We start from the raw sequence: 53,697 nt of genomic DNA, 5'->3' as shown, positions 1-53,697 counted from the left end.
GTCCGCACCAGCTCCAGCACCCCGTCCGCGCTCTTGGTGAGCCGGCTGCCCTCGTCGTAGCCGGAGGCGTAGAAGTCGATGATCCCGGGCGGTACCTGATGCGGCGCCATGCGTTCCTCCTGGGGGTTCGGCCGGGGCCGTGACCGGATTCCCGGTCACGGTAGACCCGCGACCACCCGCCCCGCTCCCGGCGCGGCGGCGGGGGAGCGCCCGAGGGGGAGCGTGGGGAGGATGACAAACTGGTGGGCATGGCTTACGACGATCTTCGCTCCCTGCTCCGGGCCTTGGAACGTGAGGGCGATCTCAAGCGCATCAAGGCCGAGGTCGATCCTTACCTCGAAGTCGGCGAGATCGTCGACCGCGTGAACAAGGCCGGCGGGCCCGCGCTGCTCTTCGAGAACGTCAAGGGGTCCTCGATGCCCCTGGCCATGAACGTGTACGGCACCGACCGGCGGCTGCTGAAGGCGCTCGGGCTGAAGGCGTACTCGGACATCAGCGACAAGATCGGCGGGCTGCTGAAGCCGGAGCTGCCGCACGGGTTCGTCGGTGTGCGCGAGGCGTTCGGGAAGCTCGGCTCGATGATCCACGTGCCGCCGAAGAAGGTGAAGGGGGAGAGCGCCCCCGTCCAGGAGGTCGTCCTCACCGGCGACGACGTGGACCTGGAGCAGCTGCCCGCGCTCTTCACCTGGCCCGAGGACGGCGGCTCCTTCTTCAACCTGGGGCTCACCCACACCAAGCACCCCGAGACCGGCGTCCGCAACCTCGGGCTCTACCGCCTCCAGCGTCACGACCGCCGCACCATCGGCATGCACTGGCAGATCCACAAGGACAGCCGCAACCACTACCAGGTCGCCGCCAAGCGCGGCGAGCGGCTGCCGGTGGCCATCGCCTTCGGCGCGCCGCCGGCCGTGACGTACGCGTCCACCGCACCGCTGCCCGGGGACATCGACGAGTACCTCTTCGCCGGGTTCGTCCAGGGCAAGCGGATCGAGATGGTCGACTGCAAGACCGTGCCGCTCCAGGTCCCGGCCAACGCCGAGGTCGTCATCGAGGGCTGGCTGGAGCCGGGCAAGATGCTCCCGGAGGGCCCCTTCGGCGACCACACCGGGTTCTACACCCCGCAGGAACCGTTCCCCGCGCTGACCATCGACTGCGTGACCATGCGCAAGCGTCCGCTGCTCCAGTCGATCGTGGTCGGCCGCCCGCCCACCGAGGACGGGCCGCTGGGCCGCGCCACCGAACGGTTCTTCCTGCCGCTGCTGAAGATCATCGTCCCGGACATCGTGGACTACCACCTCCCCGAGGCCGGCGGCTTCCACAACTGTGCGATCGTTTCGATCGACAAGAAGTACCCCAAGCACGCCCAGAAGGTGATGAGTGCCATCTGGGGCGCGCACATGATGTCGCTGACCAAGCTCATCGTCGTCGTGGACTCCGACTGCGACGTCCACGATCTGCACGAGGTGGCCTGGCGGGCGCTCGGCAACACCGACTACGCCCGGGACCTGACCGTCACCGAGGGGCCGGTCGATCACCTCGACCACGCCTCCTACCAGCAGTTCTGGGGTGGCAAGGCGGGCATCGACGCGACGAGGAAGTGGCCCGAGGAGGGTTACACGCGGGACGGAGGCTGGCCGGAGATGGTCGAGTCCGACCCGCAGACGGCGGCGAAGGTCGACCGCCGCTGGAAGGAATACGGACTGTGACTGCCGCAGAAGCAGCGCTGGGCCACGGCCCGGCGCAGCCCAACAGCAAGGTGAAGGCGTTCCTGCGGCTGGTGATGATCGAGCACTCGGTGTTCGCGCTGCCCTTCGCGTACATCGCCGCGCTGATCGCGATGTTCCAGGTCAGCGAGTCGATCCACTGGGTCGAGCTGCTGCTCGTCACGGTGGCGATGGTGGGTCTGCGGACCTTCGCGATGGCGGCGAACCGGATCATCGACCGGGAGATCGACGCGCGTAACCCGCGCACCGCGACCCGCGAGATCGTCACCGGCGCGGTCTCCGTGCGTTCCGCGTGGACGGGCGCCGTGGTCGCGCTGGTCTTCTTCCTCGGCGCCGCGGCCCTCCTCAACCCGCTCTGCCTGGCGCTCGCGCCGCTCGCGATCGTGCCGATGGTGGTCTACCCGTACGGCAAGCGGTTCACGAACTTCCCGCACGCCATCCTCGGTATCGCCCAGGCCATGGGCCCGATCGGCGCCTGGCTCGCGGTGACCGGCAGCTGGTCGTGGGACGCGGTCATCCTGGGGCTGGCCGTCGGCGTCTGGATCGGCGGCTTCGACCTGATCTTCGCCTGCCAGGACGTCCGCGCCGACCGCGCGCACGGCGTGCTCTCGGTGCCCGCCCGCTTCGGTATCCCGGCGGCGCTCTGGGGCGCCCGGGTCTGCCACGCGATCACGACCGGGCTGCTCGTCTGGTTCGGCCTCGCCACCGACGCGGAGCTCTTCTACTGGATCGGCATGGTGATCGTCGCCGTGGCCTTCGTGTACGAGCACCGGGTGGTGCGCCCGCACGACCTGTCCCGGCTCAACCGGGCGTTCTTCTCCGTCAACGGCTTCATCGGCATGGCGCTCTTCGCCTGCACCCTGCTCGACCTGGTGGTGCGCGGCCTCACGCCGTGACGGCGGTGGACGGGCGGCGGCGCGGCCTGCGGAACAGGAAGGCCGCGCCCACCCCGCCGATCAGCCCGAAGAGGTGGGCCTGCCAGCTGACGCCCGAGTCGGTCGGGAGCACGCCCCAGACGATCGAGCCGTAGACGCCCGCGACGAGGACGCCGACCACGACGTCCAGCGCGCGGCGGTCCACGAAGCCCCGGACCAGCAGGTAGCCGAAGAGCCCGAAGATCACCCCGGACGCCCCGAGGGTGACCGTGTGCGCGGGCGCGGTCAGCCAGACGCCGAGCCCGCTCACCAGCACGATCGTCAGCACCACGCCGAGGAACCTCTCGACGCCCGCGAGCGCCGCCGTCCAGCCGAGCACCAGCAGCGGCACGGTGTTGGACGCGAGGTGGTCCCAGCCGCCGTGCAGGAAGGCGGCGGGCACGACGTCGAGCAGCTCGGCGGGTTCGCGCGGGCTGATGCCGTACGGGTCCAGAGCGTGGTCCGTCACCATGTCGATGCCCTCCAGCACCCAGAGCAGCGCCACCCAGCCCAGCATCAGCACCGCGGCCGTCACGGCCCGCGTGCCGGCTCGTGCTCCCGCCCCGCCCCCGGAGCTCGCACGGATGTCGTTCATGACTTCCTCCCCGGGCCGGACGGCATCGGACGCGTCGGACGGCACCGGACGGCCTCGGGCGGCACCGGACGGTACGGAGGGAACAACGCCCCGGAGCCCCTGCCCGGTTCCGGGTTCGGCCGGTGCGCGGGGGACGGATACTCTCGGCGTGTGGAATCCACGACTTCAGTGAGTCAGCAGCGGCGACGGCCTTGGATTGTCGGGGTGTCCGGCGCCTCGGGGACCCCGTTCGCCGCTTCGGTGGTGCGCGGTCTGATCGCCGCCGGTGAGGACGTGGACCTGGTGGTGAGCCGCGCCTCGCGGCTCACGCTGCTGGACGAGACGGGGATCGCCTTCCGCGACGGGCACTGGCGGGACGACCTGGCGAGCTGGCTCGCCCGGGGGGCGGACGGGAAGCCGGACACCTTCGACCCGGACCTCTCCGGAGTGCGCCACTGGCCCGCCGGAGACCTCGCGGCGGGGCCGTCCTCCGGGTCGTACCCGGCGAAGGGGATGCTGATCGTGCCGGCCTCGACGGCCTGTGTGGCCGGGGTCGCGCTCGGGCTGTCGAAGGACCTGCTCCAGCGGGCGGCGAGCGTCACGCTCAAGGAGCGGCGCACCCTCGTCGTCGCCGTACGGGAGACCCCCCTGAGCGGCGCGACGCTGAAGCAGATGGTGGCCCTGGACGAGGCGGGAGCCGTGGTGCTGCCCGCGTCCCCGGCGTTCTACGCGGGCGCCACGCACATCCAGGACCTGGTGGACTTCGTCGCCGGACGGGTGCTCGACGCGGCGGGCGTACCGCACGGCCTGTACCGCCGGTGGGAGGGGGAACTCGGTGGCGGCTCACGTACCACCTGAAGCTCGCCCTGCCCGGTCGGCGGCTGGGCGCGCTTCGCGTTCTTGGATCTTCTGAAGGATTCATAGGGTCAAGGCCCTATTTGCCTTAAAATCTATACGTAGACTTGCGATAGCGCTGAACAATGGAAGGTTCTGTCATATGGACGCGGTGGACAGGCAGCTCATCCAGGCCCTTCGGGAGAACGGCAGGGCGTCGTACGCCGAACTGGGCCGGCTCGTCGGCCTCTCCGGGCCCAGTGTCACCGACCGGATCAACCGGCTGGAGACCGCCGGGGTGATCACCGGCTACCGCGCCACCGTCAACGCGGCGGCGCTCGGCCTCGGCGTCACCGCGCTGATCGGCATCTCCCTCAGCGACGCCGCCGACCACGAGGACGTGGCCCGCCGGCTGCGCGATCTGGAGGAGATCGAGGACGCCTGGTTCATCGCGGGCGACGACTCCTACATGCTCAAGGTGCGCGTCGGCGACGTCGACGGCCTGGAGAAGACGATCCGCCGGCTGAGCGGGACGAAGGGCGTCTCCCGCACCCGGACGACCATCGTGCTCTCCACGAAGTGGGAGAACCGGGTCGGGGAGCTTCCCGAGGAGCGTTAGTGTCGCGACGGGGCAAGCGATTCCGGTCGCGGCACTAGGCGTACGGTTACGGGAAGGCTGTTACGTAGAGAAATGAGAGGCGTATCTGTGGACGCGGGACTCAAGCGCGAGCTGGAGGAGAAGGTCCGGGCCGGCGAGCGGCTGAGCCGCGAGGACGGGATCGCTCTCTACGAGTCCGACGACCTGGCCTGGCTCGGCGGTCTGGCCCACGAGGTGCGCACCGTCAAGAACGGTGACGTCGTGCACTTCAACGTCAACCGGCACCTCAACATGACGAACGTGTGCACCGCCTCGTGCGCGTACTGCTCGTTCCAGCGCAAGCCGGGCGAGAAGGACGCGTACACGATGCGCATCGAGGAGGCCGTCCGCCTCGCCAAGGCGATGGAGAACGACAACCTCACCGAGCTGCACATCGTCAACGGGCTCCACCCGACCCTGCCGTGGCGGTACTACCCGCGCTCGCTCAGCGCCCTCAAGGAGGCGCTGCCGAACGTCGCGCTGAAGGCGTTCACGGCGACGGAGATCCACCACTTCGAGACCATCTCCGGGCTCAGCGCCTCCGAGATCCTCGACGAGCTGATCGAAGCCGGTCTGGAGTCGCTGACCGGCGGCGGCGCGGAGATCTTCGACTGGGAGGTCCGCCAGCACATCGTCGACCACAACACCCACTGGGAAGACTGGTCGCGCATCCACCGCCTCGCGCACGAGAAGGGTCTCAAGACCCCGGCGACGATGCTGTACGGACACATCGAGGAGCCCCGGCACCGCGTCGACCACGTGCTGCGGCTGCGGGAGATGCAGGACGAGACCGGCGGTTTCCAGGTCTTCATCCCGCTGCGCTACCAGCACGACTTCGTGGACATGAAGGACGGCAAGATCCGCAACAAGCTCCAGGCGCGGACGACGATGGCCACCGGTGCCGAGGCGCTGAAGACCTTCGCCGTGTCCCGGCTGCTGTTCGACAACGTGCCGCACGTCAAGGTGTTCTGGGTGATGCACGGCGTGCAGACCGCTCAGCTGGCGCTCCAGCACGGCGCGGACGACATGGACGGCTCGGTCGTCGAGTACAAGATCACGCACGACGCGGACAACTACGGCACGCCGAACAAGCTCGGCCGTGACGATCTGCTGGAGCTCATCCGGGACGCGGGCTTCCAGCCCGTCGAGCGCAACACCCGGTACGAGATCATCCGCGAGTACCCGGGCCCGGACGCCGACCGGCGCGAGTCGCCGCAGGCGATGCGGGTCTGAGCGGGCACCGGCCCACGTCCTGAGGGCCTCGGCGGCAGGTGTTCCCACCTGCGGCCGGGGCCCTCCGGCGTTTGTGCCCTTCGTCCGTCGGGTGCGGGCCGGTCGTTCGGCGGGTGTGACGTACCGGAGGCCCGTCTTCCGGAAAGCTGGTTGAGAGTGCCCAGGTGTAATGGTTAACCTTGGCTCATGGCTCTTACCTTCACCCTGGACCCCGCCTTCGACTCCGAGCTGCGCGACGGCATCCTGACGCTCTGGACCGACGTCTCCAACGCGGGTGGCTCGGTCGGCTTCGTGCCGCCGGTCACCACCGAGGACATCCGCCCCGAGCTGCTCAAGCACCTCACCGCGATCGTCGAGGGCCGTACCCGGCTGCTCGTCGGCAGGGACGAGAGCGGCGAGGTCGCGGCGACGGCCTTCCTCACCCTCAACACCCACCGGCTGATGAGGCACTGGCTCTGGCTCTACACCGTGATGGTCCACCCCTCCCACCAGGGCAAGGGATACGGGCGCGACCTCATGGCGGCGGCGGCGGAGGCGGCGCGCGGCGTCGACGGGATCGAGGCCATCCGGCTCACCTGCCGGGGCGGTACCGGGGTGGACCGCTTCTACGGCAGCTGCGGCTACAAGGAGGTGGGCCGGGTGCCGGACGCGATCCGGGTCGCCCCCGGCGACGACCGGGACGACATCACCATGCTGCTCCCGCTCCTCTGACCGGCCCAGCGGTCGCGGCGGGGTCGCGGCCCGGCGCGTTCCCGCAGTTCAGCCGGGGGTGCGCGAGGCGTGCGGGGGCTCGCGGCAACCCTGTGAACCGAACGATTTCGGGGCATGCTTCACTGGTCGGGCAGGATCGCATCACCGTCGTACGTAGAGAGAGGTTCAGCCGTGTCCGCTGCCAAGCCGAGCGCAACGATCCGGTACTCCGCGCTGCGACTGCTGATTTTCGTCGCCTGCTTCTTCGTCTCCGGAGTGGCGGTCCACTTCGGCGTGATCCCCTCCGGCGTCGGCGGCTCCAACGTCGTCTGGGTCGTGCTCCTCGGGCTGGTGCTGTCCGCCCCCCTCAGCTACGTCCTGCTGCGCAAGCAGCGCGACGAGATGTCCGCCCAGGTCGTCGACAAGGTGAGCCGCGCCAAGTCCCGCCTGGAGGCGAACCGCACGCGCGAGGACGCCGTCCAGTAGGGCGCGGTTCACGTTCCGCCGGAACTCGGCACGTAACCTTCGTCACACCGACGCCCTTCGGGGACGTCGCACATCGGACCCCGGACCGGAGCAAGTCGCTCCGGAACCGGGGTCTTTGGCGTTCTTATCCGCTGCTTACGCGTCGCGGACGGCGGGACGCGTGGTCATAGAAAAACTTTGAGGGCCTCAAAGCCGCGGTGTTAACGTGAACGACATGAAGACAGCAGTGCGAATCCGCTACGCCCCGGGCGTCCCGCTCGTGGCGCGCCTGCACGTCGATCTCTGCCGCCGCACGACCGCGGCCTGTTGTCGCGTCTGACCCGACAACACGCAGCGGCGCCGCCTCCCGGCGAGGACGCCGCCTTCCGTCCCCACACCTTTCCCGCGTACGCGCGCCCCCGTGCGTACGCCGCGTCCTCTCTGGAGTGTGTCCGTGTCCGCGAACTCCGCGTCCACCACGGAGACCGCCGAGCCCAAGAGCTCCGGTTTCCGTATACCGAAGGTGCCCTTCTGGGCCCAGATCGTCGCCGGTCTGGTCCTCGGTGTCGTCCTCGGCTGGATCACCCGCAGTTACGACGTCGCGTGGCTCTACACCACGCTCGACAAGATCGGCCACATCTTCGTCCAGCTGCTGAAGCTGGCCGTCGCGCCGCTCGTCTTCTTCGCGATCCTGGTGTCGATCACCAACCTCCGCAAGGTCAACAACGCGGCCCGGCTCGCCACCCGCACCCTGCTCTGGTTCATGATCACCTCGCTGATCGCGGTGGCCATCGGTCTCGCCATCGGTCTGATCACCAACCCGGGCTCCGGCACCGGTCTCACGCCGAAGGACGGCCTCAAGCCCGAGCACGCCGGGTCCTGGCTCGACTTCCTCACCGGCATCGTCCCGACCGACGTGATCACGCCGTTCACCGAGCTGAACGTCCTCCAGATCGTCTTCATGGCCGCCGTCGCCGGCATCGCCGCCCTGAAGCTCGGTGAGAAGGCCCAGCCGATCCTCACCCTCAGCGAGTCGATCCTGGAGCTGCTCCAGAAGGCTCTGTGGTGGGTCATCCGCCTCGCCCCGCTCGGCACCGTCGGCCTCATCGGCTACGCCATCGCCGACTACGGCTGGGACCTCATCGGCAAGTACGCCACCTTCACCGCCGACGTCTACGTCGGCTGCGCCCTGGTGCTGTTCGGTGTCTACCCGCTGCTGCTCGCCACCGTCGCCAAGGTCAGCCCGCTCCAGTTCTTCAAGGGCGCCTGGCCCGCGATCCAGCTGGCGTTCGTCTCCCGCTCCTCGGTCGGCACCATGCCCGTCACCCAGAAGGTCACCGAGCGCCTCGGCGTCCCGAAGGCGTACGCCTCCTTCGCCGTGCCGTTCGGCGCCACCACCAAGATGGACGGCTGCGCCGCGATCTACCCGTCGCTGGCCGCGATCTTCATCGCGCAGATCTTCGACGTGCAGCTCGGCGTCGGTGACTACATCCTGATCGCCTTCGTCTCGGTCATCGGTTCGGCCGCCACCGCCGGTCTCACCGGCGCGACGGTCATGCTGACGCTGACCCTCTCGACGCTGGGCCTCCCGCTGGAGGGCGTCGGCCTGCTCATGGCCATCGACCCGATCCTGGACATGATGCGCACCGCCACCAACGTGGCCGGCCAGGCGCTGGTCCCGGTGATCGTCTCGGCCCGCGAGAAGATCCTCGACCTCGACAAGTACGCCTCCGCCTCCGCCTCGCCGGTGGACGAGATCGAGGCCGTGGACGAGGAGCCCGTACGGGTCCCCGTCGCCGCCTGAAGCGTGTATTGAAAGTCCCGCCTGTCCGGCGGCGTCCGGGCGACCGGCGCTACTTTCAGAACACGGCCCAGCCGGCACGGCACACCACGGACGCAGGGGCGTCCGGTCCTTCGGGACCGGGCGCCCCCGCGCCGTTCCGGGGCGCCGCGAGCCGAGGGAACCGCCCGGCTCCCCGTACCCTTACTCGGGAGTAAGGCAGCGGGGGCGGAAGGAAGTCCGACATGGATGCGGTGAAGAGCAAGCGGATGCCACGCGCCGTGCGTGAGCGGCAGATGATGGACGCGGCGGTACAGATCTTCGGGCAGCGCGGCTACCGCGCGGCCTCGATGGACGAGATCGCGGAGCTCGCCGGTGTGTCGAAGCCACTGGTCTACCTGTACCTGAACTCCAAGGAGGAGCTCTTCACCGCGTGCATCCGCCGTGAGGCGAAGGCGCTGGTGGACGCGGTCCAGGCAGGGGTCGAGCCGGGGCTGCCCGCCGACCGCCAACTCTGGGACGGGCTGCGCGCCTTCTTCGTCCACACCGCCGAGAACCCGGACGGCTGGGCGGTGCTGCACCGCCAGGCGCGTACGCACGGGGAGCCGTTCGCCTCGGAGATCACCACGATGCGGGACGAGATCGTCACCTTCGTGACCGGGCTCATCGGTGCCGCCGCCCGGGAGGCGCACCACGATCCCGCGCTGCCCGACCGGGACGTGGTGGGCCTCGCGCAGGCGCTCGTGGGCGCCGCCGAGGCGCTCGCGGGCTGGGCCAACGAGACCCCGGGCGTCTCGGCCCGGGAAGCGGCGGCCACCCTGATGAACTTCTCCTGGGCGGGCCTGGAGAACCTCATGAACGGGCGGCCCTGGCAGCCGCCGGCCTGACGTGGGGCGGGGTGCGCCCGGTGCCCTCAGGGAGCTTCCGGGGCGAGCCCTTCGGCGACGAGGCCCGCGTAGACCGCCTTGCCCAGCGCCTGGACGGCGGACTGGGGGCGGACCATCACGGTGAACTCCTTGATCAGACCGGCCTCGTCGTAGTGGAGCAGGTCGATTCCGTGGATCTGGACGCCGTCCACGGTGGCCCGGAAGAGCAGGACCTCCGAAGGCGCCTCGGTGCCGTCGGCGCTGGTCTCGGCGGCGCCCTCGTAGCGGCCGACGTAATGGAAGCCCTCGAAGACCCGGAGCAGGACTCCGAAGAGCCCGAGAACCTGGGGCTTGCCGTCGAAGGGGGTGAACTTCACCGGGCTGTAGAGGCGGACGTCGTCGGTGAACAGGTCGTCGAGTGCGCCGAGTTCACCCTTCTCCACGGCGGCCCGGAAGCGGTCGGCGGTCTCCATGGTTCCTCCTGGTGGTCGTACGTGTCGCGGGGCGTGCCCGAGGGGTCGTACCGTACGGGATCAGACGTCCCGGGTCACCGCACCCGTGAGGTGGATCCGCTCACCCTCCGGGCCGCCGCGCAGCTGGAACGTGGTGCCCGAGCCGTCCGCCGCGTACGTCACGGCGCCCGGCAGCAGTACCGGCGCCCGGAACTCGGCCCGTACGGTACGGATGTGCTCGGCGCCCTCCGCCTCGGCGAGGCACCGGGCGACGGTCCACATCCCGTGGGCGATGGCCCGGGGGAAGCCGAACAGGCGGGCGGTGAGCGGGTGGAGGTGGATCGGGTTGCGGTCCCCGGACGCGGCGCCGTACCGCCGCCCCAGATCGCCGGTGAGCCGCCACTCGGCGACGGCGGGCAGGCCGGGGAGGTGTTCGGGTGCCGGCGCGGGGTCCGCGAGGGCTGCTCGTACGGCGTGGCGGGCGAGGTAGCCGCTGCGGGACTCCCACACCGGCTCGTCCGCGACCCGGGCCTCCGTCACCACGGTGACCTCCGTCCCGCGCCGGTGCGGCGACAAGCTCTCCGCGTGGACGATCAGTTGGAGGGACTCCTCGGGGTGGACCGGTCGGTGGGAGGTGATCTCGATCCAGGTGTGGACGAGGCCGAGGACCGGCAGCGGGAACGACCGTGCCGTCATCAGCCGCATGGCGAGCGGGAAGGCCAGCACGTGCGGATAGGTCAGGGGGAGCGGGCCGGTGGCGGGGAAACGGCAGATCCGGCGGTAGCGCGCGAGGAGTTCGGCCGGTGCGGGTGCTCCGGGGCGGGTGATCCGGGTGGCCGGGAGTCGCGTGCCGGGGCGGCCCGGCCGCTTGAGCGGTGACATCAACGCACCGCGCAGAAGGGTGAGTTCGAGGCCGGTCATCGGCTCACGCCCCCAACAGGCTCTGGCCGCAGACCCGTACCACCTGGCCGTTGACGGCGGTGGATGCGGGCTGCGCGAACCAGGCGGTCGTCTCGGCCACGTCCACCGGAAGTCCGCCCTGGGAGAGGGAGTTCATGCGGCGGCCTGCCTCCCGGATGAAGAGCGGAACGGCGGCGGTCATCTTCGTCTCGATGAAGCCGGGGGCGACCGCGTTGACGGTGACCCCGTGTTCGGCGGCGGCGCGGGGGGCCAGCGAGCGGACGAGGCCGATGATGCCCGCCTTGCTCGCCGCGTAGTTGGTCTGCCCGTTGTTGCCGGCGATGCCCGCGATGGAGGCGGTGGCGACGATCCGGCCGCCCCGGTTGAGGGTGCCCCCCTTGAGGAGCGCGTCCGTGGTCCGCAGCACCGAGTCGAGGTTGACGTCGATCACCGAGGCCCAGCGGTCGGCCGCCATGTTGGCGAGCCGCCGGTCCCGGGTGATGCCGGCGTTGTGCACGAGGACGTCGAGCCCGTCCGGGACCGCCGCCGCGATCCGCTCGGCCGCGTCCGGTGCGGTGATGTCCAGTGCCAGCGCGGTGGCGCCGAGCCGGTCGGCCGTGCGCACCAGCTCGTCCTCGGCCTGGGGGACGTCGAGGCAGATCAGCCGGGCGCCGTCCCGGGCCAGCACCGAGGCGACGGCCTCGCCGATGCCCCGCGCCGAGCCGGTGACCAGGGCGGTACGGCCGGACAGCGGGGCGAACCAGTCGGCGACCTGGTCCGGTGCCGCACCGGAGACCTCGACGACCTGGCCGCTGACGTACGCGGACCGGGGCGAGAGCAGGAAGCGCAGGGTGGACTCGGCGGACGCGGCGGCGCCCGGCACGATCCGTACCAGCTGCACGGTGGCGCCCCGGCCGATCTCCTTGCCGAGCGACCGGACGAACCCCTCCAGCGCCTGCTGCGCGGCGGCCTGGTGGTGGTCCTCGGGGGACGGGGCCGTACCGAGGACGACGATCCGGCCGCCGCGGGCGAGTGAGCGGACGACCGGGTGCAGGGCCGCGTGGAGGGCGGCGAGCCCCGTCGCGGAGGCGATGCCCGTCGCGTCCACCACGATCCCGGCGGGACGGGACGCCTGCTCCCGCTCCACCACCGGGAGCCCCAGGCGGGCGAGCAGCTCGCCGACCTCGCCCGGGACGGCGGGTTCGCCCGCCGTGAGGTGCAGTACCGGACCGTCGAGCGTGGGCGTCTCCAGGGACCAGCGGCGCAACGGCGCGGGCTGGGGGAGGCCCAGGCGGCGGGTGAGGAAACGGCCGGGGGCTGTGCCGGTCAGGTGCAGATAGCGGTCGGCCATTGTCCAGACTCCCTGCTCGGTCTTAGATTTACTCCAGAGTAAGGTTACTCAAGAGTCAGGAGCTGGTCGAGATGAACCGCTTGCGGAAACGGCCCGGAGCGACACCGGGGCGCGAGACGGTCCGGGCGAACGGGACGACCAGGGCGACGTGGGCCACCGGGACGGGAGGGCCGCGATGATTCCCCTTCCGCAGCCGCGCCGGGTCGCGATCCTCGGCGGCAGTCGCATCCCGTTCGCCCGCTCGGACGGCCCCTACGCCGAAGCGTCCAACCAACTCATGCTCACCGCCGCGCTCGACGGGCTCGTCGAGCGGTTCGGCCTGGCCGGGCAACAGGTGGGGGAGTTCGCCGCCGGCGCCGTCCTCAAGCACAGCCGCGACTTCAACCTCGCCCGCGAGACCGTGCTCGGCTCCCGGCTGGACCCCCGCACCCCGGCGTACGACCTCCAGCAGGCGTGCGGCACCGGGCTCCAGGCCGTCATCGCCGTCGCCAACAAGATCACCCTCGGGGCGATCGACTCGGGCATCGCGGGAGGCGCGGACACCGCGAGCGACGCCCCGCTCGGCGTCAACGACGAACTGCGGCGCATCCTGCTGAGCGCCCGCCGGGCCAAGGGCAACGCCGCCCGGATCAAGGCGCTCGCGGCCATCCGCCCCCGCCACCTCGTCCCCGACGTCCCGCGCAACGCCGAACCCCGCACCGGCCTTTCGATGGGGGAGCACGCGGCGATCACCGCCCGCCGCTGGGGCGTCACCCGCGAGGACCAGGACCTCCTGGCCGCGACCAGCCATCAGAGGCTGGCCGCCGCCTGGGACCGGGGGTTCCTGGACGACCTCGTCGTCCCGTACCTCGGTCTGGAGCGGGACCAGAACCTGCGGCCCGGCTCCACCGTCGAGAAACTCGCCACCCTCAAGCCGGTGTTCGGCACCGGCGCCCCCGGCGCGACGATGACCGCCGGGAACTCCACCCCGCTCACCGACGGTGCCGCCACCGTGCTGCTGGCGAGCGAGGAGTGGGCCGAGGCGCGCGGCCTGGAGCCGCTGGCGTACCTCTCGCTGTACGAGAGCGCCGCCGTGGACCACGTGCACGGCGAGAACGCCGAGGACGGCCTGCTGATGGCCCCCGCCCTCGCCGTGCCCCGGCTGCTGGAGCGGGCCGGGCTGACCTTCGCCGACTTCGACCTGTTCGAGGTGCACGAGGCGTTCGCCTCGCAGGTGCTGGCCACGCTCGCCGCCTGGCAGCAGCAGGGCCTCGGCCCCGTCGACCGGGCGAAGCTCAACGTGGCCGGTTCCTCGCTCGCCACCGGCCACCCCTTCGCGGCGACCGGCGCACGGATCGTCGCCACCCTCGCCAAGCTGCTCGCGGAGCGCGGGGGGCCGGGGCGCGGACTGGTCTCGATCTGCGCGGCCGGCGGTCTGGGGGTGACGGCGATCCTCGAACGGCCCTGACGGTTCTGGGCGAACGGCCGCGACAGCAGCGGCCGTTCGCCCGCCGGACCCGCCCCGTGACCGCCCGCCACCCGTCCCCGCCCGAGGAGCCGCACGTGTCCACTCCCCCCGCCCCGCCCGCGTCCCCGGCGAACGCCGGATCCGCCGCGCCGCCCGTTCTCGTCCCGCCGCTCACCCTGCGCGACGCGGCCGGCCGGGTGCGGGAGGCCTCCGTACCCGCGTTCGCGCCGCCCGTCCGCCACGGCTCGCTCGCCGACATCCCCTTCGACAACGCGCGCGAGGCGCCCTCGGACGCGGTCCTCAGCCGCAAGCAGGAGGACGGCAGTTGGCGGGATGTGACCGCCCGCGAGTTCGCCGACGAGGTGCGCGCCGTCGCCAAGGGCCTGATCGCGGAGGGGTTCCAGCCCGGCGCCCGCATCGCGATCATGTCCCGTACGACGTACGAGTGGACGCTGCTCGACTTCGCCGCCTGGGCCGCCGCGCTCGTCACCGTGCCCGTCTACCCGACGTCCTCGGCGTACCAGGTGCGGTGGATCCTCCAGGACTCCGGTGCGCAGGCCTGCGCGGTCGAGGGGAAGGAGCAGGCGCGGATCGTCAGCCAGGAGCGCAAGGAACTCGGCGACCTGGCCCATCTGTGGCAACTGGACACCGGGGCGCTCGGCCGGCTCAAGGCGGCGGGCGCGGGCGTGCCCGACGCGGCGGTGGACGAACGCCGCGCCCTCATGAGCCCGGACAACGCGGCCACCCTGATCTACACCTCGGGCACCACCGGCCGCCCCAAGGGGTGCGTGCTCACCCACGGCAACTTCTTCGCCGAGGTCGACAACGCCATCGAACTGCTGCACCCGGTCTTCAAGTCGGTCTCCAAGTACCCGGCCTCCACCCTGCTGTTCCTGCCGCTCAGCCATGTCTTCGGCCGGATGGTCGCGGTCGGCTGCCTGCGCGCCCGGGTCCGGCTCGGACACGCCCCCTCGATCCGCACCGAGGACCTGCTGGAGGATCTGGCCGGCTTCAAGCCGTCGTTCCTGCTGGCGATCCCGTACGTCCTGGAGAAGGTCTTCAACACCGGACGGGCCACCGCCGAGAAGATGGGCCGCGCCTCGTCCTTCGACCGGGCCGCCGGGATCGCCCAGCGGTACGGCCAGGCGGTCGAGGCCGCCGAACACGGCACGGGCCCGGGACCCGGCAAGGCCCTGAGGATGGCCCGCGCGCTCTACGACCCGCTGGTCTACCGCCGCATCCGCGCCGCCCTCGGCGGCCACGTCCGGTACGTCATCTGCGGCGGCTCCCCGCTGGGCCGCCGGCTCGCCTCCTTCTACGCGGGCGCGGGCATCGAGATCTTCGAGGGGTACGGCCTCACCGAGACCACCGCCGCCCATACGGTGACCCCACCGCTCAAACCCCGTCTGGGGACGGTCGGCTGGCCACTGCCCGGCGGTGCGGTGCGGATCGCCGACGACGGCGAGGTACTGCTCCGCGGCGGCCAGGTCTTCCACGGATACTGGGATGCGCGGCGCGGCGCGTCCGTGCCGGTGCTCGACGGCGGCTGGTTCGCCACCGGCGATCTCGGCGTGCTCGACGACGACGGCTACCTCACCATCACGGGCCGCAAGAAGGACATCATCATCACCTCGGGCGGGAAGAACGTCATCCCGGCCCCGCTGGAGGACTGGCTGCGCGCCCATCCGCTGGTCGGCCAGTGCATGGTCGTCGGCGACAACCGCTCCTTCATCACCGCGCTGATCACCCTGGACGAGGACGGGCTCGCGCACTGGCGGCAGATGAAGAAGAAGCGGGGCGTCCCGATCCGCGAGCTGATCCACGACCCGGAACTCCTGGAGGCGATCCAGCACGCGGTGGACGAGGCCAACAGCTCCGTGTCGCGCGCCGAGTCGATCCGCAGGTTCACCGTGCTGCCCGTCGGCTTCACCGAGGAGAACGGCCGGCTCACGCCCTCGCTGAAGCTCAAACGGGACGTGGTGGCCCGGGACTTCGCGGCGGAGATCGAGGAGATGTACCGGAAGTAGGCCGGGGCGCCGGGGTCGGGGCGCCGGGGCCGGGCAGAGGGCGGCGGGCGGGTGGCGGCAGGCGGCGCGGGGGTCTATTGGTGCGGCCGGGCCTCCGGCATGCTGAGGGCTGTTCGGCTCGACGCGACGCCCCGTACCCCACGACGCCCGGCTCCCGACCCGGAGGATGAATCCGCGTGCGATCCCCCCTGCGCATCGCCCTGCTCACGCTCGTCGCCCTGGTGGCCGGTCTGCTGTACGCCACTCCGGCCGCGGCGGCCCCGAACTTCAAGGCCCCCTACCCCTGCGGCCAGCAGTGGACCTACAGCCACCACTCGGCCGAGGTCCGGCTCGCCCTCGACTTCGTCCGTACCGACGGAGGCGCCACGGCGGGCACACCCGTGCTGGCCTCGGCCGCCGGTACCGCCTACCGCTACTCCCAGCCCAGCGGCGCCGGCAACTACATCGCCGTCGACCACGGCGGCGGCTGGCAGACCTACTACTTCCACCTCTCCGCGTACTCCGTCGCCAACGGGGCCCAGGTCGCCCAGGGCCAGCAGATCGGGGTGACCGGCTCGACGGGCAACAGCTCCGGCGCGCACATCCACTACGAGCAGCTGTACAACGGCGTCGGGCAGAACATCGTGCTCAACGGCCAGTCCCTGGCGCCCTATCCGGGGGCCTACTACAGCAAGTACCTGACCAGCGACAACGGATGTGGTGGTGGCAGTACGGGGAAGTACTGGGTCGACACCTTCGCCAACGCCACCGGGTACGCGGCCGCGAACACGGCTGATGCCCAGGGCGTGCTCAACGCCGGTACCAACTACGTGTACTGCAAGGTCTGGGGTGCGCAGATCGGCTCGGGCTCGGCCTACAACCACTGGTGGCTGCGGACCGATCTGGACACGGTGTACGCGGGCAAGAACGGGCGCAACGCCTACGTCTCGGCGTACTACCTCTCCCGCTGGGGCAACGACGAGGCCCGTGACAACAACGGGGCGGTGATCCCGGACTGCTGAGATGAGGGGGCGGGGGCCGCCCCGCCCGCGCCCCCGCTCACCGGAGTCCCACCGGCCGGAGCCGCCCCGCCACCGGCCGGTCACGGGCCCGGCGGCCGGTCCTGAACGTGGCTGCCCCGCAGGCCGCGGTGGCCAGGAGCAGCAGCAGCGGGGCCGCCAGCGCGGCGGTCCACGCGAGGGGGCCGGTGCGCGGGACGATCCAGTGGCCCCAGGGGGCGCGCACCACTTCGACGGTCCGGCCCGGGTGGTCCGCGCCCTGCACCACGATCCGGGTGCCGTCGGACAGGCTCCCCTCGCACCGGACGTAGTCGTTCTTACCGGCCCGGTGGACCGCGCAGTCGGTCACGGTCACTTGCTCGGCCCGGCCGTGCGGAGCCACGTACGCCAGGCCGATCACCAGGGCCAGAGCCGTGGCACCCGCGCAGAGCGCCGCGACCACGGCCCAGACGACGGCCGTCGTCCGCGTGTCCGCACTGCCCCTGGTGGCCATGCCCGTGAACCTACCGCGCAGGTCCTGGCGGTCCGGCAGCCCCCTACAGCGGGTTGTCGCCGTTCATGTTGAGGGCGTGACCCGGCCGGAAGAAGCGCTTGGCGAAGAAGTGCCCGTGCTCGGCCGCCATCCGGAACCACGGCTCCGACGCCGCCAGCCCGTCCCGGTCCTCGACCAGGCGGCCCATCTCCCACATCGACTCGGGGTCCTTCCGGTCCACCCCCAGCCGGAAGAGGCGCTCCGCCTCGTCCAGGTCGCCCCCGATCTTCGCGATCAGCGCGATCGACCGCAGGGCGCGCAGGTCGCCGCCCTCGGCGGAGGCTGCCAGCCTCTCCGGGGTGCCGTACTTGCGGTGCTGCCGCCAGGCGTGGAGCGCCAGCAGCAGGCCGAGCAGCCAGATGAGCCAACTGACGTCGAAGAGCGTGTCGTTGTCGGTCGCCATCCCGATCACGCTCAGGACCGCCGCCGCGACGAACAGCAGGAATGCCATGCGTACCCCCCCGGGTCACGTATCGAACACCGGCACTCTTCCCGGCGGGAGGGGCCACTACCCCTGGGGAGCCGACCGGATGCGGCGGTCGCGTGGCGCCCCGGGGCTGCCGTGCCCGGCCCGGCTCCCGTCCAGGACAATGCGTCGGGACGACACACGAAGCCGCGTCCCCGGGACCGTCGTCCTCGAACCCGCCGGGGGCGTCCGCCCGATCCGTCCGACGGCCCGCCACGGCGGGGACCTCCGCGGCCGGACCGGGCACAACGCCTGAGGATGTCCATGAGTGACCTCGATCCCTTTGTCGTCGTGCCCCGCGTCCTGTGGGGCGCGGTCGCCGCCGTGTCGGTGATCATCGCGATCGTCCGATCCGTCCGGGCCAGGCGACGGTCCGCGAAAGGGGCTCCTTCCTTCCCGAGGTGGGACCCCTTCGGGCCGCATGCCTCCTGGGCCCTGCCGGCGGCGGCCGTCGGATACGCCGTCGCGGCGGTGTGGTCGGGCCACTTCGGCTGGGGTGATGCCGGGCAGAGCATCTGGTGGTCGACGTTCTCCGCGTCGGCACTCGCGTACGTGGCCCCGAACCGCGCGCGTAGCCACACGGTGTGGGGCGCCCCGCTGTTCGCCGCCGTCGGTGCCGTGCTCTTCGGGCCGCTGACCGCCTGACGCGGGGTGCGCGCGGACCGGGGTGAGTGCGGAGCCGGGACGCGTGAGGAACCGGTGCGCGTGAGGAACCGGTGTGTGCACGCCTCGTGCCGTCGCCGCCGCCGCGCCCTACCGTGGGGCGCGTCACGTCACCGGGCCCACCTCGGAGGTTCCCCCGCATGCGGATCGCCACCACCATCTTCCTGACCGACCGGACGATCGCGCCCGTCGCGCTCGCCCGCGAGCTGGAGCAGCGCGGCTTCGCCGGGCTCTACCTGCCCGAGCACACCCACATCCCGGTGAGCCGGGACACCCCCTACCCGGCGGGCGGCGATCTGCCGGTGGAGTACGGCAGGACGCTGGACCCGTTCGTCGCGCTCGGGCAGGCGGCGGCGGTGACCGAGCGGCTCGCGCTGGGCACCGGGATCACGCTGGTCGCGCAGCACGACCCGATCGACCTGGCGAAGCAGGTCGCCACGCTCGACCACCTCTCCGGCGGCCGGTTCACCCTGGGCGTCGGCTTCGGCTGGAACGTCGAGGAGGCCGCCGACCACGGGGTGGAGTGGAAGACCCGGCGTGCCCGGGGACGTGACCGGCTGGCCCTGATGCGGGCGCTGTGGGCGGACGAACCCACCTCGTACGAGGGTGAGTTCGGATCCGTACGCGCCAGCATCGCCTACCCGAAGCCGCTCCGGAAGGCGCGTGGACCGGTCACCGGTCCTCGTACGCTCATCGGCGGCGCGGCCGGGCCGAAGCTCTTCGCGGACATCGCGCGGCACGCGGACGGATGGCTGCCGATCGGCGGAAGCGGGCTCACCGAGGCCGTGCCGCGGCTGCGTACGGCCTGGGAGGAGGCGGGCCGCGATCCGGCGCAGCTCCAGGTGGTGCCGTACGCGGTCGTGCCGACGCCCGGCAAACTGGCGCACTTCGCCGAGCTGGGCATCGAGGAGGTCGTGGCGCATCTGCCGTCCGCCGGTGCCCCGGAGGTGTTGCGGGCGCTGGACGCGTACGCCGCGTACCTCTGACGTACGGGGCGGGCGGCGGCCACTCACGCCTGAGGGCCGTTCCGTAGCCGTTCCAGCAGGGCGTCTTCGGCCCGGTGGGCGCCCGGGTCCTCCCAGAAGGTGACGGGGACGCCCCGGACGTGGCGGCCGTGCGGGTCCAGGAGGTGGCCGGCCAGCTTGAGCGGCCAGAGGGTCACCGCCCGGTCCGCGACCACCAGTTCGGGGAAGCGGGTCGCCAACCGGGCCTCGAAGGCGCCGATTTCCTCGGCGGAACGCAGCCACACCGCCAGCATCAGGTTGTGCGGCCCCGACAGTGAGGCGCAGAGGCGGGTTTCGCGCATCCCGATGAGCTGGGAGGCGATCCGGGCGGTTTCGGCGGCCGGGGCGATGCCCCACAGGGTCACGGAGATCGGCCAGCCGGAGAGGTAACGGGCCACCTCGCAGCGGTAGACGAGCGCGTCCTCGCGGTGCATCCGGTCGAGCCGTCGGCGCACGGTGGTCGGGCTCACGCCCAGGTGTTCGGCGAGCCGGGCGGCGGGCCGGCGGAAGTCCTCGCTCAGCAGCAGGTACAGCCGGTGGTCCAGCTCGTCCGGGGCGGTCAGCCCCCGGCGCGGCAGGGACGGGCCCCGGTCCTTCGTCAGGACGTCCTGGCTGTCCGGATCGAGCCGGTCCAGCCGCCAGCGACTGCCCTCGGTGTGGACGGCGGTGGCGATCTGGGAGCGGGTCGCGGCGACGCCGGGCAGGGCGCCGAGACGGAAGCCGACGTACCGGGCCAGCATCGCCTGATCGGGGAAGGCGGCGGTGAGGACCAGGTCGCGGGAGCCGGTGACGTGCTCGATGGTGATCAGATGCGGGTCGTCCGCGATCCGGGCCGCGACCTCGTGCAGGGCGCCCGCCACGCAGTCCACCTCGATGAACGCGATGATCGGCAGGGTCACCCCGGACGCCACCGTGTAGCAGCTCAGCCAGGCGTGCCCGGCCTCGGTGAGGCGGTTCCAACGGCGCGCGGCGGTCGATCCGTCCACCCCGAGCGCCTTGCCGATCTGCGCCCACTCCGCCCGGGGCGAGGTCTGCAACGCGGTGATCAGCAGGTAGTCCAGCTCGTCGAGCGGGGCGTCCGCGGCGGCGGTGCCCGTGCGGTGCACGGGGGCCGGGTCCGCGGTGGATCTCTGCGTGGAGTACCTCATCGGCGCCGCTTTCCTGCGGATGATCATCAGTGGAGTGCTCGGCTTCGCACCATACGCCCATGTCTCTGCTCCAGGATGCCCATGCCCTCGCCCCCGCGCTGACCGAACTCCGCCACGCCCTGCACCGGGAACCCGAACTCGGCCTCGACCTCCCGCTCACCCAGCGCAGGATCGTGGAGGCGCTGGAGGGCCTCGGCCTGGAGATCACCCTGGGCCGGGGGCTCAGCTCCGTGACGGCCGTGCTGCGCGGCGGGCTGCCCGGCCCGGCGGTGCTGCTCCGCGGCGACATGGACGGGCTGCCCGTCCAGGAGGACACCGGCCTCCCGTACGCCTCCGTGCTCGACGGCCGGATGCACGCCTGCGGCCACGACCTGCACGTCACCGGGCTGGTCGGCGCGGCCCGGCTGCTCGCGGACCGGCGCGCGGAGCTGGCCGGGGACGTGGTGTTCATGTTCCAGCCCGGCGAGGAGGGCCAGGGCGGCGCGAAGATCATGATCGAGGAAGGGGTGCTGGACGCGGCGGGCGAGCGGGTCGTCGCCGCGTACGCCCTGCACGTGGTCTCCACCGGGGCGCCGACCGGCTTCGCCGCCACCCGGCCCGGCCCGATGCTCGCCGCCTCGGACGTCGTCCACGTCACCGTGCACGGCCGGGGCGGGCACGGTTCCTCACCGCACCTGGCCGCCGATCCGGTGCCCGCGATGTGCGCGATGGTCACCGCGTTCCAGACCCTCGTCACCCGCGAGATCGACATCTTCGACCCGGCGGTCGTCACGGTCGGCCGGATCGAGGCCGGCACGGCACCCAACGTCATCCCGGAGGAGGCGCGGTTCTCGGCCACCGTGCGGACCTTCTCCGACGCCGCCCGCACCACCGTCCGCGCCGCCGTCGAGCGGACCGTGCACGGGGTGGCCGCCGCCCACGGGGTCACGGCGAGCGTCGAGTACGTCGACCAGTACCCGCCGACCGTCAACCACGCCGAGGACGCGGCGTTCGCGCTGGAGACCGCGCGGCGGATCCTCGGCCGTGACCGCGCCTTCGAGGCGCCCAAGCCGATGGCCGGGGCCGAGGACTTCTCCTTCGTGCTGCGCGAGGTGCCCGGCGCGTTCGTCGGGCTCGGGGCCTGCCCGCCCGGCGTGGACCCCACCACCGCCCCGATGAACCACTCCGCCCAGGCGGTGTACGACGACGGCGCCCTGCCGCACGCCGCCGCGCTGCTCGCCGGGCTGGCCCTGCGCCGCCTCGGCCACGAGGTGTAGGGCCCGGAACCCGGTACGGGCCCCCGGCGGCCCGCCCGTCGCCTTCCGGTCCGTTCCGGCCCATTTCGGTGTCACCGTCGCCCCGTACCCGTAGGAGGAGCCCGCCCATGGCCGTCACCGCCACGCCCGCACCGCCGCCCGCCACCGCCTCGGTGACCGCAGTCGTCGGCCTGCTCGTCTTCTTCGAGGCGACCAGCGGGTTCCTCCAGGTCGGACTCTCGCCGCTGCTGCCCGACCTCGCCGACCATTTGGGCATCGGCTCGGCAGCCCTCAACTGGGTGGTGTCCGTCCAGCTGTTGGCGGCGGCGGTGTGCGTCCCGCTGTTCGGCCGGCTCGGTGATCTGTACGGCCACCGCCGGATGCTCCGGATCGCGCTCGCGCTGATCGCCGCCGGGACGCTGACCGTCGCCCTCGCCCCCGACTACCCGGTGCTGCTGGCGGGCCGGGTGCTCCAGGGCCCGATCGCGGCGCTGCTGCCGCTGGAGATCGCCCTCGTACGGGACCGGCTGCCGGTCGCCGACGCGCGCCGGGCCATCGCCCGCCTCGTCGGGGCGCTGACGCTCGGCGCCATGGCGGGCGGGGTGGTGATGGGCCTCGTGGACTCCGCTTTCGGCTCCCTGCGGCTGACGCTGCTGGCCCCGGCCGTCCTCGCGGCGGCCTGCGTGCCGGTCTCCTTCGTCGCCGTACCGGAGTCCCGGAACAGGGCCGGCGGGCGCGTCGACCGGGCCGGGGTCGTCCTCCTCGGCACCGCGATGATCGCCCTGCTCGCCGGGGTCTCCGGTGCGGAGGACGGGTCCTGGGGCTCGGCGCGGGTACTCGGCCCTGTGCTGCTGGGGCTCGCGCTACTCGCCGTCTGGGTACAGGTCGAGCTGCGCACCGCCGAACCGCTCGTGGACATACGGGCTTTGGCGGCGCGGACCACGGCGCCCTTCTACTGCGCGGCCTTCCTCTTCGGGGTCTTCTACTTCGGCAGCCAGACCCCCAACGCCACCTTCTACGCCGCCGATCCGGCGGACGAGGGGTACGGGTTCGGGCTCGGCGCGCTCGCCATCTCGCTGGCACAGCTGCCCGCGGCGCTCGGCAGCGTCGTCGGCTCCCTGTCCACGGTGACGCTCGCGAAGCGGATCGGCTACCGCCCGACGTTGATGGCCGCCTTCGGCCTGGTCGCCCTGGCGTTCCTGCAATTCGGTTTCCTGCACGCGGAGTTGTGGCAGATGGCAGCCGGATCCGCCTTCCTCGGTCTCGGCATCGGACTGGCGCTGGGCGCCATGCCGACCGTCATCGTGGAAGCCTCCGACCCCGGCCGCACGGGGATCGCCGCCGCGCTCTACAACAACGTGAAGACCCTCGGCGGGGCCGTGGCGGGCGGGGTGTTCGCCTCCCTGCTCGGCGCGTTCCGCCCGGACGCCACCGGAGAGCCGGGTGAGGGCGGCTACACGGCGGTGTGGCTGGTCGCCGCCGCGGCGGCCCTCGGGGCGGTCGCGCTGAGCGCGCTCTCGCGGCGCCGGGAGGGATGACGCCGCACCCTCGTGGCGCCGCCTCCGCCCGTCGGGCCCGGCCTGAAGCGTGTTGCGAAAGTCCCGCCCGTCGGACACGGCCTAACGCACCGACCGCAGCGCCCGGAGCGTCGGCCCCCCGTCCCGTACCGGCCCGCCGTCGCCCGACCCGCCGCTCCCATCCCCGTGCTCCCGTACCAGTCCCGGCAGCGCGGCCAGCTCGGTGAGGGCGTCCACCCGCCAGTCGGCCGACTCCACCACGTCCGGGTGATCCGCCCACCAGTGCCCGAACGGGCCCCGCCGCAGATGCGCGGTCCGCAGACCGGCGGCCTTCGCGGGGAAGAGGTCCTCGGCCGGGTGGTCACCGACGTACACCGTGGTGCGCGGGTCGGCGTCCGCCGCCTTCAGCACCCGCGTGAAGAACTCCGGGTCCGGCTTGGCCACGCTCCACTCCGCCGGGCTGACGACTTGGTCGGCCGGGAGGTCCAGGGCCAGCAGTTGCTCGGTGGCGCGCGCCGACCGGTGCCCCGCCACCACCACCCGGAGTCCGAGCGCGCGGAGTCCGGCCAGGGCCGGGCGTACGTCCGGGTAGAGGTCCCGTTCGCCGAGGTGCTCGCCGCGCCCCGCCGCCTCGCGGGCCAGCTCCGCCTCCACGACGTCCATGCCGGGCCGGAGCAGCGCGAGCGCGTCCGTGGCGCTGCCGCCCCCGACGACGGCCGCGCCGACCAGGGCGCTCACCGTGTGCGCGGGCACACCCAGCCAATCGGCCCAGGACGCCCAGTGGCGGTCGTCGCGAACGAGGGTCTCACCGATGTCGAACACGATCGTTTCCATCACCGTCCCGACCCTACGGGGCGCACCCCGCCGCACCGCGACCATCCGCGCCCGGGCGCGCGGCGCCGACCCCCGTGAGGAGCGCCGATGTGTCAGGAACCACCCTCCGGCGCCCACCGGGCCGCTCGTATGCTCGATCCATGACCGATCCTCAGAGCGGACGCCCCACGACCAACGCCATGCGGCGCGCTCTCAAACGGGCACGTGACGGTGTGGCCCTCGACGCGACCGAGGCCGCCGTCCTCCTCCAGGCGCGCGGTGACGATCTGACGGACCTCGCCGCTTCCGCCGCCCGGGTGCGCGACGCGGGCCTGGAGGCGGCGGGCCGGCCCGGCGTCATCACCTACTCCCGCAAGGTGTTCATCCCGCTCACCCGCCTCTGCCGCGACATCTGTCACTACTGCACCTTCGTCACCGTCCCCGGCAAGCTCCGCCGCGAGGGCCACGGGATGTTCCTCTCGCCCGACGAGGTGCTCGACATCGCCCGCAAGGGCGCGGCGCTCGGCTGCAAGGAAGCGCTCTTCACCCTCGGCGACCGCCCCGAGGACCGCTGGCCCGAGGCGCGGGAGTGGCTGGAGGCGGAGGGGTACGACGACACCCTCGCCTACGTACGCGCCATGGCGATCCGGGTCCTGGAGGAGACGGGTCTGCTCCCGCACCTCAACCCCGGGGTGCTCGGCTGGACCGACCTCCAGCGACTGAAGCCGGTCGCCCCCTCGATGGGAATGATGCTGGAGACCACCGCGACCCGTCTCTGGTCCGAGAAGGGCGGCCCGCACCACGGCTCCCCGGACAAGGAACCGGCTGTCCGACTGCGCGTCCTGGAGGACGCGGGGCGCTCCAACGTCCCCTTCACGACCGGCATCCTGATCGGCATCGGCGAGAACTACGAGGAGCGCGCCGACTCCCTCTTCGAGATCCGCCGTACCGCACGCGCCTACCACGGCATCCAGGAAGTCATCATCCAGAACTTCCGGGCCAAGCCGGACACCGCGATGCGCGCGATGCCCGACGCGGAGCTGGAGGAGCTGGCCGCGACGATCGCGGTGGCCCGGCACATCCTCGGCCCCTCCGCCCGCATCCAGGCCCCGCCGAACCTGGTGGACTCGGAGTACGCGCTGATCGTCGGCGCGGGCATCGACGACTGGGGCGGGGTGTCGCCGCTCACCCCCGACCACGTCAACCCCGAACGCCCCTGGCCGCACATCGACGAACTCGCCGCCCGCACCGCCGAGTCCGGCTTCGATCTGCGCGAACGTCTGACCATCTACCCGGAGTTCATCCGGCGAGGCGAACCCTGGCTCGACCCGCGCCTCCTCCCGCACGTGCGCGCGCTCGCCGACCCGGAGACGGGCATGGCCAAGGAGGGCGCGATCCCGGTCGGCCTGCCCTGGCAGGAGCCGGACGAGGAGTTCGGTGCGAGTGGCCGCACCGACCTGCACCGCACCATCGACACCGAGGGCCGCACCGGCGACCGCCGCGAGGACTTCGACGAGGTGTACGGGGACTGGGAGGCACTCCGCGAGGCCGCCGCCCCCGGCATGGTCCCGTCCCGCATCGACACCGATGTCCGCGAGGCGCTCAGCCAGGCGGCCGACGACCCGACGAAACTCACCGACGCCCAGGCGCTCGCCCTGCTGCACGCGGAGGGCCCGGCGCTGGACGAGCTCTGCCGGATCGCGGACACGCTCCGCCGCGACACGGTCGGCGACGAGGTCACCTACGTCGTCACCCGGAACATCAACTTCACCAACGTCTGCTACACCGGCTGCCGCTTCTGCGCCTTCGCGCAGCGTCGCACCGACGCCGACGCGTACACCCTCTCCCTCGACCAGGTCGCCGACCGGGCCGCCCAGGCGTGGGACGTGGGCGCGGTGGAGGTCTGCATGCAGGGCGGCATCCACCCGGACCTGCCCGGCACCGCATACTTCGACATCGCGCGGGCCGTGAAGGAACGCGTTCCCGGCATGCACGTCCACGCCTTCTCGCCCATGGAGGTCGTCAACGGGGCCACCCGCACCGGGCTTTCGATCCGCGACTGGCTCATCGCCGCCAAGGAGGCCGGACTCGACTCGATCCCCGGCACGGCGGCGGAGATCCTGGACGACGAGGTCCGCTGGGTCCTCACCAAGGGCAAACTCCCCACCGCCACCTGGCTGGAGGTCGTGAAGACCGCCCATGAGGTGGGCCTGCGCTCCTCGTCGACCATGATGTACGGACACGTGGACCAGCCCCGCCACTGGCTCGGCCACCTGCGCACCCTGGCCCGGCTCCAGCAGGAGACAGGGGGGTTCACCGAGTTCGTGACCCTCCCCTTCATCCACACCAACGCCCCGGTCTACCTCGCCGGCATCGCCCGCCCCGGCCCCACCGACCGCGACAACCGGGCCGTCACCGCGATGGCCCGGCTGCTGCTCCACCCGCACATCACCAACATCCAGACCAGCTGGGTGAAGCTCGGCACCGAGGGCGCCGCCGAGATGCTCCGCTCGGGCGCCAACGACCTCGGCGGCACCCTGATGGAGGAGACCATCTCCCGCATGGCGGGTTCGAGTTACGGCTCCTACCGCTCGATCCAGGACCTGGTGGCCATCGCCGACCTGGCCGGCCGCCCGGCGAAGCCGCGTACCACCCTGTACGGAGAGGTCCCCGAGGAGCGCGTCGCCGCGGCGACCGCCTCGGACGGCCACCTGCCGGAGCTGCTGCCGGTGCTGCCCGCCTGACCCGGTGCGCGCCGCCGACCCGTGCCCCCTTCGCTCGCGCGTCGGGGGTGCGGGAGGCGGCCGTGCCGCGCCTTTGGTCAGCCGCTCTCCGTCAAGGCCGCGTGCGCGGCGGTGAGGATCTCCTCGGAGAGCGGGGAGCCCTTGGTGGCCCGTGCGAGGACCAGCGCGCCGAACAGCGTGCAGAGGCGGGCGATTCCGTCCTGGTCCTCGGTGGCGAGGAAGTCGGCGAAGCCGGCCACCCCCTCGGTGTAGACGCGCCGGGCCTCGGGTCCGCCGCCTTCCCGTGCGATGTCGGTGGCGAGCGCGGCGACCGGGCAACCGCCCGCCGGATCGTCGCGGTGGGCGACGGAGAGGTAGGTGTCGATCAGCGCCCGTTGGGCGGCGTCGCGCTGCCCGGCGTGCTGTTCCAGCCCGGCGGCGTGGTGCCCGGCGAGTGTGGCGAAGGCGTGGGCGGTGGCCTCGCCGACGAGTGCCTCCTTGGAGGCGAACTGCTTGTAGAACGCGCCGTGGGTCAGACCGGCCGCCTTCATCAGGTCGGCGACGCTGACCTGCGTGCCCTGCTCCCGGAACAGCCGGGAGGCGGTGTCCACCACTCGGCCGCGGTTCTCCTGCGCCTGCGCCTGCGACACGCGTCCCATGGCTGCCTCCCTTTTTGGATGTCGACTGGCATCTATCGTAGGACAGGGTTTAGATTATGAACGTAATCCAAGTAGGCGGGTGCCCGAGAGGACCCGCGAGGGCGACACGCCCTGGAGCCGGGAGCGGACATGGAACTCAGGAACGCGGTCGCGGTCGTCACCGGGGCCAACCGGGGCCTCGGACGGCACCTGGCCGCCCAACTCGTGGAGCGCGGCGCGAAGGTGTACGCGGCGGCCCGGCGCCCCGAGATGATCGACCTGCCCGGCGTCACCCCCGTGCGGATGGACGTCACGGACCACGCGTCGATCGAGGAGGCGGCCCGCGTCGCGTCCGACGCGACGCTGCTCATCAACAACGCGGGCGTCCTCACCGGCGCGGCGCTGATCGGCGGCGACCCGGACGAGGTGCGCCGTGAGATGGAGACCAACTTCTTCGGTCCGCTCGCCACGACCCGGGCCTTCGCCCCCGTCATCGAGGGCAACGGCGGCGGCGCCGTGCTCAACGTCCTGTCCGTCCTGTCCTGGACGCACCCGGGCGGCGTCGGCTCCTACGCCGCCTCCAAGGCCGCCGCCTGGGCGCTGACCGGTGCGACCCGCGACGAACTGGCGCCCCGCGGCATCGCCGTCTCGGCGTTGCACGTCGGCTACATGGACACCGACATGGCCTCCGGCGTCCCCGCCGACCAGAAGACCGCCGCCGCCGACGTCGCGGCCCTGGCCCTGCACGGCATCGAGGCGGGCCTGCCCGAGATCATCGCCGACGCGGTGACCCGGCAGGTCAAGCAGAGCCTGGCCGTCACACCGCGGCCGAGCGCCGGCTGAGGCACTCCCGGCCCTGACCGTCCCGCCCCGAACCGCCCCACCCCGCCCCACGCCGCGGCAGGCTGTTCGGGCGCGGGCGGGCACGGGCGGGTGCGGGTGCGGGTGCGGGTGGGCGCGGGCGACTCAGGCGTGCGCGACGGGCTGCGATGCCCGCGGCGCTCCCGGCGTGCCCAGTGCCTTACCCAGTCGCAGCAACCCCTCGCGGATCTCGTCGGGGGTGTGGGTCGTGAACGACATCCGCAGGGCGGCAGGGTCCGGCGCGCCCGCGAAGAACGGCGCCCCGGGGACGTACGCCACCTCGTGGGCGATCGCCCTGGGCAGCAGCGCGGTCGCGTCGTGGCCGTCGGGCAGCCTGACCCAGACGAACATCCCGCCGTCCGGCCGGTTCCAGGTGCTGCCCGGCGGGAGGGCGGCGGGCAGGCCTTCCAGCAGGGCGTCCCGGCGCTCGCCGTACGCGGCGCGGACCCGGCCCACGTGGGCGCCGAGGTCGGAGACCTCCAGGTAGCGGGCGGCCGCCGCCTGGTCCACGGCGGAGCAGTGCAGATCGGCGGCCTGCTTGACGATCACGCAGGCCCGGCGCAGTGCGGCGGGCGCGCGGAGATGGCCGAGCCGCATGCCGGGGGACATGACCTTCGAGAAGCTGCCCAGCAGCACCGTGCGGTCGGCGGCGGCCTCCAGCGAGGAGATCCACGGCACGTGCGCGCCCTCGTAGCGGAGTTCGCCGTACGGGTCGTCCTCGACGATCCACAGGCCGAGCCGGTGCGCCACCTCGGCCACGGCCCTGCGGCGGGCGAGCGGGAGGGTACGCCCGGTCGGGTTCTGGAAGTTGGGGATGGTGTAGAGCATCTTGGGCCGTTCGCGCTCGACGAGTTCCGCGAGCGCCACCGGGTCGATGCCGTCCTCGTCGCAGGGCACCGGCACCACCCGCGCCCCCGCGAAGCCGAAGCACTGCAACGCCGCGAGATACGTGGGGTCCTCGACGAGAACCGTGTCCCCGGGTTCCACCAGTGCCGTCGTCAGGAGCGTCAGCGCCTGCTGCGAACCGGTGGTCACCACCAGGTCCTCAGCCCCGGTCGGCAGGCCGCGCGCCGTGTACCGGGCGGCGACGGCCGCCCGCAGCCCCGGATCGCCCTCGGTCACCGAGTACTGGAGAGCCCGCGCCGCGTCCTTCGCCAGCACGTGGTCGTACGCGGCCCGTATCTCCCCGGTGTCGAACAGCTCCGGCGCCGGAAGCCCGCCCGCGAACGAGATCACCTCGGGCCGCGCGGTCAGCGCGAGGATCTCCCGTACGGGTGAGGCGTCGACCGAGGCGGCGCGGGTGGCGAGGGCGGGGGTGTCGGCTCGGGTCGTCATGGCCGCAGCCTACGAGCAACCACCGTGTCCGCAGAAGGCGTAGAGGCCGTCGAAGTCGAAGCAGGTCCTGACGCTGCGGCACATGCCGTGTCCCTGCGCCGAGTTGCGACCGTGCCGGCTCGCGCGTGCCCCTGCGCGCTGTGTGCATGGTGGCGCCGGTGATTTCGAAGTGTCGTCGTCTGGTGCGGTGTCGAGGGTTCTCGCATGCTGAGTGTGTGACCGAACGAGACTTCACCCCGGCTCTCGGCCGTTTCGCGCCCACCCGCCTCTACGACCCGGTGATCGCCGCGCTGACCCGCGAGCGCGTGTGGCGGCGCCAGGTCGTCACCCGGATCGCGCCCGGGCCCGATGATGTCGTGGCCGACGTGGGCTGCGGGACGGGATCACTCGCCCTGCTGCTGCACGCCGCGCAGCCCCGGGCCCGGATCGTCGGTGTCGACCCCGACCGTCAGGTGCTGGCCATCGCGCGGCGGAAGGCGGAGGCGGCGGGCGCCGGGAGCGGTACGGGCCCGGAGTGGCGGGAAGGCATGGGGGACACGCTCCCCGAGGTGTTGGGGCCACTGGCCGGTTCGGTGGACGCCGTGGCCAGCAGCCTGGTGCTGCACCAGTGCCCGATGGCGATGAAGCGGGCGGTGCTGGCCTCGATGCACGAGGTGCTGCGCCCCGGCGGACGGCTGGTGATCGCCGACTACGGCCTCCAGCGCACCCGTCCGATGCGCCTGGCCTTCCGCACGGTCCAGCTCGCCGACGGCAAGCGGGACACCCAGCCCAACGCGGACGGCGTACTGCCCGATCTGATGACCGGGGCAGGGTTCGAAGAGGTCCACGAAGCGCACGTGGTGCCGACCGCCACCGGGTCGATTTCCCTCTACACCGCCCGGCGGGCCTGATCGCCGGCGGCTCGGTCGCCGGGACGACGCCCTGCGTCGCCCGGTCCGTCGGGCGAAGGCGGCCCGCACCTGGAGGTACGGCCCGCCCCGCGAGCCGTCGGTAGCCTGTGGCCGTGACGGCGACCAAGGGCCGGAGGGGAATCAACCGGTACGAGACGCCGAGGACTTGGCCCGTCGGCGGTCGCCCCGACCTCCGCCTGGCATCCTGGCCCGCCCATTGCCCACCCATCGAGGGACCACCATGAACGCCCCGATCGACCCGTTAGTCCTCGAACTCCCGCACTTCCGTCTGGAGAGGGGCGGCGTCCTGGATCCGGCCCGCCTCGTCTACCGGACCCATGGAGACCTCGCGCCCGACAAGGGCAACGCCGTCCTGCTCCCGACCTGGTTCGCCGGTGACCACACCTCTCACGAGTGGCTGATCGGTCCGGGCCGCCCGCTGGACACCGACCGCTACTTCGTCATCGTGCCGAACCTCTTCGGCAACGGCCTTTCCTCCTCGCCCTCCAACACCCCCGCACCGCAGGCCGGCGCGGACTTCCCCCACGTCACGATGGGTGACAACGTGCGCGCCCAGCACGAGCTGGTCCGCCTCCACTTCGGCATCGAGCGCCTCGCCCTCGTGATCGGGTGTTCCATGGGCGCCCAGCAGACGTACCAGTGGGCGGTCTCGTACCCGGACATGGTCGCCCGCGCCCTGCCGTTCTGCGGATCGCCGAAGACCTCACCGCACAACGGGGTGTTCATCGAGGGGCTGCGGGCCGTGCTCACGGCCGCCCCCGAGTGGCACCGGGGCCGGCGGGCGCCCGGACACGCGGCGGGCCTGCGGGCCTTCTCCCGGGTCTACGCGGGCTGGGGTTTCTCGCAGGCCTTCTACTGGAACGAGCGGTACCGCTCCCTGGGGTTCGACTCCGTCGACGCGTTCCTGGTGGGTTTCTGGGAGCCGAACTTCGCGGGCCAGGACACCAACGACCTGCTCGCGATGCTCTGGACGTGGCAGCACGCGGACGTCGGCGCGACCGAGGGCGCGGGCGGGGACGTCGTCAAGGCGCTGGGAACCATCACCGCCAGGACGCTGGCCATGCCGGCGGAGAAGGACCTCTATTTCCCGCCCGAGGACGAGGTCCGGGCCTCGGCGCACATCCCGGGCGCGGAGGTGCGGGTCATCCCCGGCGAGTGGGGCCACCTCGCGGGCTCCGGAGCCAATCCGGACGACGTCGCGTTCATCGGCCGGTCCGTGCGGGAGCTGCTGGCGTCCCCGGCGGACGGCCCCCGCGCGGAGGGCTCCCGTCCCGGTACCGGCTGAGCCCGCACAGGGTTCGCGGTACCGGCCGACGGCGGGGCGGGGGCGGCCACAGGCCCGGCCACCGGGCGCCCACCGGCCACCGGGCGCCCGACCGGCCCGCCGGTAACCTGGGGTTCCATGACCGCACGCACCGCCCCGTCCCGTACGTACCCGATCCCCGCGCGCCCGCTCCGGGTCGCCGCCGCGCAGGCGCAGGCCGTGGCCGGGGACGTGGACGCCAACACGGCGACCGCCGCCGCCCTGGTCCGCGAGGCCGCCGGGGCGGGGGCGCGGGTGGTCGTCCTCCCGGAGAAGTTCCTCAGCGGGTACGAGCCCGACCTCGTGCGCGCCGAACCGCTGCGCTGCGCCGTGCAGCCGGGTGATCCGCGCCTGGCCCCGCTCGCCGACGCCTGCCGGGAGACCGGCACGGTCGCCGTGGTGGGCGCCGCGTTCCACGAGGCGGGGGAGCTGTACGTCTCCGCGCTGGTCATCGGCGCGGACGGCACCCTCGTCACCCGCTACGACAAGCAGTACCTCTTCAAGACCGAGCGCGAGGTCTACCGGCCGGGGGCCGCCGGGTGCACCCTCGACGTGGACGGCTGGCGGCTCGGGCTCGGCATCTGCTACGACTCCGGCTTCCCCGAGCACGCCCGCGCGGCGGCCCTGGACGGCTGCCACGCGTACCTCGTCGGCGCCCTGTTCAGCGTGGGCAACGGCCACCACGAGTCCCGTACGTGGTTCCCCGCCCGCGCCCTGGACAACACCGTCTACACGGTGCTGGCCAACCACATCGGCACCACGGGTGGCTGGAACACCTGCGGCGGCAGCGGGGTGTGGGGCCCGGACGGGCACCTGCTGACCGAGGCCGGACCGGACCGGCGGGAGGTCGTCACCGCCGACCTCGACCCGGCCGCCCTGGCCGCCGCCCGCGAGGCGGAGGGGATGCTGGGCGACCTGGACCGGGTCGTGGCGGGGAAGCGGGCGCAGTACGCGCTGGGCGTCGGGCGCGCGTAGCACCGCTCAGACCGTCGTCCCGGGCGCACCGGCCCGCGCGATACGGGTGGCGAAGAAGGCGAAGCCCAGGGCCAGGGCGGCCTGTACGGCGACGGCGACGGCGAAGCCCCGGGGCATTCCGGCGCCGGCGGAACCGTCCGCGGTCGCGTCGGCCACGGCGTGGAAGAGGCCGCCCAGGAGCGCCACGCCCAGGCCGAGACCGAGCTGCTGCAAGGTGGTGAAGAGCCCGCCGGCGACACCCGCCGCCCAGGTCGGGGTGCGGGAGAGGACCGTGCGCAGGACCGGCCCGTACATCAGGGCCTGGGTCACGCCGAGTGCGATCAGGAGCGGCTGCAGGGTCCACGGGGCTCCGCCGTGGGCGCCGCTCACGACGACGGCGAGGCCCACCAGCACCGCCGCCTGGCCGACGGCCGCGCCGGTCATCGTCCAGCGCCCGGTGCGGCGCTCCACGGCGGGCAGGGCGAGCGCGGTGACGATGAACCCCGCGCCGAAACCGAGCAGCAGCACGACGGTGCCCCAGGCGTCCACGCCGAACGCGCCCTGGGCGAGCGCCGAGAACTCGTACAGGAAAGCGCCGTAACCGGTGAAGAACAGCAGCGACATGATCAGGCCCTGTCGCACGGCCGCGGTGCGCAGCACGCTCGGCGGGACGACGGGCAGCTCGCCGCGGCGTTCGGCGGCACGCTGCGAGCGGGCGAAGGCGGTGAGCACCGCACCGGCCGCGGCCAGCATCGCGAGCACCGGGGCCGGGCCGCCCGCGGACGTGCCGAGGGTCAGGGGCACCACGACGAGGAGCAGGCCGGTGCCGAGGAGGGCTGCCCCGCGCAGGTCGAGCGCGAGCGGTGCCGTCGAGCGCGACTCGGGCACGGTGCGCAGGGCGAGCAGCGCGGCCGCGCCGATCGTTCCGGTGAGTATCTGCACGAGCCGCCAGCCCCAGTGGTCACCGGCGGCCTGGGACACGGCGCCGGCGAGGAGCTGTCCGGCGACGGTCGCGATGCCGCCGACGGCGGCGAACAGCGTGACGCCCAGCGCCCGCAGCTTTTCGGGCGCCGTGGCCTGGATGGTGGAGAGGACCTGCGGGGTGAACAGCCCGGCGGCGAAGCCCAGCACGGCGCGCAGCACGACGAGGGTGATCAGGTCCGGTGCGAGTGCGGCGAGCACGGAGGCCACCCCGAAGGCGCCGACACCGGCCGTGAGCAGCCGGCGCCGGCCGAACCGGTCGCCCAGGCGCCCCGCGACGACGAGGGTCGCGGCGAACGCCGTGGTGTACGCGGACAGCACGAGCTGACCGCCCGACGCGGTCACGCCGAGGTCCCCGGTGATCGCGGGTTCCAGGAGGTTGACCGACCCGAACGTCATGTTCACGGGCAGGAACGCGACGAGCAGGGCGGCGAGACCGGCACCGGTGAGGGCGCGTGCCGGAGGGGGCGCCGCGGCCCGCGTGCGGGGGACGGTCGGTGCGGTGCGTGCGGTGCGTGCGGTGGGTGTGGTCGGTACGGTCGTCACGGTCATGTCCACGACCTTGCGCCCGTTGTCATCCTGGTACCAGGAGCCTGGTCATAGGGGTACCAGCACCACCTGGATCCACCGGCTCCGAGGACCGACACTGGGGCGGTGACCTCTTCGACGCCCGACCGCGACGCCCTCGGAACCTTCCTGCGTGCCCGACGCGCCCGCGTCACCCCCGGCGACGTGGGCCTTCCCACGGGCGGCCGGCGCCGCACGCCCGGTCTGCGGCGCGAGGAGGTCGCGCAGCTCGCCGGGGTCGGGGTCACCTGGTACACGTGGCTGGAACAGGGAAGGGCCAGGAACGCCTCCGACCAGGTACTGGACGCGGTGGCGCGCGTCCTGCGCCTGGACGCCGCCGAGCACCGCCACCTGATGGTGCTCGCGGGCCGGGGCGCCCCCGCCGAGCCGGGGCCGCCCATGGATCTGCGCCCCGAACACACCGCCGTCCTCGCCAAGTTGCTGCCGTACCCGGCCGCCGTGCAGACCGACTGCTACGACCTGGTCGCGGCCAACCGCACCTACCGGTACCTGTTCGCCGACCTCGACGCGTACCCGGTCGAGGAACGCAACTGCGCGTGGCTGATGTTCACCGAGCCGAGCTGGCGCGACAGTCTGGTCGACGAGGACACGGTCCTGCGCGACATGACCGCGAGACTCCGCGCCCGTCAGCCGGAACACCGCGACGACCCCCGCTGGAACGCGCTGATCACCCGGCTGCGCCAGGAGTCCCCGGACTTCGTGCGGCACTGGGAGTCGTACGAAGTCGGCGCCGACCGGACCCAGTTGCGCCACTACCGCTCCCCGCGTGTCGGTGCCCTCGACGTCCAGTTCCAGAGCCTGTGGCTGGACCGGACGCGGGGCGAGCGGATCATCGTCATGACGCCCGACGACGCCACCACCGCCCAACGCCTTGAACGTCTCGACTCGTTGGTGGGGGCCGCACCGGCGTGGACCTCCCGTGACGACTCCGCCGAGGGCTCGGCCGCCGGGGCCTGAAGGGCGGGCGTTCCGCGAAAACGGGTTGCTCCGGTGGCGGGCACCTTTGAGAATCCGCCCATGACCACGACGACGTCCGCGACCTCCTCCGCGCTGCCGCTGCCCTCCCTCGCCGCCGCGAGCCGGGGTCTCCAGCAGCAGCCCGGCGGTCCGGGGAGGCCGACACCGCCCCGCGCGTGAGCGCGGCGCTGGTCGCGGGGCTGCTGGCCGGTTACGGCATCGCCGTACCGGTCGGGGCGGTCGCGGCCTACCTGGTGGCCCTCACCGCGCGGACCTCGCTGCGGGTCGGCGCCGGTGCCGCTCTCGGGGTGGCGACCGCCGACGGCCTGTACGCGCTGGTCGCCGTGGCCGGGGGCTCGGCCCTCGCACCGCTCGTGGAGCCGGTCGCGCCGCCCCTGCGGTGGGTGTCGGCCCTGGTCCTGGTGGTGATGGCCGGCCGGGGCGCGGTGACGGCCGTACGCCACCACCGCGCGCGGGAGACCCCGGGCGCCGGGGACGGCCGCAGGCCGGTGAGCCCGCTGCGGGCGTACCTCGGACTGCTGGGGCTCACGCTGATGAACCCGGTCACGGTCCTGTACTTCGCCGCCCTGGTGCTCGCGGGGCAGGGGGCCGCCGCGCCGGGTCCCGCCGAGCGGGCCGTGTTCGTGGCGGCGGCCTTCGTGGCCTCCGCCACCTGGCAGTTGCTGCTGGTCGGCGGCGGTGCGCTGCTGGGGCGCGTACTGACCGGCCCACGCGGGAGATCGGTGACGGCGTTGCTCTCCAGCGCGGTGATCACTGGACTCGCGGTCCACCTGGTACTCGCCCCGCGGTGACGACAGGGCTACGCGACCGCGTCCCCGGACCCCGGGGACGGCGACTGCTCCTTCGCCGTCGCGATCACCTCGTCCAACACCTCCCGGGAGCGCAGCAGTTCGGTGATCTTCCGGTCGATCCGGTCGCGCTCCACGCCGAGGTCGCTGACCAGCCGGGGCGTGGCGGTCGCGGACGGGCCGCCGTCCGAGTCCCTCACGCAGGGCAGGAGTTCGCCGATCTTCGAGCTGCACAGCCCGGCCGCGTAGAACTCCTGGATGCGGATCACCCGGTCCACCGCCCCGTCCGGGTACTCCCGGTGCCCGCCGGGCGTACGATCCGCCGCCAGCAGGCCCTGCGCCTCGTAGTAGCGCAGGGAGCGTTCGCTCACGCCGGTACGCCGGGCCAGTTCACCGATCCGCATGACGCTCCGCCTTCCCTGGGACTTGAACCTGACACCGGTGTCAATTCTTACCCTCCCGGCATGACGAACGCACCCGTGTCCACCTCTTCGAAGGTGTCGGTCTTCGACCCCGCCGACCTCGGCCCGCTGCGCCTCCCGAACCGTCTCGTGATGGCTCCGCTGACCCGTAACCGTGCCACCGCCGAGGGCGTCCCCACCCCGCTCATGGCCACCTACTACGCCCAGCGGGCCACGGCCGGCCTGATCATCGCCGAGGCGTCCACCCCGAACGCGGTCGGGCAGACGTACCCCAACATCACCGCCATCCACCGCCCCGACCACGTCGCCGGATGGCGCGCGGTCACCGACGCGGTACGCGCGGCAGGCGGACGGATGTTCCTCCAGCTCCAGCACGGGGGCCGGGTCGGACACCCCGACACCAGCGGCCTGGTCCCGGTCGCCCCCTCGCCGGTGGCGCTCCCCGAGACGCTCCACACACCCACCGGCAAGCAACAGGCGCCCGTGCCGCGCGAGATGAGCCTCCAGGACGTCGCGGACCACGTGGCCGACTTCGCCTCGGCCGCCCGGCGCGCGATCGAAGCGGGCTTCGAAGGGGTCGAAGTGCACAGCGCCAACGGCCACTTGCTCCACCAGTTCCTTTCGCGGAACACCAACCGCCGCACCGATGAGTACGGCGGCCCGGTCGGCAACCGCGTCCGGTTCGTCGCCGAGGTGGTACGGGCCGTCGCGGCGGAGATCGGCCCCGAGCGGGTCGGGCTGCGGGTCTCGCCCGGCAACACGGTCAACAGCATCGAGGAGGGCGACACCGAGGAGATCTACCCCGCCCTCGTCGCCGCCCTGGCCGACAGCCGCTTCGGCCGGATCGCCTACCTGCACGTCGGGTACGCGGACCCGGACCAGCCCGTCTTCCAGCGCATCCGCAAGGAATGGCCCGGCACCCTGATCGCCAACCCGGTACTCCCGAAGGACCGCATCCCCGAGGACGGCGGCCTCGCCGCGAGCGAGCGGCTGCTCGCAGCCGGAGCCGACCTGATCGCCCTCGGCCGCCCGTTCCTCGCCAACCCCGACCTGGCCCACCGGCTGCGTACCGGAGCGCCGGTCAACCAGGTGCGGGACGCGTACATGATGTACGTCGGCGGGGCGACGGGGTACACGGACTACCCGGTGCTGGCGACCGGCGGATGACGGGGCAGGAGGCATCCCACCGAGTGCCGGTCGCCCTGTGCGGGGTGACGGAGGCGCGGACACAATCACCGCATGATCAGACCACGCCTCCACCTGCTCACCCTGGAGCGGTACGAACTGCTGCTGACCGACTCGGCCCGTCCGGGATGCCCCTCGTGCCGGGGCGCCGGTATGGTCCCGACGGACACGGCCGCCGACAACGGCGAGTCCTGCTTCGACTTCTGCGGCTGCTGGAACCCGTACCGCCGGTGGTCCTCGCGGCGTGGCCGCTGCCCCGGCGGGTGGTGGAGCGACGGGCCAGGCAGTACGCCGAGCCTCCGTTCTGACTCGCTCGACGGCCCCGCGCCAAGGCGCCGGTCAGGCGCCGGGAGCACCGCCCAGCCAGGCGAAGGCGGATTCCTTGATGTCGCGCTCCAGGTCGCTCCCCTTGGTCGCGAACACCCGGCTCACCGGATAGCCACTGGCTTCCAGCAGGTAGGCGAGGGCCGCGTACTCCCGGGGGTGGCGGGCGACCGCCTCCGCGTCGATGTCGACGATCCCCGCGGGGAAGGTGAAGGTGCCGAAGTCGTAGACGCTCTTGCGGTCGCTGATGCGCCACATCCCGTCCCGCTTCTCCAAGCGGTCGATGAACCGGTTGTGACCGTTGCAGCCCAGCCGGAGGTCGATGTTCTCGCCGATGATGACGGCGTTGGTCTCGCTCACGGCGCGGGTGCCTTCGGCGGAGAAGGTCACCACGGGCGCGGTGATCAGGTGCTTGGTGCGGAAGGCGGAGGCCCCCATCCGGGCGGAGGCGTCCACGAACTCGTACGCCGGACCCTCGAACCAGGTGATCTCGATCCGTCCGTCGGGGTGGAAGAGACCTTTGAGGAGGTCCCACTCGCCCAGATCGCGGTGAATCCAACCGGTCATGAGGTCGGCGATGTCCTGTCGGTCCTGAATCGTCACGTTCATGCGTCCAGTTTTCGCCACGAAGGGCGATAGGTCCAACCGAAAGATACGATCGATTGAGTGGTCGGAACGATGGACGGACGGAGGTGAACGGTGGAGCTGAGGCACTTGCGCTACTTCGTCGCCGTCGCCGACGAGCGTCACTTCGGCCGGGCCGCGGACCTGATGCACGTCACGCAGTCCACCCTCAGCGCCCAGGTGCAGGCCCTGGAGCGCGAGGTGGGCGGACGCCTGTTCAGCCGGACGAGCCGTCGCGTCGAACTGACCGAGGCCGGTGAGCAGCTGCTGCCCGAGGCCCGCCGCGCCCTCGCCCAGGCCGACCGGGCCCTCCAGGCCGCCCGGTGGTCGGTGCGCGGCGAGACGGGAGCGGTGCGGATCGGATTCTCCGGCGTGGCGGCCCTCCAGGGCGTCCTCTCCGAGGACCTGCGCGGCTTCCGCAGGGCGCGCCCCCGCGTCGGCCTCTCCCTGACCGAGCTGCCGCCCGCCGCCCAGGTTCAAGGGGTGCGGGACGGTTCGCTCGACATCGGCTACTGCCCCGACCTCGGCCTCGCCGACACGGACGGCCTGCGCGTCGTCCGGCGCGCCCTCACCCCGATGTCCGTCGCCGTGCGCTCCGACCACGAACTGGCGTCTCGCGCCTCGGTGACCACCGCCGACGTGAGGGCACACGACCTCATCGTCTTCGCGAGCAGGGAGGAGGACGAGACCGTCCTCGCCCGGCTCTGGCCCGGCCCCGTGGAGGACCGCTCCGGAGTCCGCCTGGTCGGCAGCACCCTCGGCGTCCTCGCCCTCGCGGCAGCGGGGGAGGGGGTGGCCCTCGTCCCCACGGCCACGGAGCGCATCACCCTGCCCGGTCTCGTCTACCGGCCGCTGCGTGACGCACCGGCCGGTCCGGACCTGCTGGTCCTCGGCCGGCACGACGAGACGTCGGGAGCGGTCCGCGCCTACCTCGACACCGTCCCCCGGCCATCCTGACGACAGCGGGTTCCACCGGAGTCGCGGCGGCGCGCAGTGGTGGAGCCGGTCGGTAGGAGCCCTTGGTGCCGTCGAGCGGATCCCGTCCCTTCCGCGGCAGTGAGCAACGTCATCTCTGTCGACCAGACGCGCGTGGGAACCGTCTGCGTGCCCAATGTCATCCAAAGTGGCGACAGTTGGACTCGGCGACCACGACCGCGCGTCCACGGGCGACAACGGGAACGGACCTTCATGAAACTGGCAGTCAGAACCGCAGCGGTAGGGGCGGTCCTCGCGGCCACCGCCGTGCTGGTGGCTCCGGGAACCGCATTGGCCGATGACCCCAAGGACGGAGGCGTGGCCCGCTGCGCGGAGGGCAAGGTCTGCCTCTTCGACGGCCCCAGCCTCACCGGGGACGTCCTGCAGCTCGATGCGGTGGACAACCGCAACATCGGATCGGCGTGGAACGACCGGGCGGGCTCGCTGTGGAACCGCAGCAACCTCAATGTGTGCATCTGGACCGACGCCGACTTCCGCGGCCTCAACTGGATCATCGAGCCGGGTAACAAGCAGGAACTCTGGGCTCTCTACGACAATTCGGTGACCAGCATCGAGGCCCATCCCGGCTACGGCTGCGGGGGCTGAGCCGGCGGGACGGGCCCGTCCCGCCGTCCACCTGCGGTGGAGTGAGGGTGGCGGGGCAGGGCCGGATGGTGTCCGCCGCCCGTCCTCGGCCCGGTGCGGCAGAACGTGGACCCGTCCTTCGTGGAAGCCCCCCCTCGGGTGTGCGGAGTAGCGGCTTCGCCGTCAACCTGAGGAGCGTTCACGGCATGCGCCGGGTCAGTAGTAGCCCTTGGTGCCGTCGAGCAGCTCCCGGACGATGTCGGCGTGCCCCGCGTGCCGCCCCGTCTCCTCGACCAGGTGGATCAGCATCCAGCGGAGGTTGGCGCCGGCCGAGCGGAAGCCCGTGTGGCGGCCGATGTCGTCCAGGGAGGCCGCGGCGACGATCTCGTTGCTGCGCACGCACTGGGCCTCGTACTCAGCGAGCAACTCGGCGAGCGGACGGCCGTCGGTCCGCCAGTCGGCGTCCTCGTCCGTCTCATGGAACGAGGGGTTCCCCGTCTCGTCACCGCCGAGGAACAGCACCTCCAGCCAGGTGTGCTCGGTCCAGCGCATGTGGGAGACGAGACCTGCCATCGTCATGAGCGGCGAGGTCGGGAGGACCGTGCGGTGCGCGTCCTCGTCGCTGAGGCCCTCGCACTTCCAGCGCAGGATCTGGCGCTGCAGGTCCAACCAGCCGATCAGTACGGTGCGTTCGTCGGCCTGGAGCGGGGGGCGTTTCAGTTGGGATGTCATAGCGGCGCACGCTACCGGGGTGGTGGGAAAGCGCCACCGGATTTTTGCGGGCCGCGGAACGGGTCCGGGCCGGCCGTCGCCCGGGGCGCGAGCGGATGCCCGTGCCCCGGGCCGCGTGGTACGACCGGTTTCCCGGTTCAGCGGCCGGCGGCGAAGGCGACGAACTCCGCCCAGGCGGAAGCGGTGATGAGGAGCGCGGGCCCGGTGGGGTTCTTGCTGTCGCGGACGGGGACGAGGCCGGGGAAGTCGTCGGAGACTTCGAGGCAGTTGTTGGCCCCGCCGTCGCTGAAAGATGACTTGCGCCAGTGGGCTGGGTAGAGATCGGCTGCGGTCATCTCGTGTCCTCACGGACCACGTTGACGAATGCCGTCCACGCGCGGGCGCTGATGGTGAGCACCGGTCCGGCGGGGTTCTTGCTGTCGCGGACGGGGACGAGGCCGGGGAAGTCGTCAGAGACTTCGAGACAGTTCGTCTGTCCGCCATCGCTGAAGGTGGACTTGCGCCAAGTGACAGTCGAGAGGTCGATCGTGCGGTTCATGGTTGATGCTCCTCCAAGACGCCCCGAATGAACGCCAGCGACTCCGCTGGGGAAAGGGCCAGATCGCGGACACGATCGTAGGACAGCCGATAGTTGGTCACCTTGTCTGGCTCGTCGACCAACTCGCCGGTGCCGTTGCCCTCGACGTAGGCAACGGAAGTTCCGTCCGGCTCCCAAAGGACCGAGAGATGACTGCCCATGAGGCCGTGCACGCCCGCCGAGAACGGCAATACCTGGAGGACGACGTCGGGAAAACGGCAGACTTCAAGCAGGTGATCCAACTGGGACTGCCATGCCTTCGCGTCCACCGTCGGCCTGCGCAGCGCCACCTCGTCCAGGATCAGTCGCACGTGGGGTGCCGGGGTTCGATGCAGGATCTCCTGACGGCTCATGCGGGCCGCCACCTGCTCCTCGACCAATTCGACGTTGCCGCTCGAAGTCTGCGCCGCAGACAGCACCTCCCGGGCGTACTCCTCGGTCTGAAAGAGCCCGGGAATGGCGAGCTGGAACATCCACATGATGCGGGCCCGGCTCTCCAGCCGCATGAACTCCTTGTACTTGTCCTTGAAGACTTCCCTCCGCGCCACCTTCCATAATCCCTGGAGCAGCTCCCCGCTCGCGTAGTACCGGTCGAGGTCCTGCATCACCTCCAGCTTGGAGAGCCGCTGGCCGACCTCAAGGCGGTACAGGTAGCTCTTGTCGTAGCGGGTCTCCTCGGCGAGCTGTCCCAGGGACTTGCCGGCCTTCTCCCTGAGGTAGCGCAGTGTGCGGCCGAGCGCGGCGCGGCCCGACTCCTCGTCCACGTCGACCGGTTCGGCCATCGTGGTCCTCCCGTTGTCCTGTGCGCGGGCAATCGTGTGCTGCTTCCGAGGGTAGGTCGCGGCGGTGATCATCGAGTCACGAACGGTGAGCATCACCCGATGGAAGTCACCCCGAGTCACTGCGTCTGCGAGGCACCCGTCATGGCCGATTCCCAGTTCCGTCTGCTGCCCTGGAACTCCCCCGAGGGCAGGCGGTGTTATCTCAGCACCGACGACCCCGACAGCCGGATGTCGCGGCTGGCCGACGACGTGGAGGCCGAGCTCGTCGCCTGCGGGGAGGACGTGCTCGCCGGGGCGCGGGAGGTACTGGCGGACGAGTCGGCGGGGGAGGTGGCCGTACGGTTCGCGCTCCGGGCGGCCACCGACTCGCTGCGGGACGTGCTGCTGGTGGCGGAGTGCCGGGAGGGGCGGCCCCCGTTGGCCTGGATGGTCGGTGGGACGAGTCCGGGACCCCGGCGGTGAGGGGATCGGTCGCAGGACGGCCGGTCCCTGTTCGTACGGGAAAACCCTGATGAATGCCGTTCAAAAGTGATCTCCAGAGCTACTCCGTACATACCGTTCCGGCCCTGAATCAGTCGTTCCCGTTCTATTACAGTGCTGCCGGAGCCGTACCGACGGTAGGGGGACTGGCCGGATGACCATCGGGACCACAGCTGTCTGGGGCCGTGTGGAACAGCAGGACTTCCGCAGCCGGGTACGGGGTGCGCTGCTGGGCGCGGCGCTCGGGGACGCCCTCGGGGCGGCCGTCACTCCGCTCACGCTGGAGGAGATCCGGGAGGCCCACGGGGTCGGCGGGGTCGCGGACTTCGTACCGGTGGACGGACGGCGGGGCGGTGTCACGGCGGTCACCCAGCTGACGCTGTTCACCGTGGACGGGCTGATACGGGCGCAGGTGCGGCGCGACACGGGCGCCTGGCACCCGCCGACCGACGTGTACCGGGCCCATCTGCGGTGGGCGGCGACCCAGCGCGACTGGGGCCCCGACGAGCGGCGCGAGGGTGACGGCTGGCTCGCGCGTGAGGAGTGGCTGTACGCCCGCCGCGCCCCCGCCCGGTCCTGCCTGCACGGCTTCGGCGACACCACCATGGGCACCCTGGAGCGGCCGAGGAACCCGGACGCCCGCGACTCCGCCGCGCTGACCCGGTCCGCGCCCTTCGGGCTGCTCGCGGGCTGGGAACCGCAGCTGGTGTGCCAGCTGGCCGTGGAGTGCGCGGCGCAGAGCCACGGGCATGCCACCGCCCAACTGGCAGCGGGAGCCTTCGCGGTGGTGGTGCACGGACTGGCCCGGCGGGACACGCTGGACGGGTCGGTGCAGCGGGCGCTGGCGCTGCTCGCGGAACGCCCGGGCCACGAGCCCGTCACCGAGGCGGTGCGCCGGGCCCTCGGAGCCGTACGACAGGGCATTCCCGGGCCGGCGCTGATCGAGTCGCTGGGGGCGGAGGACTCGGCGGAGGAGGTGCTCGCGGTGGGGCTGTACTGCGCGCTCGTCGGCGAGGACGTACGCCACGGGCTCCGGCTGGCCGTGAACCACGGCGGGCCGTCCTCGCCCGCCGCGGCGGTCTGCGGGGCGCTGCTGGGCGCGCTGCACGGCGAGACGGCTCTGCCGCCGTCCTGGCTCGCCGAGATCGAGGGCCGGGCCACCCTCCTGGAACTCGCCGACGACTTCGCGATGGAGATGACCCAGGGCCCTGCGCTGCACAACGCGACCGCCGCGTCACCGGGTTGGATCGCCCGGTATCCGAGGGCGTGACCCGACCGGGCCGCAGGGGCCGAGAAGGCCGCGGGCGCTGCACGGGGTGTGCGTCGGGCGTCGACCGGTACGCCCAACACGACTGTCCGGCAGCCCTATTGGGGTGGATCACGGACGCGTGAGCGGCATAGGGTCGGCCTCCATGACCGCCTACGTGATCGCAGACGTGCAGTTGACCGGCAACGCGGACGAACTCGCCGAGTACCGGTCCGAAGTGGTGGCGACCCTCGCGCCCTACGGTGGCCGCTACCTGGCCCGGGGCGGTGAGACCGATGTCGTCGAGGGTGACTGGAACCCCGGGCAGCTGGTCCTCGTGGAGTTCCCGGACCTGGCCTCCGCGCGAGCCTGGAACGACTCGGCGGAGTACCGGGCGATCGCACCGCTGCGCATCCGGAACACGGACAGCAAGAGGCTGATCGTCCAGGGGCTCTGACCCCGGGGCCGGAGGCCGGACCGGTTCAGTCCTCCCGGGCCCGCCCGCGCGGACGGGCGGACCGCAGCAGCACCGGCCGGAGCCTGCTGTAACCGCGCACGGAGACCGGCCGCAGCGACCGGAGTTCGTACCCGGGCAGGCCCGCGAGCTCCCCGGCCAGCTCGGTGTTGACGAGCACGGTGTCGGGGCGGGCCACCGCGGTGAGCCGGGCGGCGACGTTCACGGCCGCGCCGTAGACGTCGCCGTAGCGACTGAGTACGGCTCCGTGGGCGAGCCCGGTACGCACCTGCGGGAGCCGCGGTTCGGCCGCCGCGCGGGCGGTGAGTTCCAGGGCCGTGTCCGCGGCCTCGGACGCCGACTCGCAGACGAAGAGCACCTCGTCACCGATGGTTTTCACCACCCGGCCTCCGCCCTCGGCGACCACGTCCCCGGTGAGGCTCTCGAACAGGTCCAGGACGCGGACGAGTTCGGCGTTGCCGAGGCCCCGGGTCATCCGCGTGTAGCCGACCATGTCGGTGAAGCCGACCGCCCGGTCGCGGACCTCGGCACCCTCGTACGGCGGCACCGGGCCGCCCTCCGCCACTGCCTCGAAGTCGGGCTCCCCCACCCCGGACCCGGCCCGCGCGGCCTCCTGGGCCTCGGCGGCCTCGGCCAGGACGCGTTCCGCGTACGCGGCGAGGTGCCGCCGCCACACGTGTTGCTGCAACTGCTCCATCTCCGGCAGCAGGGTCGCGGCGTGGGTCATCAACTTGCCGCCGTCCAGGGTGAACTCGGACTCCCGGTTGATCCAGGACCAGAGGGTGCCCACCTCCCACTCGGCCAGCCGGGAGAGATGGTGGCCCAGGGCGCGGGCCATCATGATCTCGCTCTCCTCGGTGATGAGGCCGGCCGCAATGAGCCGTTCGCCCGCGCGGAGTGCCTCCACGTCGGCTTCGGTGAAGACCCGCGCGTCCTCGTCGACCATCGGGAAGCCGAGCGCGCGCCAGATCTGCGCGGTGCGCCCGGCCCCGACCCCGGACCGCTCGGCCATCTCCTGCCGCGTCCAGACGCGACCACCTCCGAGCAGCACCTCCTCGATGGCCCGGCCGAGTTCGGCGACCCCGAAGAGGCCGGCCACCTCGGCGGCGGGCTGCCCACCGGCGCGTAACGGCTCGGGTGCTCCGGCAGGCGCGCCCGGCTCCGGTCCGCCGGCTTCCGGCCCCGTCGCGCTCATGTGGTGTGCACGATCAGCACGTCGAGCGGGGCCTTGCGGGCGATGTCCGCGGGTACGGAGCCGAGGATGCGGCCGGCGAGCGAGCGCAGTCCCTTGTTGCCGACGACCAGCAGATCGGCCGAGACCTTCAGGGCGGTCCGGGTGAGGGCGGCGACCGGCTCGTCCTCCACCGCGATCGTCCGCACGGAGTCGGCGCCCTGCGCCCTGGCCCGGTCGGCCGCGATGCGCAAAGTGGTCTCGGCGGGTGCCGAACCCACCACCTGATACGCCTCGGCCTTCAACTGATCTTCTGCTGCTCGGAGTTCGTGACCGCGCATGGGTATGTACGCGCAGACGACGACGAGTTCGGCCGCGCTGTCGGCGGCGAGCCGGGCCGCCTTCTCGACCGCCGCCAACGACGACTCCGAACCGTCCGTACCGACCATGACCGTGCGGTAGGCGCCCACGTCAAACTCCTTACTCCGCAGTAAACTTACTGAAAAGTAAGGTAAAGGGGAGCCGGTCCGCCGGGCAAGGGGCGGGCGGTGTGCGGGACGGGTGATGTGCCGCACGTGCCGCGCCGGTCATGGCCGTGCCGGTCGCGGTCCCGCCGGTCATGGCCGTGCCGGTCGTGGCCGTGCCGGTCATGGGTGCCGGTCATGCTCGTGGCGGTGGTCCGTCACGCCGGGGGAGCGTAGGTCTTCCGGCCGGAGTACACCCACGCGGCGGACTTCCAGGCCCCCAGCCGGAGCCTCAGGCTGCTGTTCCGCGGCAGCGTCCCGGCCAGGGCGATGACGTTGTACCCGGTACGGGAGTGGGAGCACTGCGACTCGGGGGAGTCCTTCCACTTCTCGCTCGTCCCGCCGTACTGGAGCCGGGCCGTGAACCGGGTGGCCGTGCGGCAGCGGGCCGTCAGCCGCCCCTTGAGGGTGTAGGTGCGGTTTCCGGTCCCGCTCCAGGACAGGTGGCCGCTGAAGCTCAGGACCGCCGAGGTGTCGCCCCGGCGGACCTGGAACTCCACCGGCTGCTCGGCGGGAGCGGCGCGCATACCGGAGATGGCGGGGGTGGCCGCCGCGGTGGCCGGCACCGGGACCAGTAGTGCGGCGGCGACCAGGGCGGCGGTGCGGGCAGCGTGCACGGGGCGAGGTCCTCTCGAAGATCACGAACAGATCGGGATCTTCCTACCGGCCCACCGGGCCCGGCCGGGCGGAGGAGCCCGCACCTCTCACCCGGATGGACTTCACATCACCCGTGCGGGGCCGGGCCAGGCTCTTTCCCATGCCCCGGGAGTGGCCCCCTCCGGCCCCGCGTGCCCGTCATCGCGGGGTGAAATCGTGTCGCGGGGCTTCCCGCAGCGTGAACCACGCGCGGGCCGCCAGGCGGGCGCGGCCCGTCAGTACGGTGAAGGGGGCGGGCCGCCCGCCCGCGTCCCGTACCGCCTGATCGAGGTAGTCGCGCAGCCGCCACACCTCCACCGGGTCGGTCCGTTCCGTGACGTCGAGGGTCCGTCGCACCTCTTCCGGCGTGACGCCCAGGTCGGCCGCGACCTCTTCGGCGGTAAGGCCGCACAGTGCGAGGTTCTTCCGCAACTCCTCTTCCGTGCGACGGCGTTCGGACTCGTTGAGGGACATGGCGCTGTCTCGCTCCGGTCGGCTCGTGGGGTCGGGGGGCTGCGCGGACCGCCTTCAGCGGGTCGGGACCGCGTCCAGAGTGGCGAGGGCCTGCGCGTCGAGGGTGATCGTCCCGGTGGCCACGTTCGCCTCCAGGTGCCCGGCGTTCGCCGTGCCGGGGATGAGCAGCACGTTCGGGGCGTGGTGGAGCAGCCAGGACAGGCCGGTCTGGGCCGGGGTGCGGCCCAGCGACTCGGCGACCGTGAGAACAGCCGACTCGTCGGTCACCTTCGGCATGCCGGGGAAGGCGCTGCCGAGCGGGAAGTACGGCACCCAGGCGATGTTTTCCGCGACACAGAGCCGGAGCATCTCCTCGTCGTCACGGGCGACCAGGCTGTACGCGTTCTGCACGCAGACGGGACCTGCGGGGAGCGCCCGGCGCAGTTCGTCGATGCCGACATGGCTGACGCCGATCGCGTCGATCTTGCCCTCGTCGCGCAGGGCGGTCATGACGGCGAGCTGGTCGTCGATGTCGACCACCTGGTCGCCCTCCGCGATCAGGCCGGGCGCGCGGGAGGCGCGGCGCAGGTTGACCACCGGAATCCGGTCGAGGCCGAGGCTCTTGAGATTGTCCTCGACGGAGGCCCGGAGCTCCTCGGGCTTCTGGGCGAGACGCATCGGGTGCGGGCCGCCGGAGTGGGGCGTGGCGCCGACCTTGCTGACGACGGTGACGCCGTCCTCGGGCCGGAGTGCCTCGCGCAGCACGTCGTTGGCGAAGCCGTCCCCGTAGAACTGGGCGGTGTCGATGTGGTCCACGCCGAGCTCGACCGCCCGGCGCACGACGGCGAGGGCGGCGGCCCGGTCGTCCCGGAGCCGGGGGAGCTGCATGGCGCCGAAGCCGATGCGGGAGACGGTGAGCGCGCCGAGCCGGCCGGCCCCTCCGGCGCGGGGAACGCCGGTGGCTGTGGTGTCCGTGTTCGTCATGAGGTCATCCCGTTCTCGTGGGAGGATGAGTAAACGGAGGAGCCTCCGCTAAGTCGACCGTAACACTACCGGAGGTTCCTCCGCTTTGAATGCTGCCGATACCCCCGACACCCCCGGGGCCCCCGACACCCCCGACACTCCCGGGGCCCCCGGGGCCCCCGCCGACCCCTCCGGTCCCGCCTCGCGGTCCGCCGCGTCCCGCCCCGCCCGCGCCGACGCCCGCCGCAACCGCGAGAAGCTCGTCGCCGCCGCCCGTACGGCGTTCGCGGCGGCCGACGACACCGTCCCGCTGGAGACCGTCGCCCGCGCGGCGGGCGTCGGTATCGGCACTCTGTACCGGCACTTCCCCACCCGGGAGGCGCTGGTGGAGGCCGTCTTCGCCGCCGAACTCGACGCCGTCACCGAAAGCGCCGACGAACTGCTCGGCACACTCCCGCCCGAGGCCGCACTGCGCGCCTGGATGGACCGGTACGCGGAGTTCGTCGCGGCCAAGAGCGGCATGATGGGCACCCTCCGCTCCGGCTGGGCATCCGGGGCCATCGCCACCCCGGCCACCCGGGAGCGCCTCACCGCGGCCGTCGCGACCCTGCTCGCGGCGGGCGTGCGCACCGGTTCGCTCCGCGCGGACGTCGATCCCGACGACGTCACGTCCATGGTCTTCGGCGTCTTCCACGCGGTGGCCATCGGCGACACCCCGGAACGCACCGGCCGGGTCCTCGACCTCGTCGTGGACGCGCTGCGCCCGCGCGGCGGCCCAGCGGTCGGGGCGGAGAGTTGAGACGGGTCCCGTACCCCGGCAGCCGGTCACCGGCGGTGCGCGAGGCGCTCGCAGTGGTACGCCCGGTGGCGGCGGCATGACCCGCCAGGGCGACGCCGCCCGGAGGTACGCCGAGGAGCTGGACTACCTCGTCCGGTACTGCCGGACCTCCGCGGTCTACCTCTTCCTCGTGCACGACGCGGCGGAGTCGCTCGCGCCCGAAGGATCGGGCGAGGAAGTTGTCCGGGCGCTCACCTTGCGGCTGATCGACTCCGGGGTCCAGGTCGGCGGCATGAGTCCCCGGGAGGGCGAGGGGGTCGTCCCGTGGGGCATTCCCCGCGAGGCCGCACTGCGCCGCATCGACGCCGAGATGCGGAAGCACGACGACGCGGGGGAGCTCTTCGCCTTCTGCTGGTTCGCCTCTGTTTGAGAGCCTCCGCGCGGGGCCCGTCGCGTCGCGCACGGGCCGGTGGCTCCCGGTGGTGACCGCCTTTCGGCGGGCACCGGGGAACCACCGGCCCTGTGCGTACGTGCGTGTCGCGGCGCCCGCGCGCCCCGGGGCGGGGCGTCAGTCCCGGACCGGGGCGGTGTCGGCGGCCGGGCCGCCCTGGGCCGGGAGGGACGCGGCGGCCGAGCCGTCGTCGCCGTCCTCGTTGATGCGGGCGAGGACCGCGTCGCGCTCGGGGGTGTCCTCCGGCTTCACGAATCCGATCGCGATGTACAGGATCAGCGACACCGCGAGCGGCACCGAGACCTGGTACTGGAGCGGGACACCGCCGTCCACGGCCCAGTTGATCGGATAGTTGACCAGCCAGAACGCGAGCAGCCCCATCGCCCAGCTGACCAGCGCCGCGGTCGGCCCGGACTTCCGGAACGTACGCAGCAGGCCGAGCATGAACGGGATGGCGATCGGGCCCATCAGGCCGGCGACCCACTTGATGACGACGGTGATGATGTCCTTGAAGGTCGGAGAGCTGACCTGCGTGGCGACCGCCATCGACAGCGCGAGGAAGGTGATCGTGGTCCAGCGGGCCGCCATCAGGCCGACGCGCTCGTTCCAGCCGCGCGCCGCCTTGGAGAGGGTCGGCGCGATGTCACGGGTGAAGACGGCGGCGATGGCGTTGGCGTCCGAGGAGCACATGGCCATCGTGTGCGAGAAGAAGCCGACGATCACCAGGCCCAACAGGCCGTGCGGCAGAAGCTGTTCCGTCATCAGGGCGTAGCTGTCCGAGGCGTCCGGCTTCTGCGCGTGCACGAGCAGCGGGGCGCACCACATCGGGAAGAACAGCACGACGGGCCAGACGAACCACAGGACGGCGGAGAGGCGGGCCGAACGCGTCGCGGAGCGCGCCGAGTCGGTGGCCATGTACCGCTGCGCCTGGTTCCACATGCCGCCGTTGTACTCGAAGGTCTTGATGAAGAGGAACGCCAGCAGGAACGTCACGGTGTACGGACCGGCGGTCGGGTCGGCGTGACCCTCGGGGAGCTTGTCCCAGACCGTCCAGAGGGTGGAGAAGCCGTCCAGCTTGCCCATCACGGCGATCAGCATCGCGAGTCCGGCGCAGAGCTGGATGACGAACTGCCCCAGCTCGGTGAGCGCGTCGGCCCACAGCCCGCCGACCGTGCAGTAAATGGCGGTCACCACACCGGTGATGAGGATGCCCTGGGTGATGGTGAGCCCGGTGAAGACGGAGAGCAGGGTGGCGATGGCGGCCCACTTGGCGCCGACGTCCACGATCTTCAGCAGCAGACCGGACCAGGCGAGAGCCTGCTGGGTCTCCACGTTGTAGCGGTTCTTCAGGTACTCCAGCGGCGACGCGACCCGCAGCCGCGAGCGCAGCCGGTTGAGCCGGGGCGCGAAGAGCTTCGCGCCGATGAAGATGCCGATGGCGATCGGGAGCGACCACGTGACGAAGGAGGTGACCCCGTACGTGTAGGCGATGCCGGCGTAGCCGGTGAACATCACCGCGCTGTACCCCGACATGTGGTGCGAGATGCCGGACAGCCACCACGGCATCTTCCCGCCGGCCGTGAAGAAGTCGCCGACGGTGTCCACGCGCTTGTGCGACCAGAGTCCGATCGCGACCATCACACCGAAGTATCCGATGAGTACGGTCCAGTCGAGACTGTTCATGTACCCCTCCAGGGGTCCGCCTTGTGAACGGGAACGCTCTTCGTCAGTACGGCCGTTCAGCGGTACCCCGCGCGGGTAACGGGGACTTGGGGGATTGAACCGCCTCTTCAAGGGCGGGGTCAAGGGATAAGCGGTCATGAGTGTGAACGCAGATCAGCACTCCGAACAGTTTTACTTGTTCTTGACCTAGTGGGTCGTTGTGCGGAAGTGATGGGGGCCACACGATGGGCGGGCACTTCGTCAGGCTGTCCGAACCATTGAACGCAGGCGTCGCGCGCGACGCGGGGGAACGTGGGCGACACGGGCGGGCGCAGGCGGCGCGGGCGCGTGCCGATTCGGAGACGCGTACCGCATCGAGGGTGCGTGCCGATTCCGGTGGGGCGTCAACCGCCGCGCTGCCGACCGTGGTTCGCATCCGCGCCGCCGCCGCTGACCGTCGTCGGCGCACACGCAGCAAGACCGCACGGGATGCGGGTCCCGTGCGGTCGAGGAGGGGGGAACTTGGTCGGTCGACATCCGGCGGTGCCGGAGCGTGGCCGGGGCGGCGGCCGGTTCCCGCCCGAGTGTGCCGACGGTCGTACCGTGCGGCGATGTCCGTGCTGTTGGCGCTGTTCGTGATGTTCGTACAGTCAATGCGGTCCGTGCTGTCCGTACGCCGTTCTGGGCGGCCGGGGCGGATGGACGCCCCCGGACCGCCGTGCGGCGCACCGGTGGTGCGCGTGCCGCTCGATCCGCCCCGTTCGGTCACTCCGCGCGAAGCGGGGGCGCCGAACCCTCTCGGCCAGGACGGCGGGCCGGTCGAGAGGGCTGGGCGGACGGCACGGAAACGGACCGGAGGAACTCACCGGTCTCAGACGTCGAGCGTGCGCTCCGCGACGTTCCGCACGAACGCGTTCCAGGCGCCGGGCACGAAGGTGATCGAGGGGCCCTCGGTCACCTTCGAGTCGCGGACCGCGATGGAGAGCGCGACAGGGGACTTGACCTCGACGCAGGCGCCGTTGCCGCCGGAGTACGACGACTTGGTCCACATGTCCGTAGCACCCTGGAAGATAGCCATGTTCACTCCGGTTTCGATGAGTTGATCGTGAGCCTCGCACCAGACTGCTTTCAGCTGGCGTGATCGACGCTACTCGCCAACTCCCTCGGCTGAAGATGCCGTTCACTCGACCGGATGGCAATTGCCATTGAACTCTTACCTCGTGAGGTGGCGACGGTGTATCGTGCCGTCGCCCCTCGCGTCACATCGTTGCATGTCGCACATGACCCGCTAAAGCCGGGTGGCCGGTTCACATCCCTGCGATCAGGGGAGTTGGCCCCGCTTCCGCCCGATCAGTCCGTGTACTTCTTCGCGACCTCGCCGATGAACTGCCGGCTCTGCTCGACGTTGAGCGCCTGGGCCCGGAGGTGCTCGTACATGACGCTGTACCGCTGCACGTCGTTCGCCTTCTCCAGGTAGAGGTCGCTGGTGACGCCCTCGATGTAGACCACGCTGGAGTCGGCCGTGTCGGGGAACTCCAGGATGGCGTACTGCCCGTTGATTCCCGGATGCGCGCCCATGTCGAACGGCAGCACCTGCACCGTCACGTGCGGCAGCTTCGAGCAGGCGACGAGGTGCTCCAGCTGCTCGATCATCACCTGCTTGTCGCCGACCGTCCGGTGCAGCGCCGATTCGTCTATGACGACCCACAGCCGCAACGGCCGTTCGGGGTCGTTGATCCGGTCCTGGCGCCGGGCCCGGACGTTCACCCGCTTCTCGATGTCGGCCGGCGGCGCCTCGGGCAGTGCGCCCGTGATCAGCGCCTCGGAGTAGGCCCGCGTCTGGAGCAGGCCCGGAATGACCTGGGGCTCGTATCCGCGCAGCGACTCGGCGTCGGTCTCCAGACCGATGTAGACGCTGTACGGGATGTCGCCGAACGCGTGCCACCAGCCCTGCTGACGCGAGTCCTTCGCCATCTGCATGAGGGAGTCGACGATGCGGTGGTCCGCGACCTCGTAGACCCCGCAGAGGTCGCGGACGTCACGCTGGCTGATGGAACGGCGGCCGTTCTCCAGCCGGCTGATCTTCGACTGGGAGACCAGCAGGCGGTCGGCCACCTCTTCGGCGGTCATGCCTTTTTGCTCGCGCAGGCGGCGCAACTCCTGGCCCAGCCGACGTCGCCTGACGGTGGGATTGACGGTGGACGGCACGGAAACGGCACCTCCGGCTGTGTTGCTGTGCGTATCTACTTCTCAGCAGATTGCCACCCTTGGCCCTCGCTTCGCTGGGAAACGGGGAACGCAAGCACGCGGGGCAGCCGGAAG

57 protein-coding genes (1 of these 57 only partly in view) are annotated in these 53,697 nt (G+C 72.0%); 31 read left to right on the top strand and 26 right to left on the bottom strand.

Features of this window, described 5'->3' with window-relative positions; translation table 11 throughout:
* A protein-coding gene (locus tag ACFWEP_RS02260; RefSeq protein WP_387364163.1) for a class I SAM-dependent methyltransferase crosses the window boundary here: on the bottom strand, window positions 1–110 show its start. Its footprint begins 703 nt before the window's first position; the window shows 110 of its 813 coding nt (coding positions 1–110); it begins with the start codon at window positions 108–110; its stop codon lies beyond the left edge, outside the window.
* Between the two features lie 138 nt (window positions 111–248).
* On the opposite strand from ACFWEP_RS02260, the gene ACFWEP_RS02255 reads away from it, so the two are divergent.
* A complete protein-coding gene (locus tag ACFWEP_RS02255; RefSeq protein WP_387364160.1) occupies window positions 249–1,706 on the top strand; it encodes a menaquinone biosynthesis decarboxylase in 1,458 nt (485 codons plus the stop codon).
* Window positions 1,703–2,620: a menaquinone biosynthesis prenyltransferase MqnP gene (gene mqnP / locus ACFWEP_RS02250; protein ID WP_387364157.1), complete on the top strand. Its 918-nt coding sequence runs from the start codon at window positions 1,703–1,705 to the stop codon at window positions 2,618–2,620. The genes ACFWEP_RS02255 and mqnP overlap by 4 nt, the downstream gene beginning before the upstream one ends.
* Here mqnP and ACFWEP_RS02245 read toward each other — a convergent pair.
* On the bottom strand, window positions 2,610–3,233 hold the full coding sequence (locus tag ACFWEP_RS02245) for a rhomboid family intramembrane serine protease (protein ID WP_387364154.1): 624 nt from the start codon (window positions 3,231–3,233) through the stop codon (window positions 2,610–2,612). The genes mqnP and ACFWEP_RS02245 overlap by 11 nt on opposite strands.
* A 168-nt stretch (window positions 3,234–3,401) precedes the next feature.
* On the opposite strand from ACFWEP_RS02245, the gene ACFWEP_RS02240 reads away from it, so the two are divergent.
* From ACFWEP_RS02240 to ACFWEP_RS02210, 7 genes are all read left to right on the top strand, one after another.
* A complete protein-coding gene (locus ACFWEP_RS02240) occupies window positions 3,402–4,070 on the top strand; it encodes a UbiX family flavin prenyltransferase (protein ID WP_387364188.1) in 669 nt (222 codons plus the stop codon).
* A 139-nt stretch (window positions 4,071–4,209) separates the two neighbouring features.
* On the top strand, window positions 4,210–4,665 hold the full coding sequence (locus ACFWEP_RS02235; RefSeq protein ID WP_328720071.1) for an Lrp/AsnC family transcriptional regulator: 456 nt from the start codon (window positions 4,210–4,212) through the stop codon (window positions 4,663–4,665).
* A gap of 87 nt (window positions 4,666–4,752) precedes the next feature.
* Window positions 4,753–5,916 carry an aminofutalosine synthase MqnE gene (gene mqnE, locus ACFWEP_RS02230; protein ID WP_387364185.1) on the top strand — a complete coding sequence of 388 codons (1,164 nt, stop codon included), beginning with the start codon at window positions 4,753–4,755 and terminating at the stop codon, window positions 5,914–5,916.
* Window positions 5,917–6,102: 186 nt separating this feature from the next.
* The gene (locus ACFWEP_RS02225) at window positions 6,103–6,627 is read left to right on the top strand and encodes a GNAT family N-acetyltransferase (RefSeq protein WP_387364150.1); all 525 of its coding nucleotides are present in this window, start codon (window positions 6,103–6,105) and stop codon (window positions 6,625–6,627) included.
* Between the two features lie 171 nt (window positions 6,628–6,798).
* Window positions 6,799–7,092, top strand: a complete 294-nt coding sequence (locus ACFWEP_RS02220; protein ID WP_328720069.1) for a DUF4229 domain-containing protein — start codon at window positions 6,799–6,801, stop codon at window positions 7,090–7,092.
* Window positions 7,093–7,525: 433 nt separating this feature from the next.
* Entirely contained in the window at window positions 7,526–8,875 is a 1,350-nt protein-coding gene (locus ACFWEP_RS02215; RefSeq protein ID WP_387364147.1) for a dicarboxylate/amino acid:cation symporter, read from the top strand.
* A gap of 221 nt (window positions 8,876–9,096) precedes the next feature.
* Entirely contained in the window at window positions 9,097–9,738 is a 642-nt protein-coding gene (locus ACFWEP_RS02210; RefSeq protein WP_387364144.1) for a TetR/AcrR family transcriptional regulator, read from the top strand.
* A 26-nt stretch (window positions 9,739–9,764) separates the two neighbouring features.
* On the opposite strand, the gene ACFWEP_RS02205 is transcribed toward ACFWEP_RS02210, so the two are convergent.
* From ACFWEP_RS02205 to ACFWEP_RS02195, 3 genes are read right to left on the bottom strand one after another with little or no spacing between them, the layout of a single operon-like run.
* Window positions 9,765–10,190, bottom strand: a complete 426-nt coding sequence (locus ACFWEP_RS02205; protein WP_387364141.1) for a nuclear transport factor 2 family protein — start codon at window positions 10,188–10,190, stop codon at window positions 9,765–9,767.
* Between the two features lie 60 nt (window positions 10,191–10,250).
* Complete coding sequence (locus ACFWEP_RS02200; protein WP_387364138.1) at window positions 10,251–11,090, bottom strand: MaoC/PaaZ C-terminal domain-containing protein; 840 nt, start codon at window positions 11,088–11,090, stop codon at window positions 10,251–10,253.
* A gap of 4 nt (window positions 11,091–11,094) precedes the next feature.
* The gene (locus ACFWEP_RS02195; protein WP_387364135.1) at window positions 11,095–12,420 is read right to left on the bottom strand and encodes a 3-oxoacyl-ACP reductase; all 1,326 of its coding nucleotides are present in this window, start codon (window positions 12,418–12,420) and stop codon (window positions 11,095–11,097) included.
* Between the two features lie 175 nt (window positions 12,421–12,595).
* Between ACFWEP_RS02195 and ACFWEP_RS02190 the strand changes: the two genes are divergently transcribed.
* The 3 genes from ACFWEP_RS02190 (at window position 12,596) to ACFWEP_RS02180 (ending at window position 16,895) form a co-directional block, all read left to right on the top strand.
* A complete protein-coding gene (locus tag ACFWEP_RS02190; protein ID WP_387364132.1) occupies window positions 12,596–13,867 on the top strand; it encodes an acetyl-CoA C-acetyltransferase in 1,272 nt (423 codons plus the stop codon).
* 95 nt (window positions 13,868–13,962) lie between these two features.
* On the top strand, window positions 13,963–15,894 hold the full coding sequence (locus tag ACFWEP_RS02185) for an AMP-dependent synthetase/ligase (RefSeq protein ID WP_387364129.1): 1,932 nt from the start codon (window positions 13,963–13,965) through the stop codon (window positions 15,892–15,894).
* Window positions 15,895–16,070: 176 nt separating this feature from the next.
* Window positions 16,071–16,895: a M23 family metallopeptidase gene (locus ACFWEP_RS02180; protein WP_387364126.1), complete on the top strand. Its 825-nt coding sequence runs from the start codon at window positions 16,071–16,073 to the stop codon at window positions 16,893–16,895.
* A gap of 37 nt (window positions 16,896–16,932) precedes the next feature.
* Here ACFWEP_RS02180 and ACFWEP_RS02175 read toward each other — a convergent pair whose 3' ends face one another.
* Together ACFWEP_RS02175 and ACFWEP_RS02170 are read right to left on the bottom strand one after the other, a co-directional pair.
* Window positions 16,933–17,385 (bottom strand): hypothetical protein, encoded by a 453-nt coding sequence (locus ACFWEP_RS02175; protein ID WP_387364123.1) that lies wholly within the window; start codon window positions 17,383–17,385, stop codon window positions 16,933–16,935.
* A gap of 43 nt (window positions 17,386–17,428) precedes the next feature.
* On the bottom strand, window positions 17,429–17,875 hold the full coding sequence (locus ACFWEP_RS02170) for a sel1 repeat family protein (protein ID WP_387364120.1): 447 nt from the start codon (window positions 17,873–17,875) through the stop codon (window positions 17,429–17,431).
* Window positions 17,876–18,154: 279 nt separating this feature from the next.
* Between ACFWEP_RS02170 and ACFWEP_RS02165 the strand changes: the two genes are divergently transcribed.
* On the top strand, window positions 18,155–18,535 hold the full coding sequence (locus tag ACFWEP_RS02165; protein WP_387364117.1) for a hypothetical protein: 381 nt from the start codon (window positions 18,155–18,157) through the stop codon (window positions 18,533–18,535).
* A gap of 158 nt (window positions 18,536–18,693) precedes the next feature.
* Window positions 18,694–19,539 (top strand): LLM class F420-dependent oxidoreductase, encoded by an 846-nt coding sequence (locus tag ACFWEP_RS02160; RefSeq protein ID WP_387364114.1) that lies wholly within the window; start codon window positions 18,694–18,696, stop codon window positions 19,537–19,539.
* A 23-nt stretch (window positions 19,540–19,562) separates the two neighbouring features.
* Here the strand turns inward: ACFWEP_RS02160 and ACFWEP_RS02155 are convergent, their stop codons facing one another.
* Window positions 19,563–20,705 (bottom strand): Lrp/AsnC family transcriptional regulator, encoded by a 1,143-nt coding sequence (locus ACFWEP_RS02155; RefSeq protein WP_387364111.1) that lies wholly within the window; start codon window positions 20,703–20,705, stop codon window positions 19,563–19,565.
* A gap of 59 nt (window positions 20,706–20,764) precedes the next feature.
* Between ACFWEP_RS02155 and ACFWEP_RS02150 the strand changes: the two genes are divergently transcribed.
* Window positions 20,765–21,961, top strand: coding sequence for a M20 family metallopeptidase (locus ACFWEP_RS02150; RefSeq protein WP_387364108.1), 1,197 nt, complete (start codon window positions 20,765–20,767; stop codon window positions 21,959–21,961).
* A gap of 107 nt (window positions 21,962–22,068) precedes the next feature.
* Complete coding sequence (locus ACFWEP_RS02145; RefSeq protein WP_387364105.1) at window positions 22,069–23,478, top strand: MFS transporter; 1,410 nt, start codon at window positions 22,069–22,071, stop codon at window positions 23,476–23,478.
* An 81-nt stretch (window positions 23,479–23,559) separates the two neighbouring features.
* On the opposite strand, the gene ACFWEP_RS02140 is transcribed toward ACFWEP_RS02145, so the two are convergent.
* Window positions 23,560–24,291 carry an HAD family hydrolase gene (locus tag ACFWEP_RS02140; RefSeq protein WP_387364182.1) on the bottom strand — a complete coding sequence of 244 codons (732 nt, stop codon included), beginning with the start codon at window positions 24,289–24,291 and terminating at the stop codon, window positions 23,560–23,562.
* Between the two features lie 140 nt (window positions 24,292–24,431).
* Between ACFWEP_RS02140 and ACFWEP_RS02135 the strand changes: the two genes are divergently transcribed.
* On the top strand, window positions 24,432–27,014 hold the full coding sequence (locus ACFWEP_RS02135) for a bifunctional FO biosynthesis protein CofGH (RefSeq protein WP_387364103.1): 2,583 nt from the start codon (window positions 24,432–24,434) through the stop codon (window positions 27,012–27,014).
* 77 nt (window positions 27,015–27,091) lie between these two features.
* Here the strand turns inward: ACFWEP_RS02135 and ACFWEP_RS02130 are convergent, their stop codons facing one another.
* Window positions 27,092–27,652 (bottom strand): TetR/AcrR family transcriptional regulator, encoded by a 561-nt coding sequence (locus ACFWEP_RS02130; protein ID WP_387364100.1) that lies wholly within the window; start codon window positions 27,650–27,652, stop codon window positions 27,092–27,094.
* A gap of 129 nt (window positions 27,653–27,781) precedes the next feature.
* Between ACFWEP_RS02130 and ACFWEP_RS02125 the strand changes: the two genes are divergently transcribed.
* Window positions 27,782–28,474 (top strand): SDR family oxidoreductase, encoded by a 693-nt coding sequence (locus ACFWEP_RS02125; RefSeq protein ID WP_387364097.1) that lies wholly within the window; start codon window positions 27,782–27,784, stop codon window positions 28,472–28,474.
* Window positions 28,475–28,597: 123 nt separating this feature from the next.
* On the opposite strand, the gene ACFWEP_RS02120 is transcribed toward ACFWEP_RS02125, so the two are convergent.
* Window positions 28,598–29,827: a PLP-dependent aminotransferase family protein gene (locus tag ACFWEP_RS02120; RefSeq protein WP_387364094.1), complete on the bottom strand. Its 1,230-nt coding sequence runs from the start codon at window positions 29,825–29,827 to the stop codon at window positions 28,598–28,600.
* A gap of 215 nt (window positions 29,828–30,042) precedes the next feature.
* On the opposite strand from ACFWEP_RS02120, the gene ACFWEP_RS02115 reads away from it, so the two are divergent.
* The 3 genes from ACFWEP_RS02115 to ACFWEP_RS02105 all read left to right on the top strand — a co-directional run bounded on the left by ACFWEP_RS02115 (window position 30,043) and on the right by ACFWEP_RS02105 (window position 33,016).
* Window positions 30,043–30,717 (top strand): class I SAM-dependent methyltransferase, encoded by a 675-nt coding sequence (locus ACFWEP_RS02115; protein ID WP_387364091.1) that lies wholly within the window; start codon window positions 30,043–30,045, stop codon window positions 30,715–30,717.
* A 241-nt stretch (window positions 30,718–30,958) separates the two neighbouring features.
* Complete coding sequence (locus tag ACFWEP_RS02110) at window positions 30,959–32,023, top strand: alpha/beta fold hydrolase (protein WP_387364088.1); 1,065 nt, start codon at window positions 30,959–30,961, stop codon at window positions 32,021–32,023.
* A gap of 117 nt (window positions 32,024–32,140) precedes the next feature.
* Complete coding sequence (locus ACFWEP_RS02105; protein ID WP_387364085.1) at window positions 32,141–33,016, top strand: carbon-nitrogen hydrolase family protein; 876 nt, start codon at window positions 32,141–32,143, stop codon at window positions 33,014–33,016.
* Window positions 33,017–33,022: 6 nt separating this feature from the next.
* Here the strand turns inward: ACFWEP_RS02105 and ACFWEP_RS02100 are convergent, their stop codons facing one another.
* Window positions 33,023–34,528 carry an MFS transporter gene (locus ACFWEP_RS02100; protein ID WP_387364082.1) on the bottom strand — a complete coding sequence of 502 codons (1,506 nt, stop codon included), beginning with the start codon at window positions 34,526–34,528 and terminating at the stop codon, window positions 33,023–33,025.
* Between the two features lie 102 nt (window positions 34,529–34,630).
* Here ACFWEP_RS02100 and ACFWEP_RS02095 point away from each other — a divergent pair, with 102 nt between their 5' ends.
* Both ACFWEP_RS02095 and ACFWEP_RS02090 read left to right on the top strand, forming a co-directional pair.
* The gene (locus ACFWEP_RS02095) at window positions 34,631–35,521 is read left to right on the top strand and encodes a helix-turn-helix transcriptional regulator (RefSeq protein ID WP_387364079.1); all 891 of its coding nucleotides are present in this window, start codon (window positions 34,631–34,633) and stop codon (window positions 35,519–35,521) included.
* Window positions 35,522–35,697: 176 nt separating this feature from the next.
* Window positions 35,698–36,333 carry a LysE/ArgO family amino acid transporter gene (locus tag ACFWEP_RS02090; RefSeq protein ID WP_387364076.1) on the top strand — a complete coding sequence of 212 codons (636 nt, stop codon included), beginning with the start codon at window positions 35,698–35,700 and terminating at the stop codon, window positions 36,331–36,333.
* An 8-nt stretch (window positions 36,334–36,341) separates the two neighbouring features.
* On the opposite strand, the gene ACFWEP_RS02085 is transcribed toward ACFWEP_RS02090, so the two are convergent.
* Window positions 36,342–36,734, bottom strand: coding sequence for a MerR family transcriptional regulator (locus ACFWEP_RS02085; RefSeq protein ID WP_387364073.1), 393 nt, complete (start codon window positions 36,732–36,734; stop codon window positions 36,342–36,344).
* Window positions 36,735–36,794: 60 nt separating this feature from the next.
* On the opposite strand from ACFWEP_RS02085, the gene ACFWEP_RS02080 reads away from it, so the two are divergent.
* Window positions 36,795–37,919: an alkene reductase gene (locus tag ACFWEP_RS02080; RefSeq protein WP_387364070.1), complete on the top strand. Its 1,125-nt coding sequence runs from the start codon at window positions 36,795–36,797 to the stop codon at window positions 37,917–37,919.
* A 357-nt stretch (window positions 37,920–38,276) separates the two neighbouring features.
* On the opposite strand, the gene ACFWEP_RS02075 is transcribed toward ACFWEP_RS02080, so the two are convergent.
* Window positions 38,277–38,870 (bottom strand): nuclear transport factor 2 family protein, encoded by a 594-nt coding sequence (locus tag ACFWEP_RS02075; RefSeq protein ID WP_387364067.1) that lies wholly within the window; start codon window positions 38,868–38,870, stop codon window positions 38,277–38,279.
* Between the two features lie 90 nt (window positions 38,871–38,960).
* On the opposite strand from ACFWEP_RS02075, the gene ACFWEP_RS02070 reads away from it, so the two are divergent.
* Together ACFWEP_RS02070 and ACFWEP_RS02065 are read left to right on the top strand one after the other, a co-directional pair.
* Window positions 38,961–39,842, top strand: coding sequence for a LysR substrate-binding domain-containing protein (locus tag ACFWEP_RS02070; protein ID WP_387364064.1), 882 nt, complete (start codon window positions 38,961–38,963; stop codon window positions 39,840–39,842).
* 231 nt (window positions 39,843–40,073) lie between these two features.
* Complete coding sequence (locus ACFWEP_RS02065) at window positions 40,074–40,466, top strand: peptidase inhibitor family I36 protein (protein WP_387364062.1); 393 nt, start codon at window positions 40,074–40,076, stop codon at window positions 40,464–40,466.
* 195 nt (window positions 40,467–40,661) lie between these two features.
* Here the strand turns inward: ACFWEP_RS02065 and ACFWEP_RS02060 are convergent, their stop codons facing one another.
* The 4 genes from ACFWEP_RS02060 to ACFWEP_RS02045 all read right to left on the bottom strand — a co-directional run bounded on the left by ACFWEP_RS02060 (window position 40,662) and on the right by ACFWEP_RS02045 (window position 42,536).
* Entirely contained in the window at window positions 40,662–41,177 is a 516-nt protein-coding gene (locus ACFWEP_RS02060) for a DinB family protein (protein ID WP_387364059.1), read from the bottom strand.
* A gap of 137 nt (window positions 41,178–41,314) precedes the next feature.
* Window positions 41,315–41,512 carry a DUF397 domain-containing protein gene (locus ACFWEP_RS02055; protein WP_387364056.1) on the bottom strand — a complete coding sequence of 66 codons (198 nt, stop codon included), beginning with the start codon at window positions 41,510–41,512 and terminating at the stop codon, window positions 41,315–41,317.
* Entirely contained in the window at window positions 41,509–41,715 is a 207-nt protein-coding gene (locus ACFWEP_RS02050; protein WP_387364053.1) for a DUF397 domain-containing protein, read from the bottom strand. Before ACFWEP_RS02050 ends, ACFWEP_RS02055 begins: the two co-directional genes overlap by 4 nt.
* Entirely contained in the window at window positions 41,712–42,536 is an 825-nt protein-coding gene (locus tag ACFWEP_RS02045; protein ID WP_387364179.1) for a helix-turn-helix domain-containing protein, read from the bottom strand. Before ACFWEP_RS02045 ends, ACFWEP_RS02050 begins: the two co-directional genes overlap by 4 nt.
* A 99-nt stretch (window positions 42,537–42,635) precedes the next feature.
* Here ACFWEP_RS02045 and ACFWEP_RS02040 point away from each other — a divergent pair, with 99 nt between their 5' ends.
* The 3 genes from ACFWEP_RS02040 to ACFWEP_RS02030 all read left to right on the top strand — a co-directional run bounded on the left by ACFWEP_RS02040 (window position 42,636) and on the right by ACFWEP_RS02030 (window position 44,719).
* Window positions 42,636–42,998, top strand: coding sequence for a hypothetical protein (locus ACFWEP_RS02040; protein WP_387364050.1), 363 nt, complete (start codon window positions 42,636–42,638; stop codon window positions 42,996–42,998).
* A gap of 172 nt (window positions 42,999–43,170) precedes the next feature.
* Entirely contained in the window at window positions 43,171–44,286 is a 1,116-nt protein-coding gene (locus tag ACFWEP_RS02035; RefSeq protein WP_387364048.1) for an ADP-ribosylglycohydrolase family protein, read from the top strand.
* Between the two features lie 142 nt (window positions 44,287–44,428).
* On the top strand, window positions 44,429–44,719 hold the full coding sequence (locus ACFWEP_RS02030) for a DUF1330 domain-containing protein (protein ID WP_387364045.1): 291 nt from the start codon (window positions 44,429–44,431) through the stop codon (window positions 44,717–44,719).
* A 25-nt stretch (window positions 44,720–44,744) separates the two neighbouring features.
* Here ACFWEP_RS02030 and ACFWEP_RS02025 read toward each other — a convergent pair whose 3' ends face one another.
* The 5 genes from ACFWEP_RS02025 to ACFWEP_RS02005 form a co-directional block, all read right to left on the bottom strand.
* Window positions 44,745–45,932 carry an adenylate/guanylate cyclase domain-containing protein gene (locus ACFWEP_RS02025; RefSeq protein ID WP_387364042.1) on the bottom strand — a complete coding sequence of 396 codons (1,188 nt, stop codon included), beginning with the start codon at window positions 45,930–45,932 and terminating at the stop codon, window positions 44,745–44,747.
* Window positions 45,929–46,378 carry a universal stress protein gene (locus ACFWEP_RS02020; protein WP_387364039.1) on the bottom strand — a complete coding sequence of 150 codons (450 nt, stop codon included), beginning with the start codon at window positions 46,376–46,378 and terminating at the stop codon, window positions 45,929–45,931. Before ACFWEP_RS02020 ends, ACFWEP_RS02025 begins: the two co-directional genes overlap by 4 nt.
* Before the next feature lie 212 nt (window positions 46,379–46,590).
* Complete coding sequence (locus ACFWEP_RS02015; RefSeq protein ID WP_387364036.1) at window positions 46,591–47,049, bottom strand: hypothetical protein; 459 nt, start codon at window positions 47,047–47,049, stop codon at window positions 46,591–46,593.
* A 178-nt stretch (window positions 47,050–47,227) separates the two neighbouring features.
* Window positions 47,228–47,542, bottom strand: a complete 315-nt coding sequence (locus tag ACFWEP_RS02010; protein ID WP_387364033.1) for a DUF2316 family protein — start codon at window positions 47,540–47,542, stop codon at window positions 47,228–47,230.
* 54 nt (window positions 47,543–47,596) lie between these two features.
* Window positions 47,597–48,505: an aldo/keto reductase gene (locus ACFWEP_RS02005; RefSeq protein WP_387364030.1), complete on the bottom strand. Its 909-nt coding sequence runs from the start codon at window positions 48,503–48,505 to the stop codon at window positions 47,597–47,599.
* 85 nt (window positions 48,506–48,590) lie between these two features.
* Between ACFWEP_RS02005 and ACFWEP_RS02000 the strand changes: the two genes are divergently transcribed.
* A complete protein-coding gene (locus tag ACFWEP_RS02000; RefSeq protein ID WP_387364027.1) occupies window positions 48,591–49,283 on the top strand; it encodes a TetR/AcrR family transcriptional regulator in 693 nt (230 codons plus the stop codon).
* A gap of 76 nt (window positions 49,284–49,359) precedes the next feature.
* The gene (locus ACFWEP_RS01995; RefSeq protein ID WP_387364024.1) at window positions 49,360–49,692 is read left to right on the top strand and encodes a hypothetical protein; all 333 of its coding nucleotides are present in this window, start codon (window positions 49,360–49,362) and stop codon (window positions 49,690–49,692) included.
* Window positions 49,693–49,830: 138 nt separating this feature from the next.
* Here the strand turns inward: ACFWEP_RS01995 and ACFWEP_RS01990 are convergent, their stop codons facing one another.
* From ACFWEP_RS01990 to ACFWEP_RS01980, 3 genes are all read right to left on the bottom strand, one after another.
* Window positions 49,831–51,396: a sodium:solute symporter family protein gene (locus tag ACFWEP_RS01990; protein WP_387364021.1), complete on the bottom strand. Its 1,566-nt coding sequence runs from the start codon at window positions 51,394–51,396 to the stop codon at window positions 49,831–49,833.
* A gap of 850 nt (window positions 51,397–52,246) precedes the next feature.
* Window positions 52,247–52,453 (bottom strand): DUF397 domain-containing protein, encoded by a 207-nt coding sequence (locus ACFWEP_RS01985; protein WP_387364018.1) that lies wholly within the window; start codon window positions 52,451–52,453, stop codon window positions 52,247–52,249.
* A 272-nt stretch (window positions 52,454–52,725) separates the two neighbouring features.
* Window positions 52,726–53,583, bottom strand: a complete 858-nt coding sequence (locus ACFWEP_RS01980) for a helix-turn-helix domain-containing protein (protein WP_387364015.1) — start codon at window positions 53,581–53,583, stop codon at window positions 52,726–52,728.
* Window positions 53,584–53,697: the final 114 nt, after the last annotated feature.

It is taken from the genome of Streptomyces sp. NPDC060198 (genome assembly GCF_042728415.1).
Classification (GTDB): domain Bacteria; phylum Actinomycetota; class Actinomycetes; order Streptomycetales; family Streptomycetaceae; genus Streptomyces.
This window is presented reverse-complemented; position numbering and strand designations above follow the sequence as displayed.

Bases quoted from the DNA above. Each gene is read 5' to 3' on its own strand.
- ACFWEP_RS02060 (WP_387364059.1), bottom strand. From the start codon at position 41,177: ATGACATCCCAACTGAAACGCCCCCCGCTCCAGGCCGACGAACGCACC.
- ACFWEP_RS02140 (WP_387364182.1), bottom strand. From the start codon at position 24,291: ATGGAAACGATCGTGTTCGACATCGGTGAGACCCTCGTTCGCGACGAC.
- ACFWEP_RS02065 (WP_387364062.1), top strand. From the start codon at position 40,074: ATGAAACTGGCAGTCAGAACCGCAGCGGTAGGGGCGGTCCTCGCGGCC.
- ACFWEP_RS02045 (WP_387364179.1), bottom strand. From the start codon at position 42,536: ATGGCCGAACCGGTCGACGTGGACGAGGAGTCGGGCCGCGCCGCGCTC.
- ACFWEP_RS02155 (WP_387364111.1), bottom strand. From the start codon at position 20,705: ATGAGGTACTCCACGCAGAGATCCACCGCGGACCCGGCCCCCGTGCAC.
- ACFWEP_RS02030 (WP_387364045.1), top strand. From the start codon at position 44,429: ATGACCGCCTACGTGATCGCAGACGTGCAGTTGACCGGCAACGCGGAC.
- ACFWEP_RS02145 (WP_387364105.1), top strand. From the start codon at position 22,069: ATGGCCGTCACCGCCACGCCCGCACCGCCGCCCGCCACCGCCTCGGTG.
- ACFWEP_RS02150 (WP_387364108.1), top strand. From the start codon at position 20,765: ATGTCTCTGCTCCAGGATGCCCATGCCCTCGCCCCCGCGCTGACCGAA.
- ACFWEP_RS02175 (WP_387364123.1), bottom strand. From the start codon at position 17,385: ATGGCCACCAGGGGCAGTGCGGACACGCGGACGACGGCCGTCGTCTGG.
- ACFWEP_RS02165 (WP_387364117.1), top strand. From the start codon at position 18,155: ATGAGTGACCTCGATCCCTTTGTCGTCGTGCCCCGCGTCCTGTGGGGC.
- ACFWEP_RS02050 (WP_387364053.1), bottom strand. From the start codon at position 41,715: ATGAACCGCACGATCGACCTCTCGACTGTCACTTGGCGCAAGTCCACC.
- ACFWEP_RS02080 (WP_387364070.1), top strand. From the start codon at position 36,795: ATGACGAACGCACCCGTGTCCACCTCTTCGAAGGTGTCGGTCTTCGAC.
- ACFWEP_RS02040 (WP_387364050.1), top strand. From the start codon at position 42,636: ATGGAAGTCACCCCGAGTCACTGCGTCTGCGAGGCACCCGTCATGGCC.
- ACFWEP_RS02025 (WP_387364042.1), bottom strand. From the start codon at position 45,932: ATGAGCGCGACGGGGCCGGAAGCCGGCGGACCGGAGCCGGGCGCGCCT.
- ACFWEP_RS02110 (WP_387364088.1), top strand. From the start codon at position 30,959: ATGAACGCCCCGATCGACCCGTTAGTCCTCGAACTCCCGCACTTCCGT.
- ACFWEP_RS02005 (WP_387364030.1), bottom strand. From the start codon at position 48,505: ATGACGAACACGGACACCACAGCCACCGGCGTTCCCCGCGCCGGAGGG.
- ACFWEP_RS02135 (WP_387364103.1), top strand. From the start codon at position 24,432: ATGACCGATCCTCAGAGCGGACGCCCCACGACCAACGCCATGCGGCGC.
- ACFWEP_RS01995 (WP_387364024.1), top strand. From the start codon at position 49,360: ATGACCCGCCAGGGCGACGCCGCCCGGAGGTACGCCGAGGAGCTGGAC.
- ACFWEP_RS01990 (WP_387364021.1), bottom strand. From the start codon at position 51,396: ATGAACAGTCTCGACTGGACCGTACTCATCGGATACTTCGGTGTGATG.
- ACFWEP_RS02120 (WP_387364094.1), bottom strand. From the start codon at position 29,827: ATGACGACCCGAGCCGACACCCCCGCCCTCGCCACCCGCGCCGCCTCG.
- ACFWEP_RS02190 (WP_387364132.1), top strand. From the start codon at position 12,596: ATGATTCCCCTTCCGCAGCCGCGCCGGGTCGCGATCCTCGGCGGCAGT.
- ACFWEP_RS02010 (WP_387364033.1), bottom strand. From the start codon at position 47,542: ATGTCCCTCAACGAGTCCGAACGCCGTCGCACGGAAGAGGAGTTGCGG.
- ACFWEP_RS02210 (WP_387364144.1), top strand. From the start codon at position 9,097: ATGGATGCGGTGAAGAGCAAGCGGATGCCACGCGCCGTGCGTGAGCGG.
- ACFWEP_RS02100 (WP_387364082.1), bottom strand. From the start codon at position 34,528: ATGACCGTGACGACCGTACCGACCACACCCACCGCACGCACCGCACGC.
- ACFWEP_RS02205 (WP_387364141.1), bottom strand. From the start codon at position 10,190: ATGGAGACCGCCGACCGCTTCCGGGCCGCCGTGGAGAAGGGTGAACTC.
- ACFWEP_RS02235 (WP_328720071.1), top strand. From the start codon at position 4,210: ATGGACGCGGTGGACAGGCAGCTCATCCAGGCCCTTCGGGAGAACGGC.
- ACFWEP_RS02105 (WP_387364085.1), top strand. From the start codon at position 32,141: ATGACCGCACGCACCGCCCCGTCCCGTACGTACCCGATCCCCGCGCGC.
- ACFWEP_RS02255 (WP_387364160.1), top strand. From the start codon at position 249: ATGGCTTACGACGATCTTCGCTCCCTGCTCCGGGCCTTGGAACGTGAG.
- ACFWEP_RS02200 (WP_387364138.1), bottom strand. From the start codon at position 11,090: ATGACCGGCCTCGAACTCACCCTTCTGCGCGGTGCGTTGATGTCACCG.
- ACFWEP_RS02125 (WP_387364097.1), top strand. From the start codon at position 27,782: ATGGAACTCAGGAACGCGGTCGCGGTCGTCACCGGGGCCAACCGGGGC.
- ACFWEP_RS02195 (WP_387364135.1), bottom strand. From the start codon at position 12,420: ATGGCCGACCGCTATCTGCACCTGACCGGCACAGCCCCCGGCCGTTTC.
- ACFWEP_RS02160 (WP_387364114.1), top strand. From the start codon at position 18,694: ATGCGGATCGCCACCACCATCTTCCTGACCGACCGGACGATCGCGCCC.
- ACFWEP_RS02075 (WP_387364067.1), bottom strand. From the start codon at position 38,870: ATGAACGTGACGATTCAGGACCGACAGGACATCGCCGACCTCATGACC.
- ACFWEP_RS01985 (WP_387364018.1), bottom strand. From the start codon at position 52,453: ATGGCTATCTTCCAGGGTGCTACGGACATGTGGACCAAGTCGTCGTAC.
- ACFWEP_RS02225 (WP_387364150.1), top strand. From the start codon at position 6,103: ATGGCTCTTACCTTCACCCTGGACCCCGCCTTCGACTCCGAGCTGCGC.
- ACFWEP_RS02245 (WP_387364154.1), bottom strand. From the start codon at position 3,233: ATGAACGACATCCGTGCGAGCTCCGGGGGCGGGGCGGGAGCACGAGCC.
- ACFWEP_RS02055 (WP_387364056.1), bottom strand. From the start codon at position 41,512: ATGACCGCAGCCGATCTCTACCCAGCCCACTGGCGCAAGTCATCTTTC.
- ACFWEP_RS02085 (WP_387364073.1), bottom strand. From the start codon at position 36,734: ATGCGGATCGGTGAACTGGCCCGGCGTACCGGCGTGAGCGAACGCTCC.
- ACFWEP_RS02035 (WP_387364048.1), top strand. From the start codon at position 43,171: ATGACCATCGGGACCACAGCTGTCTGGGGCCGTGTGGAACAGCAGGAC.
- ACFWEP_RS02170 (WP_387364120.1), bottom strand. From the start codon at position 17,875: ATGGCATTCCTGCTGTTCGTCGCGGCGGCGGTCCTGAGCGTGATCGGG.
- ACFWEP_RS02130 (WP_387364100.1), bottom strand. From the start codon at position 27,652: ATGGGACGCGTGTCGCAGGCGCAGGCGCAGGAGAACCGCGGCCGAGTG.